Raw genomic sequence first — 54,938 nt, 5'->3', positions numbered from 1 at the left:
GCAGGTTGGCGGTGATCAGGTCGAAGTCAAAGGGCTGATGGGGCCCGGAGTCGACCCGCACGGCTATCGCCAGACCCGCAGCGATATCGTTGCCGCGACAAGGGCCGACCTGGTCTTGTGGCACGGCTTGTATCTTGAGGCGCAGATGGAAGACTTCTTCCACGACCTTGGGCGCAAATGCAAAGTCGTTGCCGTGGCGGATGCCATCGACAAGTCGAAACTGCGTGCGCATGCCGACTATGCCGACAAATACGATCCGCATGTGTGGATGAGCCCGGTTCTGTGGAAAGACGTCGTGGTCGAGGTGCAAAAGGCGCTGACCGACGTGCGGCCAGACTCCGCCGCTTATTTCGCCGCCAACGCCCAGCGTTTTCTGGCCGAAATCGACCAGTTGGACGCCTATGGGAGAAAGGTGCTGGCCCAGGTGCCCGAAGACAACCGGGTGCTGGTCACCGCCCATGACGCCTTTGCCTATTTCGGCGAGGAATTCGGGTTCGAAGTGTTGGGGATCCAGGGTATCTCGACCCAGTCCGAGGCGGGGCTGAACCGGATCGGAGAATTGGTCAACACTTTGGTCGCGCGCGACCTGACCGCCGTCTTCGTTGAAAGCTCGGTCTCGGATCGGTCGATGCGGGCGTTGATCGAGGGTGCGTCGGCGAAGGGTCATACCGTCTCGGTCGGGGGTGAGTTGTATTCGGACGCCATGGGCGAGCCGGGCACCTATGAGGGCACCTATATCGGGATGCTGGATCACAACATCACGGTTATCGCGCGGGGCCTGGGTGCGGATGTGCCCGAACGCGGCATGTCCGGCAAGCTGTCGGCGGGGCTCTGACCATGTTGGAGCTTGCGGCTGGAAAATCGTCATCAAACGGGGACCTGACGGTGCAGGACAGCCCGCTTGTGATCCGGGGGATGACGGTATCCTACGGCCAGAAACCGGCCATTTTCTCGGTAGATATGACGGTGCAGCCTGGGGCCATGACGGCCATCATCGGACCGAACGGCGCGGGCAAATCGACGCTGCTCAAGGCGGCGCTGGGCATCGTCAAGCCGCTGTCGGGTCAGGTGCTGGTGTTCGGCAAGGCGTTGGACCGGCAGCGGGCCCGTATCGCCTATGTGCCGCAGCGCGCCAGCGTCGATTGGGATTTCCCGACGCGGGTCATCGATGTGGTCCTGATGGGCCTGTCGCGGGAACTGGGCTTGCTGGGCCGGGTCCGGATGCGACACATGGCCCACGCGATGGAGTGTCTGCATCGGGTCGGGATGCATGAGTTTGCGGACCGCCAGATCGGCCAGCTTTCGGGTGGTCAGCAGCAACGGGTGTTCCTGGCGCGCGCACTGGCTCAGGATGCCGATCTGTACCTGCTGGATGAACCGTTTGCCGGGGTCGATGCCGCCACCGAAAAAGCCATCATCTCGGTCCTCAAGTCCCTTAGGGAGGCCGGCAAGACGGTGGTCGTGGTCCACCATGACCTTGCCACGGTCACGGATTATTTCGACCACGTGTTCCTGATCAATACCCGCAAGGTCGCCGAGGGCCCGGTCGAGCAGGCCTTTACCGCCGAGACTCTTCAAGCCGCGTATGGAGGCCGGCTGGCCACCGCCCAGATCGACCAGATCTCGGGCGCTGCGGGCTGACACATGCTGTGGGACGCACTGACCCTGCAATTGGGGTACAACGCCACCTTGGTTGCCGTCGGGGCCACGCTGCTTGGGTTTTCGGCCGGCGTGACAGGCACCTTCCTGTTTCTGCGCAAGCGGGCGCTGGTCAGTGACGCCATCAGCCATGCGACCCTCCCGGGCGTCTGCATCGCCTTTATGGTTTTGGTGGCGCTGGGCGGAACCGGGCGAAACCTGATCGGACTGCTGAGCGGCTCGGCGATTTCGGCCGCCGTGGGTCTGTTGTGCATGAACTGGCTGATCCGCCGCACCCGTCTGGCCGAAGACGCGGCGATCGGGGCGGTCCTGTCGGTCTTCTTCGGCTTCGGTATCGTTCTGCTGACAATCATCCAGACCATGGGGGTGGGCCGACAGGCCGGGCTTGAGGGGTTCTTGCTGGGCTCGACGGCCGGGATGCTGTGGTCTGATGCTCTGATCATCGCGATCGGCGGCGCTGCAACGCTGCTGCTCGTCATGATCATCCGCCGCCCCATGATGATGGTGGCGTTCGATTCCGAATATGCGGCCGCCTTGGGGCTGCCAGTGCATCGCATCGACCTTGCGATGATGGGGCTTGTCATGGCGGTCACGGTTGTCGGGCTGAAAATCGTTGGATTGATCCTGATCGTGGCTTTGCTGATCATACCCGCGGTCACGGCGCGGTTCTGGTCGGACCGGTCCGACCATGTGGTGCTGTTGTCTGGGGTCATCGGCGGGTTGTCGGGCTATCTGGGTGCGGCGGTGTCCGCCTCAGCGCCCAACTTGCCGACCGGACCGATCATCGTCCTGTTCAGCTTTGGCTTTTTTGTCGTATCGCTGTTTCTGGCTCCGGTGCGCGGCGTGTTGGCCGCGATCGTGCGGCATCTGCGGTTCCAGCGACGGGTTCACATCCGTCAGGGGTTGCTGGCGCTTGCTCAAGGCCAGAACATCTATGAGCCCTACACGTTGCGCCTGCTGCGTCAGGCCGGACTTGCCCGGCCCGACGGGGTGGCTACGGATGCGGGCAGAGCGCAGGCGGCCAAGGCGCTGCGCGACGAGAAACGCTGGGAAATCGTACGCGCCGACAATGCGCACGAGGCAGCCGCTGCCCTGTATGACGGGTTACGCGACATCGAAACCGTTCTGACCCGGGACCAGATCGACGACATTGACCGCCGCATCGGCGGACCACGGGAGGTTCGCCCATGAGCGGTGAAGAGTTTGTCCCCCTGTCCTTGACGCCGCTGCTGATCGGAACCTTTGCAGCCATCGCCTGCGCCTTGCCCGGAAACTTCCTTGTACTCCGCAAACAGGCACTGATCGGCGACGCAATCAGTCATGTGGTTCTGCCCGGAATCGTCGTGGCCTTTCTCGTCACCGGCGCGATCTCGACCTGGCCGATGATGCTGGGCGCCGCCGGCGCGGCGGTTGTCGCCGTTGTGCTGATCGAGACCATCCGGAGGTTGGGCCAGATAGAACCGGGCGCCGCAATGGGCGTCGTATTCACCACCATGTTCGCCGGAGGGGTGCTGCTGTTGGAGCAGACCGACACCTCGAGCGTTCATCTGGATGTCGAGCACGCACTCTATGGCAGCCTGGAAAGCCTGATCTGGCTCGACGCGACCGGCTGGTCCTCGCTGCTGGATCCGGTTGCGCTGGCTGGCCTGCCACCCGAGCTTGCTCGGATCGCCCTAACATTGGTGGGTGTCAGCCTGTTTGTCTGGCTATTCTGGCGGCCGCTCAAGATCTCGACATTCGACGAAGGCTTTGCCCGGACGATCGGAATTCGAACCGGGGCGCTGGGAATGGCGCTGGTGATTGCGGCGGCGATTGCAGCCGTGGCCGCGTTTGATGCCGTCGGCTCGATCATCGTGATCGCAATGTTCATCTGCCCGCCGGCCGCCGGCCGGATGATGACCGACCGGCTTGAGACCCAGATTGCCTGGAGTGTTGTCTTCGCCATCCTGTCCGCCGTGTCCGGCTATGTCCTGGCTGGTTATGGCCCGCTGTGGTTGGGCGGATCGGACGCCGTCAGTGCGGCCGGGATGATTGCCACCATGTCCGGCCTGATTCTGGCTGTCGCGGCCGTGTTTGGCCCCTGCCGGATGCGCGCAGCGGCGCCGGGTCCGGGCTGATCCGGCGTGTTCCCGCCACCGGCTCGGGTCGGTGATCGGCCAAACTTTGCCCACCAAACGGGGCAAGCGAACCTTAAGCAGATTTGTCCAACGCACCGTGTTAGACACCGCGCCATTACACAGTTAATGACCACCACTCACCACGGATCGTCCGGGCAATCGTGAAACTCTTGGCAACCAATTCGGGTTGCGCATCTCGATTGGCCGGGCGATCCGACCCCCTAGACCAAAGCAGCGTAAACCGGTGGCAGAATCGCGTGCGATTGTGCTAGGTCTAGCGGTATGGCGCAGGCAAACCCCAATATCAGCGAAAATCGCTCGGTAATCCGGCAACTCGACGAGGCCGCGATCAACCGCATCGCCGCGGGCGAGGTGGTCGAACGCCCCGCTTCCGCCGTCAAGGAACTGGTGGAGAACGCGATCGACGCCGGAGCGACCCGGATCGCCATCGACATCGCCGACGGCGGCAAGACCTTGATTCGCGTCACCGACGACGGGTGCGGCATCGCGCCCGAGGATCTGCCGCTGGCCCTGTCGCGCCACGCGACCTCCAAGATCGACGGGTCCGACCTGCTCAACATCCACACCTTCGGGTTCCGCGGCGAGGCGCTGCCCTCGTTGGGCGCGGTTGGGCGTCTGACCATCACCAGCCGCGCGCCGGGGGCCGAGGCGGCCCAGATCCGCGTCGCCGGCGGCAAGATGGAAGGCGTCAAGCCCGCCGCCCTGCGGGCGGGCACCGTGGTCGAGCTGCGCGACCTGTTCTATGCCACGCCCGCGCGGCTGAAATTCATGCGCACCGACCGGGCCGAGGCGCAGGCGATCTCGGACACGGTCAAGCGGCTGGCCATGGCGGAACCCTCCATCACCTTCACCCTGCGCGATGTCTCGGGCGGGGGCGAGGGGCGCGTGGTGTTCCGCGCCGACCGCGAAAACGGAGACCTGTTCGACGCGCTGCACGCCCGGCTGGCCCGCATCCTGGGGCGCGAGTTTGCCGAGAATGCCTTGCGGATCGACGCCACGCGTGAGGGGATCAGGCTGTACGGATATGCCGCGCTGCCGACCTATTCGCGCGGCGCGGCGGTGGCGCAGTTCCTGTTCGTCAACGGCCGTCCGGTGCGCGACAAGATGCTGACCGGGGCCTTGCGCGCGGCTTATTTCGACTTCCTCAGCCGCGACCGGCACCCGGCGGCGGCGCTGTTCATCGACTGCGAGCCAACGCTGGTGGACGTGAACGTGCACCCCGCGAAATCCGAGGTGCGGTTCCGCGATCCCGGCGTGGCGCGGGGGCTGATCGTCTCCAGCCTGCGGCACGCGCTGGCCGAGGCGGGGCACCGCGCCTCGACCACCGTGGCCAACGCGACGCTGGGTGCGATGCGGCCCGAACCGGCCCCGGTGGCACCCGCGCGGGTCTATCAGATGGACCGGCCCTCGCCCGCGACACGGGCCATGGCCTATCAGGCGCAGGCACCTGGCTTTGCTGATCTTGCCAATGCCTACAGCGGCAGCGTGGTCGAGCCCGTGGCCGAGCCCGCCTCTGCGCAGCCCGACCAGACACCGCCCGAGCATCTGCCCCTGGGGGCCGCGCGCGGGCAGGTGCATGAAAACTACATCATCGCCCAGACCGCCGACGGCATGGTGATCGTGGACCAGCACGCCGCGCATGAACGGCTGGTCTATGAGAAACTCAAGAAGCAGATGGCCGAGAACGGCGTGGCCGCGCAGGCGCTGCTGATCCCCGAGATCGTGGAACTGTCCGAGGGCGACTGCGCCCGCCTGCTCGCGGTGGCCGACGACCTGTCGCGCCTGGGTCTGACCATCGAGCCCTTCGGCGGCGGAGCGTTGGCGGTGCGCGAAACCCCGGCCATTTTGGGGGAGGTCAATGCGCGGGCGATGATCCTGGATATCCTGGACGAGCTGGCCGATCAGGGCGAAAGCCAGACGGTGCAGGCGCGGATCGAAGCGATTCTCAGCCGCGTGGCCTGCCATGGCTCGGTCCGCTCGGGCCGCCGGATGCGCGCCGAAGAGATGAACGCCCTGCTGCGCGAGATGGAGGCGACGCCCCATTCGGGCCAGTGCAACCACGGGCGGCCGACTTACGTGGAACTGAAGCTGAGCGATATCGAGCGCTTGTTCGGCCGCAGTTGATCCGACCGCCGGTCGGCGGTAGAAAAGAAGAAACAAAACAAGAACGCGCAGGTTGAGATGATAGAAATCGCAGGCACCCAATATTCACTGAACGATCCCATGGTGATGGCCGCCCTGATCGGGGCGGGGGTGGTTCTGCTGATCCTCGTTCTGCTGTTCCTGGCCCTGCGCGCGGCCAACCGCTCGGCCCGGATGGCCGAGCCGCTGGCGCAGCAGCTGGCCTATCTGGGCCAGCATGTGCAGCAGTTGGGGCAGGGGCAGGAGCAATTGCGCGGCGGGTTGCAGCATGTCTCGGACACGCAGGCCAATGCGCAGGTGCAGGTGATCCAGACGGTCGAGGCGCGGCTGTCGGCGGTGCAGCAGCACATGAACGACCGGCTGGCCGACAACGCCATGAAATCCGCCCGCGCGCTGGCTGAGATGCAGGAGCGGATGAAGGAAACCCTTCATGGGTCGTCGAAACAGACAGCGACCTCGCTGACCCAGTTGCAGGAACGGCTGGCCGCCATCGACAAGGCGCAGGACAACATCACCAAACTGTCGGGCGACGTGCTGTCGCTGCAGGACATCCTGTCGAACAAGCAGACTCGCGGCGCCTTCGGCGAGATCCAGTTGAACGACATCGTGTCCAAGGCGCTGCCCTCGGACAGCTATGTGCTGCAGGCGACCCTGTCGAACGGCAAACGCGCCGACTGCCTGATCCGCCTGCCCAACCCGCCCGGTCCGATCGTGATCGACAGCAAGTTCCCGCTGGAGGCCTATGAGGCGCTGGTGGGCGCGGGCAATGACATGGAGTTGAAGGCGGCGGTGCAGATGTTCCGCAGCACGGTGCGCAAGCACATCACGGACATCTCGACCAAGTACATCCTGGATGGTGAAACCGCCGACGGGGCGCTGATGTTCCTGCCCTCCGAGGCGGTCTATGCCGAGTTGCACGCCAAGTTCCCCGAACTGGTGCAGGAGAGTTTCTCGAAACGGGTCTGGATCGTCTCGCCGACCACCTGCATGGCCACGCTGAACACGATGCGGGCCATCCTCAAGGACGCGCGGATGCGCGAACAGGCGGGCGCGATCCGCAAGGAGCTGGGCCTGCTGCACAAGGATGTCGAGCGTCTGGGCGACCGGGTGGCCAATCTCGACCGGCATTTCGGGCAGGCGGCCAAGGATATCTCGGAAATCAAGATCAGCGCCGAAAAGGCCGGCAGGCGCGCGCAGCGGCTGGACAATTTCGATTTCGATGAACTGGCCCCCGAAGACCGGGCCAACGTGGTGCCGCTGGGCAAGTCCGAGGGCTGAGGCCTACTGGATCGACAGGTCCAGGTTGTAGCCAACGGTCTTGCCGGTATCCCGGTCGTTGCCCATCAGGTAGACGCGGATAGTATAATTCCCATCCTCGGGCAGGGTGATGCGGGCTGTGTTGCCGTCGATCGAGCCGTTGTAGATCGCGACCCCGTCGCTGCCCGGCGGCAGGATGTTGAAATAGACTACGCCGCTGCCGTTGGTATCGCTGACCTGAAGCTCGGCAAACAATTCCTGCCCGCCTTTCGCGCCCAGCACGTAATCGAAATATTCATTACCCGTGATGGTGCCGTTAACCATGGTGCCGAAGTTTCCGGGCTGGAATTTCACCTCGGCCGTCCTTTGGGCCGAGGCCGGCAGGGCCACAACGGCAATGAACAGGGCTGCCAGAGCTTGTTTCAACATTCTGCATATCCTCCCGGTGATTCCCGGCTCCAAGCCTAGCACAACTGAGGGGCCGTTCAGATTCGCAGGAAGGGCTGCACCAATCTTGGGATCAGGCTGTTGAACTTCAGCGGAGCGTCGGTCACGGCCAGGCAGATGCAGTCCTCGGACATGTCGGCCACGGGTGTGTGTTCCAGATCCTCGTCTGCAATCTCGACATCGCCGCGGGCGAAATGATCCACCTCGTCGGAAAACGCGCCTTGCAGAACCATGGTCAGTTCCATGCCCTTGTGGCCGTGGTCCGGTACTGCGGCACCGGCCGGAATGAACAACAGGCGCGCCGTAGCATCGCGCGATGTTGGCAGAATGGCCTGCTTGACGCCCATGCCAATCGGCTTCCAGCGGATGCTGTGCACGTCACCGCCGACGTAATCCTGCAACGGGGCCGGAAGCACATCGCATTTCGCGCGCGCGGGCCTGGGGGTCGGAGCACCCTGCGCGATCAGAGCCATTGTCGATGACAGGGCATCCGCGGACAAAGGTGCGGCTTCGACCTGGTCTTCAAGCATGTGTCCGCCCACCGCGTCATAACTCTCGGCGCGGGCGCGACAATGGTCGCACAGGGACAGGTGGGTCGCGACCATCAGGTCGAACGCTTCGGGCAGTGTGCCCGAGGCGTAGGCCATCAGCAGGTCGTCCGTCAGGTGATGTTTGATCTCTTTGCTCATCTCTATCATCTCAGTTCATCGCGTGGCGCAAGCGGTCCAGCGCCAGCCTAATTCTCGATTTGATGGTGCCCAACGGAAGCCCGGTCTGCGAAGCGATCTCGCGATGGCTCAGGTCACCAAAATATGCCTTCTCGATCAGTTCCCGCTGTGCCTCGGGCAATTGCAGCAGGGCCGTTTTCAGTTGCGCCGTTTCCTGTTGCAGCGCGATTACGTCTTCCTGTTCGGGTTCCGCTTCGGGACCCCATGTCAGTTCTTCCGGTTCAGGACGCCGCTGTTTGCGAATGGCGTCGATGCGTTTGTTCCGCGCGATCGTAAAGACCCATGTCGCCACGGTAGCCCGTGACGGATCAAACAGATGCGCCTTGTGCCACAACGTGGCCATGACTTCCTGCGCGCATTCCTCGGCCAACGTCGCGTCCGAACCCGACCGGATCAGGAACGCTTTGACCCGAGGGGCAAAGTGCTGGAACAGCTCGGCAAACGCCGCCTGATCCTGCGACTGACGGATGCGTTGGACGTGGGACACCCACTCGCATCTTGCTGCGCCATTATTCTTCGTACCGTTCACCGACGATCCCTTGGTTCGTTTCGTGCCGCGCCCAGCCGGCCGCGCCGCCGGGGCGGTCGCGACATCGTCCGGAACAACGGTGTCCATCTCGGTAAACATAACTGTATTACGGTGCCGCACCCAAGTCGGATCACGCCTGCCCGAGATTTTTGATCCGGTCGCGCGTTTTTTTCGTATCATGATCATGGATGTTCGCTGAAAAACGCAGCCGATCCAGAATGTTGACCGCTAGAAAAGATCAGTCCGACCATGCCAGAAATCGACTTCGTTCCGGCCCATACCTTTCACGGAAGGAAAGGTGCCATCGAGAACGCCTTTCGCTACTCGGTCGACTACATTCTGCTGGATCCCGAACAGGCAGCGGAAACGCCCGCGTTGTTTTCGGTAGATAGACCCAACCTCACCGGCTGGCGGACCCGCGATCATGGAGGTGTGCCTGGCGATGGTCGGGGTGCCCCGTGGCTCCGCGACAGTCTGCGGGCGATGCAAATCCCCCAACCCGCGCAGGTTCTGTTGCTGACCCAACCCCGGGTGCTGGGCCACGTATTCAACCCGGTCAGTTTCTGGTTTTGCCTGAATGACGCAGGCGCACTGTTTGCCGTGGTGGCCGAGGTCACCAACACTCATGGAACGCGGCACAGCTATGTCTGCCACAAGCCGGGGTTTGACGTGATCGCTCCTTCTGACCGGATTTGCGCGACCAAGGTCATGCATGTCTCGCCCTTTCAAAAGATCGAGGGCACCTACACTTTCCGGTTCGACCTGCGCCCGGATCGGGTCGGGGTTTGGATCGACTACGGCCGCGACGGGGGCGGTTTGATTGCCACGCTCACGGGCATCCGGCAACCTCTCACCAATGGCGCGATCCTTCGTTCGCTGCTGCGACGCCCGTTTGGCGCGCGGCGGGCGGTTGCATTGATCCACTGGCAGGCACTGAAACTGTGGGTCAAGAAGGCCACCTTCCGACCGTTCCGCACCGCACCGGTGCCATCTCACCCGGTCTCGCGCCCGCACGAGTGACGATCTGCAGTTTGCGCAAGATCAAGGACGCAGGCGCTGTGCAATGGTTGAGATGGACTCCAATTGCGGACAGAGGAGTTGAAACCAATGCTGGAAATCTCGCCAACCAAAGTCGCCCAGGTCGCCATGATGGGCCGCGAACTGGATCGCGCCGAGGGCGAGCTGCGGGCTTTTATCGATCGCATGGACGAAGACGAGCAAGCCGAGTTGGTCGCGATCATGTGGATTGGACGTGAAAGCTTTTTCCCGGACGACCTCAGCGAGGCGATCGCTACGGCCAAGGCCGAGGCCTCGACGCCATGTGCCGATTACCTGATCGGCACGCCGCATCTGTCGGATCACCTTGAGAACGGGTTGGACGCGCTGGGCATCTCGGCCGAAGATGTCGAGAACGACCTGATGTAGTCTTGGTCGCCCGCACGGTGTTTCTGCGCTATGCTCCGGGGCAGAGGGCGCCGTGTTTGGCACAACGCCCGGTCCACAGCAGGGGCGCCGGATGCCGCGCATGTTAAAGACGATATTGGTGTTGGCCTTTATGGCCGTGCCCGCGTGGCCGCAGCGTCCGGCGCTGGCCTGCACTGTTTGTCTGGCACTTCCCGAAAACTCTCTGGCCGACCGGTTGTTGTCTGCTTCGGTCATCGTTCTGGCTGCACCCGCGCCCGACGACCCTTTCCGCTATGCACCTGTCGGGTTGCTGAAAGGCAGTTGGGACGAGGTTGCAGACCTCCCCCAGATACCGTTTCTGGTGGACAGCAGCACGCGGAATGCTCTGCGGGCCGATCCTGACCGGGTGGTCCTGATGATCTATGGCCCAGGCCGCCGGGACAAGGCCGGGCGCGCCTTTGATCAGTCCTGGACCAAGGGATTTCTGATGACGCCGCAGCGGGCCGATTTTGTTGCCGAGGCACAGGCGCAAGGCCAAGGCTGGCGGTTGGACGGATCCCGATCCGCCGAGCGCGCCGCGTTTTTCGCGGCCTATCTGAATTCCGGAGACCGGTTGTTGCGGAACACCGCTCTCATCGAACTCCACCGGGCACCCTATGCGTCTGTGCGCGGCCTGCGCGACGCTGCTGCAACCCCGTATCTTCTGCGCGATTTGCGGAGCCTGAATCGCGTAGCCTATGCCCCGGCAACGATCCGGCTGCTGGGCCTGCAATCTGATCCGGCCGCGGCAAAGGCGGTGCGCGCGGTCTATCCAAAGGCGGTCGCCACCGGAGGGTTCAATCTGCGCGAATGGGCGCTTGCCGGTATCGAAATCGACGGCGACCAAGCCCTGAGCACGATCAAGGAGGCTCTGACCGCCAGCCCGCTTTCTCCAAAGGATCGCCGGGCGATCATCGCGGCGCTGATCGACGGCGGCGAAGCGATGCCGGAACACCGCGGGAAAATCCTGGATATCTTTGTCGACGAGATGGCGCACGACAAAAGCACGGCCGGGCAGATCGCCCTGGCCACGCGCGATTGGGGGGATGATACGCTTGCCCCTGCGCTGCGGGCGCTTCTTGCTGACCCGCAGATCGACCCCGCCACCGCCTTCGCCATCCGGGTGGCCCTGCCATCCGGTCAGTGACTCTGCCCATCATGACGTCAGGTTAACAAAGCTTAATCCGTTGGTACGGAACCGTTAACGCGGCGTCCTTTTATCTGATGACAGTACTGCAATGCAGTTCGGTTTTCAGGAGGACAAACCAATGGCAACCGCACAAACCACACAGTCGAACCACAGCCTGTTTCATGACCTTTTTGCAAAATACGCCGAGGCCAAGACCGAACGGTTTCGGAAGCAGATCTTTGCGAAGACGGTCCGTGACCTCGAACGCCTGAGCGACCAGCAGCTCCACGATATCGGCATCACCCGCTCAGACATCCCCCAAACGGCCTATCAGAGCGTCTATCAGCGCGCCGCGTTTACGCAGTAACCAGGGCCGCGCCCCAAAAGGACACCGGCCAAACCGGGAGGAAACAGCCGATGCTCGACACAATGCAACCGACTCAACAACCCTGCCCATCCGCCAGCGCGCTGCTACTGTTCGATCGCGCCATGCGCATCCGGGCGGTCAAGGATGACATCGTACGCGCGGCGCAACATCTGAGTGGTCTGGATGACCGGCAGCTGTCCGAGCTTGGCATCAACCGCAGCGATCTTGAGGAAACGATCGAGCGCTACATCTGAACCACAGGCGCCGATCGAACGGTCGGTCACAATACCAGAAAAAAGCCATTCCGGTGCGTCCGGAATGGCTTTTTTGGTTGGTTCAGGCCAAGTGGTCGACCACCTGCAGGTGCTGTGCCAGCTTGTCGATCTCGGCCATCCAGGCCTGAACCAGTTTCGGATCGCTGGGCGCGGCATGGACACCGGCGGGAATGGCGCGGTCCTGCACCGCCTCGACCGCCAGCGAAACCGGGATCGACACCAGACGCGCCATCGCGCTGCCGCGCGCGTCGCCCCAGGCATCCATCACGTAGGTCTTGTGCCAGACGGCCTTGCCATCCTTCTCGGCCTTCAGCCCGACACAGAGCACGACGCGGTCCGGCTCACCCTCTTCATAGGCGTTCTCGGCCCAGAACTGGTCGGACATTTCCTTGAGCCGGGCATCGCCCTCGGGGCCTTCCAGCGTTTCGATCTCGCGGAACACGTCCGACCAGGCATCCGACCAGCCGTTCAGCCGCAGGGTGCCGCGGACGAACTCCTTGACCGGCCAGTGCTCCTCGAAATGGTACTGCTGCATGAAGGGGATTGAATCGCGGTTCGGATAGACCTCGAAGCTCTCGGGCGTGGGAAGCGGCGCGACATAGGTGCTGATCGCGTCCCAGGGCCGGGCCACGTCCAGCGGGGCATAGTCGCGGATCGACCGCGAGGGCGAACGCAGCGCCTTGAGCACACCCAAGGGCGACCAGCTGAACTTGTAGCGGAACGGGTTGGGGTTCTTGGGGATGCCGCCGCAATAGGAAATGAAGCTGAGGTGGTTTTCCGGGTCGAAGGCGTCGGACGCGCGGTAATCGTCCACCAGCGCATGGGCCATCAGGTGGTCGATGCCCGGGTCCAGCCCGACCTCGTTGACCAGCGCGACGCCGGCCTCGCGGGCTTTGTCGTCCAGCGCGCGCATCTCGGGCGCGATGTAGGAGGACGAGACGAAATGCGCGCCCTTCTCGATCGCCAGTTCCGCCAGCGGCACGTGCCAGTCGCCCGGCAGCATCGAGACGATCACGTCGCCCTTTTCCAGCACCGCGCCCAGCGCATCAATGTCGAAGGCCCGGATGTCGTCGGACAGGTCACCGACCTCGGCGCGGGCCTTGCCGACGGTCCGGTTCCAGACGGTGACCTTGTGGCCGGCCTCGATCAGGCGGCGCAGGCCGGGGATGGCCGACAGGCCGGTGCCACACCAGTGAATCGTCATGGCTCAGATCCTTTCGATATGGGATTTGAAGGTGTCCTCGGCCCGCGCCCAAACGCCCGAGGTCAGGTCGGTCAGGGTCAGCAACGAGGGCAGAAGCTGCGCGGCGTAGTCTTCCGAGCTTTCGACCGGCAGCATCGAGGGCAGGTTGTCGATGGCCATGACGTCGAGAACCGGGTCGGTGGCCACGCGTAGGGCGGGTTCTTCCCAGGTTGTGGCGCGGTCATAGACCGGCACCGGGTTGTAGTCGCTGTCGGGGTCGCAGGCCACGTCGCCGATGGCGGTCAGCTTGCGCGGGGCATTCAGCGCCTCGCGCGGGACAAAGACCGGGGTGCCGGGGCGCGCGAAGATGCAGTTGAGGAAGATGTCGTGTTCGAGGATCTCCGGGAACGGCCCGCCATCGGCGGTTTCGGCCATGTCCCATTTGGTCACCTCGACCCCCATCGCCTCGCACAGATCGGACGCGCCGGTGCCGACCCTTCCAAGCGCGCCGATGACGATGGCGCGGGGGCGGGGAGCGCCGGTGGCGTCCAACTCGGCCAGAAGTTCGGCGTTCAACGCGTCCTTGCCGGGATAGACGCCGACGGGGCCGCAGATCTCGCCCCGCTGCTGCGCCGCCCAAGTCTTGAGCGTGACCGCCGCGCCGGCATACCCGGCCCAATAGCCGAAGGCCGCGACCCGCCGCCCGGTCTCGTCCACCAGGTATTCCAGGTCATACAGCGTGCCACCACCGGCCTTGAACCGTTCCAACAGCTTGCGGCCCGAATGCTGGCCCTTGAAAGCATGGCCGAACATGATGTGGCGGTGCGGCAAGGGCGTGCCGTCCTCGGGCAGTTCCTTGAGGCCGAAGATGATCGCGTCCAGCGGCGCCTCCGGCCACGAGTTCTCCGGCGCGATTTCGCAGCCCGCCGCGCGGTAGCCGTCGATCGGGATGGCGCGGACATGGCTTTCCTCGACCGTCACGCGGATGCCCGCCGCGATCAATTGCGCCGCGCCCTCGGGCGTCAGCCCCACCCGTTCCTCGTTCGGGCGCTGTTCGGCCCGGACCCAAAGATGTGTCATGCGATGTCCTTTTGTCAGAGCATTCCGGCGGCCCGTACCGCCTGAACCGAGGGTCGGGCCTCCATCGCCGCGCGGAAGGCCTGGATCTTGGGAAAGGCAGTGACATCGACCCCGTCACCTTCCAACCAGCTGCAAACCACGTAGAGATAGGCGTCGGCCAGCGAGAATACCTCGCCCAAAACAAACGGGCCGCGCAGCCCGTTTGACGAGATGTAAGCGCAGGACTCGGTCATCGTCTGGGCCACCTTGCCCTTCATGTCCTGCCAGCTGGACTCCTGATCCGCCCAACGGTGACCGCGCATTTTGTGCGCATGGTTCACATGCATGGTCGAGGCCAGGTAATACATCACCTCGCGCATCCGCGCGGCCAGGACCGGATCGTCCGGAACAAGCCCGGCCTTCGGGGCCTTGGCTGCAATGTATTCAAGCAGAGCGCCGGTTTCCGTCAGAATGCCACCATCGACCACCAGAGCGGGAACGCGACCCTTGGGGTTGATCTGCTTGTAGCCCGCCGTCGTCTGCTCGCCCGCAGCGAAGTCCAGTTTGATCGCCTCATAATCCAGACCGGCTTCCTCAAGCGCGATGACGACGGCGATCGAGATAGTGCGGGGTGCGTAGTAGATCTGCATCTGGGACCTCCGATCCGGTTACAGGTGGGTCTGGGCGAAATGCCGGTCCGGCGCTTCCAGATGCGGAACCGCGTTGAACAGAACCGGGCTCAGGTCCGCTCCGATCGGGTGCAGACGATGCAATGAGGTGTTCATGATGGCAAGGGCCACCCGCGCCATTGCCGGAATGTCCAGACCCATCGCCTGTCGCACCACCATCGAGATCAACCCGCCCGAGGTCACCACGATGGCCGGCCCGTCGTCGTCATGGATTTCCCGCAGAGCGTCCGAGACGCGGGTCTCGAACTGCTCGAAGGTTTCGGGCGCGTTCCGAATGTCGCCGTTGGCCCAAGCCTTGAAGGTCAGCGGCAGGTGCTGAACGAAGCCTTCGCGGTCCGTCGGGATCGTCACGCCGTGCTGTTCCTCGAACAGTTGCGCAAGGGTGAAATACTCGATTTCATTCAGACGTGCATCACGGACGGGTTCCGGCAGACCCATGCTTGCCGCCGTTTCCACATGCCGGGTCAGGGTGCCGCAAAACACCCGTGGATAATGGGCTTTGGTCTCGCGCAGATGGGCCCCAAGCCAGCGCGCCTGCTGATGCCCAAGCTCGCTGAGCTTGTCATAACTGTGTTCGTCCCGTGCGGTGGTGTTGGCCTGCCCGTGGCGTACCAATGTGATGTATGACATGTCGGTCCCTCTTGGCCCGAAGTCTTAGGGCAGCTTGCACGCAGGGGCCAGAGGTGTTCGGCCGGTTGCCGTCAAAAAACCGGGACAGGCTGCAACCGGGCTTGCGGGCGGACGGCTCGGCGATAGAGTTGCGGCAAGCGACAAGAAAGGACAGCGCAATGGCCGTGAATGCGCAGAGGTTTCTGGATGATCTGCACAAGCTGCGGGAATTCGGAGCTGCGGGGGTGGGTAAGGGCGTCGTGCGCCCGGCATATTCAGACGCGGACATTGCGGCGCGGCGATGGCTGGCCGACCGGTTTCAGGAGGCCGGGCTGCAACCGCATTTTGATCCGGTCGGAAACCTGTTCGGTCTGGCATCCGCGCCGTCGCTTTTGATGGGGTCACATTCAGACAGCCAGCCCGAGGGCGGTTGGCTGGATGGCGCGCTGGGCGTAATCGCGGCGTTGGAGCTGGCTCGCTCCAGCCAGCGCCCGATCTCGGTGGTCAGCTTTCAGGATGAGGAAGGCCGGTTCGGCGTCACGACCGGATCAGCCATTTGGTCCGGCAAGTTGCCCCTTGCGCAGGCTGACGACCTGACCGACCACGCGGGCAAACGGTTCGGTGACGCGCGCGCTCGGATGCAAAGTCTGATGCAGGATTTTGTGAACCCCGCCCAATTCACCGGGTTCATCGAAATGCATATCGAGCAGGGTCCGATTCTGGATGCCAACGCCGAGGCCATCGGTGTGGTCTCGGACATCGTGGGCATTCGCGACATGGTCATCGAGTTTTCCGGCCAGCAGAACCACGCCGGCACGACGCCGATGCACTTGCGCCGAGACGCGTTCCAGGCTCTGACGATCTTCAATGGCCTGATCAACGAGCGGTTCCGCAACGTGGTGACCCCGCAGACGGTCTGGACGATCGGTCATGTTGAGCTGTCTCCGAATGCCTCGTCAATCGTTCCTGGTCGGGTCCGTTTCTCGATGCAGTGGCGCGATCAGGACACGGATCGTCTGGCCCGAATGGAAAGCATTATTCGTACGACCGCCCAAGAGGTCAGTGAATCCATCGGGGGCGAAGCGCAGTTCGGGCCAATGCTGGGCATCGAACCGGTTGAAATGGATCCAACCCTCCGGCGGTCGCTGGAACACGGAGCCCAGACCGTCGCGCCCGGCAACTGGCGGGTCATGCCGTCCGGGGCCTTGCACGATGCGTCGAACGTGGCAGCCTTGATGCCGGTCGGAATGCTGTTCGTTCCATCCATCAACGGTATCAGTCATGACTTCGCGGAGGATACCGCCGAGGCCGATTTGGTGACGGGGCTGAAGGCCTTGGAGGCGGCACTTGCCGATCGCTGAGGTATGTGGCCGCCGACCGTGAATATTGCAATTTCAGCTGTTGCGTAACGGAAAAAAGTTTCCTATACGACACAAAGCTGCAGCATGCAGATGTATACTCCTTGTCCATGAGCGATTTAGGCCGTGATGAATACCTGCGATCTGAAGTCGGACGGAACACCGCCAGCCGTGAAGTTGCCGGTACCGGAAAATGCATGTCGCCCTGCCAGAATTCCTCTGACTCGATCCGAAAAGGCTGCCGTGGCATGGTATTCCCAGCCATATGCTTCCGGATCCAGTCCATCGCGTCACTTTTGCCAAAAGAAAGAACACTGACATGCCTGGAATGAAGCGCACGCCGTTGTATGACCTTCATGTTGAGTTGGGAGGCAAGCTGGTTGATTTTGCGGGCTGGGAGATGCCCGTTCAGTATCCTTTGGGAATCATGGGCGAACACAAGCAGTGCCGCGAGAAGGCGGCGTTGTTCGACGTGAGCCACATGGGCCAGGTGATCCTGCGGGGCGAGAATGTGGGCGAGAAGCTCGAGGCGCTGTGCCCGCAGGCTTTTGCGACGCTGCCCGAGGGCAAGGCGCGCTATGGGTTCTTCATCAACGCGGACGGCGGGATCATGGATGATCTGATCGTGTCGAACGCGGGCGATCATTTCTTCGTGGTGGTAAACGCGGCGCTGCGCGATCAGGACATTCCGCACATGCGCGCGCATCTGGACGGGGTCGAGGTGACCGAGATCTTCGACCGCGCGCTGGTGGCGGTTCAGGGCCCGAAAGCCGAGGACGTGGTGGGCGCACTGTGCCCCGCGGCCCGCGATCTGAAGTTCATGGAAACCACCGTGGCCCGGATTAACGGCGTCGAATGCCGGATCTCGCGACTGGGTTACACGGGCGAGGACGGCTATGAGATCTCGATCCCCGAGGACAAGGCGATCGAGGTCACCCGCGCCCTGCTGGCGCATGAGGATTGCGAACCAGCGGGCCTGGGCGCGCGCGACAGCCTGCGGCTGGAGGCGGGTCTGTGCCTCTACGGCAATGACATCGACCAAAGCACCTCGCCGATCGAGGCCAACCTTGCCTGGGCGATCCAGAAGCGGCGCAAGGAAGAGGGCGGCTTTCCCGGCGCGGATCGCATCCAGCGCGAACTGGCCGAAGGCCCGGCACGCAAGCTGGTGGGGATCAAACCCGACGGCCGCGCCCCGGCGCGACAGGGGGTCGAGGTGCAGGATCTTCAGGGCAACACGATCGGTCAGATCACCTCGGGCGGGTTCGGCCCAACGGTCGGCGGCCCTGTTGCGATGGGCTATGTCGCGGCCGGCCACACCGAGCCGGGCGAACAGGTAAATCTGATCATCCGGGGCAAGGCGCAGCCGGCGCAGATCGTGGCGCTGCCCTTCGTCAAACAGAATTACAAGCGTTGAAGTCAGGAGAGAGACAGCATGGCAACCTATTATTCCGAAGAACATGAATGGCTGACGGTCGAGGGCGACACGGCCACGCTGGGCATCACCAAGCACGCGGCCGAGCAGCTGGGCGAGGTGGTGTTCGTCGAGCAGCAGGACGTGGGTGAAGAGTTTGCGAAGGACGGCGAGATCGGGGTGATCGAATCCGTCAAGGCGGCCTCCGAGATCTATGCCCCGGTCGATGGTGAGATCCTCGAGGTGAACGAGACGCTGGCCGACAACCCAGGCGCGCTGAACGAGGATCCCGAGGGCGAAGCGTGGATCTACAAGATCAAGATCACCGATGCCGCGCAGCTGGAAGATCTGATGGACGAGGCCGCCTACAAGACGTTCATCGGGTAAACCCGACCGGAGTCCCGGCATGGGGCTCCATCGTTTTTCATATACCGCCGAATTTGGGCTCCGCCCTTCATCTGGCAAGAAATATCCCCGTCGGAGGCTCCCGCAGTCTCCGCCGGGCCTGACCTATCCATGGGAGCGCTGCAATGGCCTTCAAACTGACCGACTACGAAGCCTATGACTTTGCCAACCGCCGCCATATCGGTCCCAGCCCGACCGAGATGCGTGACATGCTCAAGGTAATCGGCTTCAAGACGCTGGACGATCTGATCGACGCCACCGTCCCCCCGGCGATCCGGCAGAAAGACCCGCTGGACTGGGGTCCGGCGATGACGGAACGCGACGCGCTCTATCACATGAAAAAAGTGGCGGGTAAGAACAAGGTTCTGACCTCGCTGATCGGTCAGGGCTATTACGGCACCACCACGCCTGCGCCGATCCTGCGCAACATCCTGGAAAACCCGGCCTGGTACACCGCTTATACGCCCTATCAGCCCGAGATCAGCCAGGGCCGGCTCGAGGCGCTGTTGAACTTCCAGACCATGGTCAGCGACCTGACCGGGTTGGACGTGGCCAATGCGTCCCTGCTGGACGAGGCGACCGCAGCGGCCGAGGCGATGGCGATGGCCAAGCGCGGCGGCCGGTCCAAGGCCAACAACGCGGCCTTCTTCGTGGACAAGAACTGTCACCCGCAGACCATCGCGGTGATCAAGACCCGGGCCGAGCCCCTGGGTATCGACGTCACGGTTGCCGACCCTGACGAGCTGGATGCGGGCGCGGTGTTCGGCGCGATCTTCCAGTATCCGGGCACCTATGGCCATGTGCGCGATTTCACCAAGGAAATCGCGGCGCTGCATGAACACAACGCCATCGCCATCGTGGCCGCCGACATCCTGTCGCTGGCGCTGCTGAAATCGCCGGGCGAGATGGGCGCCGACATCGCCGTGGGCTCGACCCAGCGCTTCGGCGTGCCGATGGGCTATGGCGGCCCGCACGCCGCCTACATGGCCACCACAGACAAGCTGAAACGGGCGATGCCGGGCCGGATCATCGGCGTCAGCATCGACAGCCGCGGCAACAAGGCCTATCGCCTGGCGCTGCAGACCCGCGAACAGCACATCCGCCGCGAGAAGGCCAATTCGAACGTCTGCACCGCGCAGGCGCTGTTGGCGGTGATCGCCTCGATGTATGCCGTGTACCACGGCCCCGACGGGATCAAGGCGATCGCCCAGTCGGTGCACCGCAAGACCTCGCGCCTGGCCGCGGGCCTGGAAGAGCACGGCTTCAAGGTCGAACCCGAGGTGTTCTTCGACACGATCACGGTCGAGGTCGGCCCGCTGCAGAAGACCGTCATGGAGGCGGCGGTGGCGCGCGGCGTCAACCTGCGCAAGGTCGGCGAGACCCGCGTCGGCATCAGCCTGGATGAACAGACCCGCGCCGAGACGATCGAGGCAGTCTGGGGCGCCTTTGGCATCGACAAGAAGGACGACAGCTCGAACAAGCAGTACCGCCTGCCGGACTATGCGCTGCGCGAGACGCCCTATCTGACCCACCCGATCTTCCACAAGAACCGGGCCGAGGCCGAAATGACCCGCTACATGCGCCGCCTGGCCGACCGCGACCTGGCGCTGGACCGGGCGATGATCCCGCTGGGCAGCTGCACCATGAAGCTGAACGCGACGATCGAGATGATCCCGGTCACCTGGCCCGAGTTCGCCAACATGCACCCGTTCGTGCCGGAAGATCAGGCGCAGGGCTATCACGAGATGATCGCCGACCTGAATGACAAGCTGTGCCAGATCACCGGCTATGACGCGATCAGCCAGCAGCCCAACTCGGGCGCGCAGGGCGAATATGCGGGCCTGCTGACGATCCGCAACTATCATATCGCCAACGGGCAGGGGCATCGCAATGTCTGCCTGATCCCGACCTCGGCGCATGGCACCAACCCGGCCTCGGCGCAGATGGTCGGCTGGCAGGTGGTGCCGGTGAAGGCGGATGCGAAGGGCAACATCGATCTGACCGACTTCCGCGAGAAGGCGGAGAAGCACTCGGAAAACCTGGCCGGCTGCATGATCACTTACCCCTCGACCCACGGCGTGTTCGAGGAAACCGTGCAGGAGGTCTGCCAGATCACCCATGACCACGGCGGGCAGGTCTATATCGACGGGGCCAACATGAACGCCATGGTGGGCCTGTCACGCCCCGGCGACATCGGCGGCGACGTCAGCCACCTGAACCTGCACAAGACCTTCTGCATCCCGCATGGCGGCGGCGGCCCCGGCATGGGCCCGATCGGCGTCAAGGCGCATCTGGCCGAGCACCTGCCGGGCCACCCGGAATACGGCACCGCCGTGGGCCCGGTCTCGGCGGCCCCATTCGGGTCTCCGTCGATCCTGCCGGTCAGCTGGGCCTATGTGCTGCTGATGGGCGGCGCGGGTCTGACGCAGGCGACCAAGGTGGCGATCCTGAACGCCAACTACATCGCCGCGCGCCTGCAGGAGGCCTATCCGATCCTCTACACCTCCGAGTCCGGCCGGGTGGCGCATGAATGCATCCTCGACACCCGCCCGCTGGCCGAGGCCGGCAACATCACCGTTGACGACGTGGCCAAGCGGCTGATCGACAGCGGCTTCCACGCGCCGACCATGTCCTGGCCGGTGGCCGGCACGCTGATGGTCGAGCCGACGGAATCGGAACCCAAGGACGAGCTGGACCGCTTCTGCGACGCCATGCTGTCGATCCGCGCCGAGGCGCAGGATGTCATCGACGGCAAGATCGACCCCGAGAACAACCCGCTGAAGAACGCCCCCCACACGGTGCGCGACCTGGTGGGCGAGTGGGACCGACCCTATACCCGCGAACAGGCCTGCTTCCCGCCGGGATCTATGGGCGTCGACAAATACTGGTCGCCCGTCAACCGCGTCGATAACGCCTACGGTGACCGGAACCTCGTCTGCACATGCCCCCCGATGGAGGCTTACGAGGAAGCTGCCGAATAAAAACACTGAAACCCCCGCCCGATCCGGCGGGGGTTTTTCTCAGGGCTTGAAGTCCGCGGGCACGCCAAAAGGCGGCGTCTCCACGCTCGTTCCGGTCAGGGCGTGCAGGAACGCCAGCAGTTGCGCGATTTCACCGTCGCTCAGGTCAACTGGCGTGATGTCGACTTTGGCGCGTTGGCGCGCCATCTCGAACCGGTCCTGCCAGACGATGAAATCGGCCTGTTCCAGCCACGGCACCTTGGGTAGCGCGGCCTGATCGGTCGTCCAGCGTGACAGGCTGGTTGCCGGATTCAGGTGGTGACGGATGATCCCTTCGAGGTCGGGAAAGGCGCCGTTGTGGCCGTAGGGCGCCGTCAGCGCCACGTTGCGCAGCATGGGCGTGCGGAACCGGTAGGCGTCCTCCAGCCGGTCGCTTTCGCCCATGCGGCCCACGTCGCGGGCATAGGCGTCCCATTGCCGGGTGCGGCCAGGGCCGAATGGCGGCAGGGCCAGCGCGTGGAATTTCTGATCCGACAGCAGCGGCCCCGAATGGCAGGCGGCGCACCGCGCCTTGCCGTAGAACAGCTGCATCCCGGCCTTCTGATCGGGGGTCAGGGCGGTCTCGTCTCCGGCCAGGTACTGGTCGAACGGGCTGTCGGTGCTGCGCCATTCGATGGCCATGAAAGCGGCCAGAGCGTTGGCGACATGGGTGATGGTGATGTCCTCGGTGCTGTCCACGTCGTCAAAGGCGGCCACCATCGCGGGGCCGTATTTCGGGTCGGTCCGCACCCGTTTGGCGATGATCGGCCAGCCCTTGTCGATCCGGTCATGCACGGCGCCTGTAACTTCGTTCTCGGCCACGTTTCCGGCCATTTCGAACTGAGCGGTCAGCGGAAACAGCGCCTGCGCGGCCAGCAGCGAGTTCAGCCCTTCGGGCAGCCATTCCTGCGCGGGAGAATTGAACCCGTTGCCATAGACGTCCGACAGGCTGAGCCGCCCGTCATGGAACATCGTGTGGATGTCGCGCGCGCCCAGGTTCCACAGGCCCGGCGCGTTGCGCGGGATGCGCTTGCGGATGCGGTCCGCCCCGGTGCCGGGCGTGCGCTCGGGGCCAAGACCCTGGCCGCCCTCGCCGATGCCCAGCGACAGGCCGTCGGAGGTGCCGAAATCGGGGTGGTGGCAATGGGCGCAGCTGATGTTGCGGTTGCCCGACAGGATCGGGTCATAAAATAGCTGGTGACCGATCGCGGCCTGTTCCCTATCAAAGAACAGAAAGTCGTCATCGGTCAGCGGCGCGGGCAGGTCCTGCGCCCAGGCCGCCCCGCAGAACAGGAGACCCACCGCCCCATGCGCCAGCTTGTGCTTGCCCTTTGTCTTGCCGCCACGCCCGTCTGGGCCGAACTGGAACGGGCCCGCGATCTGATGGAGGCGGGCGAGTTTGCCGCCGCGCGCGAACAGCTTCTGCCCGCGGCCCGGTCGGGCAACGCCGAGGCCGAGGAGTTGATCGGCGTGATGTACGGCCTTGGTCTTGGGGTCGAGCAGGACTACGAACGCGCGTTCGAATGGTATCTGCGTGCCTCGATGAAGGGGCATCCGGGCGCGCAATCGGGTGTGGGGTGGTATTACGAGCTGGGCCTGGGCCTGCCTGCCCCCGATCTGGTGCGGGCCTACATGTGGTACACGCTCAGCGCCATCGGCGGCGACCCCGATGCGGCGATCAGCCTGGAAGAGGTGGTCAAGAAGATGACGCCCGAACAGATCGAAAAGGCCCATGTGCTGGTCAATGACTACAAGGGGTGGATGTACCCCTTTCGGTAAGGGCGGGCCGGGATGACGCGACACCCCGGCCCGAACCGTATCAGTTCAGGTCGGCGGCGCGTTCCGCGTTGATCTCGGCCTCGGCCTCGGCCACGGCCGCGGTCAGAGCGCCATAGATCTCGTCCCCGCGCGCGACGTTCTGCTGGAACCAGTCATAGACCGGGGTCGCGGCCTGCTTGAACGCCTCTTTTTCTTCGGGGGTCGGCACGTACAGGTCGCCGCCACCGGCCACGAAATCCTCATAGGCCTGGATCGACTTGCGCTTGGGCGAGGCAAAGGTGGCCTGCTGCAGCGCATAGAAACCATCGACGACGACACGGCGCAGGTCTTCGGGCATTTCCTGGAACTTGGCGTTGTTCATCCACCACAGCGCGCCCATATAGGCGTGCCCGTCCAGCGTGACATATTGCAGGCCGGCATCGGGGAACTTCATGCCCATGATGTCGGTGATGCCGTTCTTCGAGCCGTCAACCACGCCGGTCTGGAAGCTGGTGAACAGTTCCGGCCACGGGATCGGGGTGGGCGAGGCGCCCAGGGCCTTGACCAGTTCCTGCGGCAGGTCGGCGACCACGGTGCGGATCTTCAGCCCGTCCATGTCGGACGGCTGGGTCACGCGGCGCTTGGTGTTGGCGAAATTGCGCCAGCCGCCGGTGTTGCCAATGGTCATCAGACGGATCGCGCCGCCCGAATCTTCCAGCGCCATTTCGCGCATCTTGCGGGTGAAATCACCCGACAGGACCCGCTCGGCGATGCGGTCGTCGGCCATCAGATAGGGCAGGTCCAGAACCTGCACGTACGGGAAGATGCCCGAGGCCCCGCCCGAGGTCGAGATGTAGATGTCGATGGTGCCGTCGGCCACGCCCTGCAGGCATTCGGCCCCGTTCGAGCACAGCTGCGTGCCGATGAACAGCTCGACCTCGATCGCGCCGTTCGAGGCGTTCTCGACGAAGTTCTTGAACACGACCAGGCCGTCATAGTCCTCGTCGTTTTCGTTCGAGTTGGCGGTGGCGCGCAGCGTATAGTCGGCCGCCGAGGCCGCCAGCGCCGAGGCCGCCACCAGCGACGTGGCCAGTGCTGCGGTTTTGAAGAATGTTCTGAGCATGCGTTTCCTCCCTGTGGTACTCAGTCTAGTTTGCAAATCCCGTCAAACGCGGGATCGTCATGGATATTGCGGGGACATAGGTGATCAGGAAGATCACTGCGATTTCGACGGCCAGGAACGGCAGGATCGCCTTGGCGATGGTTTCCACCCGTTCGCGTGACACGGCGGCGGCCACGAACAGCACCAGCCCCATAGGCGGTGTGGCCAGGCCAACGGTCAGGTTGACGCTCATGATGATGGCGAAATGGATCGGGTCGACGCCCAGGCTGGTGAAGATCGGGCCCAGGATCGGCCCCAGGATGATGATCGCCGGGCCTGCATCCAGGAACATGCCCACGACGAACAGCAGCAGGTTGATCAGGAACAGCAGGATCAGCGGGTTTTCCGACAGTCCGAGGATCAGCGCGGCCAGTTGCTCGGGCGTGTGGCTGAGGCTGACCACGGTCTTGAACGCCATCGCCGCCCCCACCAGCAGCAGCACCACGGCCGAGGTCATGCCCGCGTTGCTGAGGACGTCGGGCACCTCTTTCAAGGTCAGCGTGCGCAGCACGAAAAACCCGATGATGAAGGCATAACCCACGGCGACGGCGGCGGCCTCGGTCGGGGTGAAGATGCCGCCCAGGATACCGCCCAGGATGATCACCGGCGTCATCAGCGGGAAAAAGGCCTTGAGGCTGGCCTGACCGCGCTCGGGCCAGGTGTATTTGCGGCTGGCCACCGGGAAATCATACCGGTCGGCCATGACCTTGATCATCAGCATCAGACCGATGCCCACCATGACGCCCGGCACGATGCCGGCCAGGAATAGGGCCGCGACGCTTTCTCCCATGACATAGGCATAGATGATCATGATCCCCGAGGGCGGGATGATCGGTCCGATGACCGAGCTGGCGGCGGTGATCGCGGCGGCGAACTTGCGGGTATAGCCCTGCTTCTCCATCGCCGGGATCAGCATCGAGCCCAGCGCCGAGGTATCGGCCACCGCCGAGCCCGACAGCCCCGCGAAGAGGATCGAGCTGAGCACGTTCACATGCGCCAGCCCGCCGCGCAGATGCCCCATCAGTGCCTGGCTGAACTCGACCAGACGGATGGTGATGCCGCCGCGGTTCATCAGCTCTCCGGCCAGCATGAAGAAGGGGATGGCCATCAGCGGAAAGCTGTCCATCCCGTTGTAGACGTTGCGATACAGCAAGGTGATGTCGTTGGTCTGGCCGTTCAGCCAAAGCAGCAGGCCGGGCGCGGCCAGCAATGCGAAAAAGACCGGCAGGCCAATCAGCAGAAACACCAGGAAGACGGGCAGGAACCAGACCAGCATCTATTCGGCCCCCACGGCGGCTTCGGGGATCTCGGGCAGCAGTTCACCGCCGCCCAGCATGGTGATGATCGAGCGCAGGATCAGTTCGACGTTGACCGACAGCAGCAGGATCACGCCCACCAGCAGGGAGGCCATCATCCAGCTGCGCGGGATCCGATACCATTCGTCAAAGCCCAGCGAGGTGGGCAGGTACAGCGCTGCGGTGGCGAAACGCCCGCCAAAGCCCGTGACCTCGGACCAGCCGATGCGCACGGCAACCACCAGAACCGTCAGGCTGAGCAGCAGCAGAAACAGGTTCAGCAACTGGCCGGGTACGCGCGGCAGAAAGCGGACCAGCATGTCGATGGCCACGAACCCGCCGCGCCGGAATGCGGTGGGTGCCATCAGGCCGGTCATCCACAACATGCAGAACCGCGCCGCCTCGTCAGGCCAGGGCAGGGCGTTGCCCAGAACGTAGCGGAAGAACACCTGGATCAGGATCGCGGTCACCATGAAGGCGATCGCAACGACACCGACCGCGCGGCCCAGACGCAGCGCGGTTTCGTTCACGAATGCGATCGGCGCAAGCACCGATGTCAATCCGCCCATGCGGATCCTCCCTGTTCAGGCCGCGGGTTTTGCCCGCGACCGTGTTCCGCGCTTATTGGTGCGCGAATTGGCCGAGCTTGCCGGCGTAAAAGGTCAGCGCGTCTCCGTCCGCCATGCTGGCCCGCAAGACCTTGCCCACCACGATAACGTGATCGCCCGCATCGTGATACGCATGTTGTTCACATTCGAACCGCGCCAGGCATCCGCGCAGCAGCGGCGTTCCGTTTTCGCATCGGTCGTGGTCGATTTCGCGTAGGGCAAAGGCGTCTTTCGAGCAGCCAAAGCACAGCTCGGCCTGGTCGGCAGACAGAACATGAACACTGAAATGACGCGCCTTGTAAAAATAGGGGAACCGGCGCGAGTTCCGGTCGCCGGCCCACATCACCAAGGGCGGGTCCAGCGACAGCGAGGAAAAGCTGTTGGCCGTGATGCAGACCGGCCCGTCGGGGCTGTCGCACGTCACCACGGTAACGCCGGTGGCGAACCGGCCGAAAGCGTCCCGCAGGGTGCGGGTGTCGTCCTTGTGCGGAATGAAGGTGCGCGCCATGTCGTTCGAAAATGCGTTCATCATGGTACCTCATGCCCCAGCGCCGCCTCGTAGAGGCGGAACCAGACTTCACGATCCAGATTGACTTTGAGGGCGTCCGAAATGCGCTTGATGCGGTCCAGGCTATTGGTGCCCAGAACCGGCAGGATGCCGGCCGGATGGGCCAGCAGGAAGGCCACGGCCACCGCGGCCCGGTCGACGCCGAACTGCGCGCCGATCTCATCCGCGACCACGCCCACCGGAGGATTACCCGCCATCAGCGCTCCGCCGCCCAGCGGCGACCACGCCATCACCGGGTGGCCGTGCTGCTGGTGAAAGGCCAGATCGCCATTGGTGAACGGAGCGATCGCGCCCAGAGAAATCTCGATCTGGTTGGTCACCAGCGGGGTCTTCATGGCCGATTGCAGCAGTTGCCAGTCCCAGGAGCGGAAATTCGACACGCCCACTGCGCGGACCTTGCCGCTGGCCACGACCTCGTCCAGCGCGGCGCCGGTTTCATGGTGGTCCATGAACGGGTCGGGGCGGTGGATCAGCAGCAGGTCGATATGGTCGATCGCCATTTCCCACAGCGAGGTGTCGACCGATTTCAGGATGTGCGCGCGCGAGGTGTCATAGTATTTCACCTTGGCATCCGCATAGCGCCCGCAGGGGGCGACGATGTCGCATTTGGTGACGATCTCCATCCGGTCGCGCAGGCCGGGATTGGCGCGCAGGGCGTTGCCCAGAATCGCCTCGGCGCCATAGTCGCCATAGATGTCGGCCTGATCGAAGCTGGTGATGCCCTGATCCAGACAGGCGTGGATTTTGGCCGCCACATGCGCGGCCGAGGTGTCGCTGTCATCGCCCAGCCGCCACATGCCATAGACAAGGCGGCTCAGTTCTAGGGTGTCAGAAAGCTTGATACGTTGCATCAACGACGAACTCCGTTGCCCAGCGGCGTCGCCGGGGTGTCAGCAGGGACCCTTCCGTAGGCTTCGGGAAGAGAGCAGGTTTTCAGATGCGGCATCACGCGGGTGCCGAAATGGCGGGCCTCGTCCATATGCGGATAGCCCGAGAAGATGAAGGCGCGGATGCCCATCTTCTGATACTCTTCAATCTTCGACAGCACCTGGTCGGTCGACCCCACCAGCGCCGCGCCGCAGCCTGACCGCGCCCGGCCGACGCCCGTCCACAGGCCCGGCTCGACATAGCCGTATTTGTCGGCCAGCTCGCGGTTCCTGGCCTGATGCGAAACACCGAGCGAGGTGGCGTCCAGCGCCCGTTCGCGGATCGCGCGGCCGTATTCGTCATCCAGTTTCGACACGATGTAGTCGGCGTATTCCTTGGCCTCGGCCTCGGTATCGCGCACGATCATGTGCACCCGCAGGCCATAGTCCAGCGTGCGTCCGTATTCGTCGGCCACCGCGTGGACGGCCTTCATCCGCTCGGCCAGCTGGTCTTTGGTTTCGGGCCACATCAGATAGACGTCGCAATGCTGCCCGCACAGCTTCAGCGCATCGGGCGAATAACCCCCGAAATACAGCAGCGGCCCGCCGGTCTGATAGGGTTTGGCCGGATCGGTCGTCAGTCCCGAGAAATTGTAGACCTGACCTTGGTAATTGATCTCATCCTGCGCCCAGGCCTGTTTCAGAATCTCGACCACCTCGCGCGAGCGCTGGTAGCGATAGCTGCTCTCGGCCTTTTCCCCGGGAAAATCCGACGAGATGATGTTGACCGTCAGCCGCCCCTTCAGCATGTGATCCAGCGTCGCGATGGTGCGCGCCAGCATGATCGGCTGCATCTCGCCGCAGCGAACGGCGGCCAGCAGGTTGATCTTTTCGGTGATCGGGGCGCAGCCGGCGACGAAACTCAGCGTGTCCTGCCCCACCTGATACGAGGACGGGCACAGGATGTTGCGGAAGCCCTGCGCCTCGGCCTCTTTCACGATGCCCGAGCAATGTTCCCAGCTGGAGCGCAGATCCCCGTCGGGCACCCCCAGAAACTGATAATCGTCCGAGCACAGCGCCGCGAACCACGATACCTCGGCCGCATCCAGATCGGGGGATGTGATGGGGACGATCGTCATCTGATTCTCTCTCCTGCCGAGCTCAACTTTTCTCTTGCGTAGCAACCACATTGATGTAGATCAATAGTGTATCAATTTTTTCTGCGACCAAGTGAAGCGCCCGCGTGCCCCCATCCACCAGAAACCCCAACGCCCTGCCGATCTATGTGCAGATCGCCGAGCTGCTGATCCGCGACATCGCCGCCGGCCGGCTGATCGACGGCGAGCGTCTGCCGCCCGAGCGGGACATGGCGGCGCAGTTGAACGTCTCGGTCGGGACGCTGCGAAAATCGCTCGCCGAGCTGGAAAAAAAGGGGATGCTCGAGCGGATCCAGGGCTCGGGCAACTACGTGCGCGAGACCGGGACCCAGAACAGCGTCTATGCCATGTTCCGGCTGGAGCTGCCCGAGGGCGGCGGCCTGCCGCGCGCTGACATCCTGTCGGTCGATCACCTGGACAAGCCCGCCGACCTGCCCGATTTCGGCACCTCACGGCGCGGGTCGCGCGTGCGGCGGATGCGCTATCTGAATGACACAATCATCGCGGTCGAGGAGATCTGGCTGGACGAATCAGCCGGTCTGATCGACCGGCGGCTGCTGTCGGACTCGCTCTATCGCTATTACCAGCAGCAGCTTGGGTTCTGGATCACCCGCGCCGAGGATCGGGTTTCGGTCGGCCGGCTGCCCGACTGGACCCCCGCGCACTTCACCCGGCCGGCGGGCGAGACCGTCGGTTACATCGAGCGGTTCAGCTGGTCGGAACGGCCTGAACCCGTCGAGTTTTCGAAAACCTGGTTCGACCCGGACCGGGCAACTTACGTCCAACGACTGAAATGACGAGGAAACGCGCATGACCCGGACCATGAATTACGGGCTGATCGGATGTGGCATGATGGGGCAGGAACACCTGCACAACATCGCCCTGCTGGAGGGCACGCAAGTGGCCGCCATTTTCGAGCCCGACCCCGAGATGGCGCGCGCCGCGCAGGCGATTGCGCCGGGGGCCAGGATGGTGCCGTCGCTGCAGGATCTGCTGGCGGTCGAGGCGCTGGACTGCCTGGTCATAGCCAGCCCCAACCATCTGCATGTGGATCAGATCGCCCAGATCGCCGAAACGCGTCCCTTGCCCCTGTTGGTGGAAAAGCCGCTGTTCACCAACCCCGACGATGCGGCCCGTCTGGCCGAGATCGAGCGCAGCTATCCCTGTCCGATCTGGGTGGCGATGGAATATCGCTACATGCCGCCCATCGCCGCCCTGATCGCCGAGGCGCAGGACACCAGCGGCGGGGTCAAGATGCTGAGCATCCGCGAACACCGCTTTCCGTTTCTGGAAAAGGTCGGCAACTGGAACCGGTTCAACCGCAACACGGGCGGCACCTTCGTCGAGAAATGCTGTCATTTCTTCGACCTGATGCGCCTGATCCTGCAATCCGACCCGGTGCGCATCAGTGCCAGCGGCGGGCAGGCCGTGAACCATCTGGACGAAACCTATGACGGGGAAACCCCCGACATCCTGGACCACGGCTATGTCATCGTCGATTTCGCTTCGGGCGCGCGCGCGATGCTGGAGCTGTGCATGTTCGCCGAGGGCGCGCGGTATCAGGAGGAAATCTCGGTCATCGGCCCCAAGGCCAAGATCGAGGCACTGGTGCCCGGGCCGGGCCGGTTCTGGCCCGAACATCTGGGCGCGCCGCCGGTGCCGCAGTTGATCGTCAGCCCGCGCGACCCCAAGGGCCCGATCGCCCGCGACATTCCCGTCGATCCGCTCCTGCTGGCGGCGGGCGACCACAACGGCTCGACCTTCTATCAGCACCAGGGCTTTCTGGCACTGGTGCGCGGTGAGCGCGACGCCCCGGATGTCAGCCTGACCGACGGCATGTGGGCCGTGCGCATGGGGCTGGCGGCACAGCAATCGCTTGCCACGGGTGAAACGGTCCGGCTGGATCGCTGAGGTCTTTCTGCGGGTGCAAAATGCGCCGATCGGAAACCTGTGTTCCGATTTGGCGTCACCGCCCGTGTCGTTTTTGATATTCAAAGCGTCTTTTCCGCTTGCCCGCCCATCCGCGGCCCCCTAGGTCTGGCCGCGGGACACCCCTCCCCAACGAGGGGCGTATATCTGGAAGGGTAACACCAATGACCATCGAACGACCGGCAACGCGGCCGGCCAATCCGCGTTTTTCCTCGGGCCCTTGCGCCAAACCCCCCACATTCGAGCTGAACAAGCTGGCCGATGCCGCGCTGGGCCGGTCGCACCGCGCCGCCGTCGGCAAGGACAAGCTGAAGGCCGCCATCGAAGGCACGCGCGAGCTGCTGGGCATTCCGGCCGACTATCGCATCGGCATCGTTCCGGCCTCGGATACAGGCGCGGTGGAAATGGCGCTGTGGTCGCTGCTGGGCGAACGCAAGGTCGAGATGCTGGCCTGGGAAAGCTTTGGCGCGGGCTGGGTCACCGACGTAGTCAAACAGCTGAAGATCGACGCCGAGGTGAAAACCGCCGACTACGGGCAGATCGTCGATCTGGCGTCCATCGATTTCAACAATGACGTGGTCTTTACCTGGAACGGGACCACCTCGGGCGTGCGGGTTCCGAATGGCGACTGGATCGCCGATGACCGCGCCGGCCTGACCATCTGCGACGCCACCAGCGCCGCTTTCGCGATGGACCTGCCCTGGGACAAGCTGGATGTCACCACCTTCAGCTGGCAGAAGGTTCTGGGTGGCGAGGCCGCGCATGGCATGCTGATCCTCAGCCCCCGCGCGGTTGAGCGGCTGGAAAGCTATACCCCCGCATGGCCGCTGCCGAAGATCTTCCGCCTGACCAAGGGTGGCAAGCTGATCGAGGGCATCTTTACCGGCGCAACCATCAACACGCCGTCGATGCTGGCGGTCGAGGATTACCTGTTCGCGCTGGACTGGGCGCGCTCGGTCGGCGGGCTGCAGGGCCTGATCGCCCGCGCCGATGCCAACGCTCAGGCGATTTTTGAGTTTTGCGACCAGAACGACTGGATCGACAACCTGGCCGAGGACCCGGCCACGCGGTCGAACACCAGCGTCTGCCTGAAATTCACCGATCCGCGTGTTCGCGACGGCGCAAGCTTTGCCAAGGCGGTCGCCAAGCGGCTGGAGGCCGAGAACGTGGCGCTGGACATCGGCGCGTATCGCGATGCGCCGGCCGGGCTGCGCATCTGGTGCGGCGGCACGGTCGAGACGTCCGACATCCAGGCGATGCTGCCCTGGCTGAAATGGGCATTCGAGGCCGAGATCGCGGCCCAGGCCGAAGCCGCCTGACCCCTTTCCCTTAGAAGATCCGGGCCGTGTCCGGCCCGGAGTTATCATCCCATTCAAGGACCACGCACATGGCCCCCAAAGTACTCGTATCCGACAAGCTCAGCGAAACCGCGGTTCAGATCTTCCGCGACCGCGGCATCGACGTGGATTTCATGCCCGACGTGGGCAAGGACAAGGAAAAGCTGGCCGAGATCATCGGCAACTATGACGGCCTGGCCATCCGCTCGGCCACCAAGGTCACCGAGAAGATCCTGGAAAAGGCCGACAAGCTGAAAGTGATCGGCCGCGCTGGTATCGGCACTGACAATATCGACAAGGACGCGGCCTCGAAAAAGGGCGTGATCGTGATGAACACGCCGTTCGGCAACATGATCACCACCGCCGAGCACGCCATCGCGATGATGTTCGCTGTGGCGCGCCAGATCCCCGAGGCCAATGCCAGCACCCATGCGGGCAAGTGGGAAAAGTCCAAATTCATGGGGGTCGAGCTGACCAACAAGACGTTGGGCGTGATCGGCGCCGGCAATATCGGCGGCATCGTCTGCGATCGGGCGCAGGGCCTCAAGATGAAGGTCATCGCCTATGACCCCTATCTTGGCCAGGAGAAGGCCGACAAGATGGGCGTGGAAAAGGTCGAGCTGGACGAGCTGCTGGCACGGGCCGATTTCATCACCCTGCACGTGCCGCTGACCGACCAGACCCGCAACATCCTCAGCCGCGAGAATCTGGCCAAGACCAAGAAGGGCGTGCGTATCATCAACTGCGCCCGCGGCGGTCTGGTCGACGAAGAGGCGCTGGCCGAACTGATCAAATCCGGCCATGTCGCCGGCGCGGGGTTCGACGTGTTCAGCGAGGAACCGGCCAAGGAAAACCCGCTGTTCGGCCTGCCCAACGTGGTCTGCACCCCGCATCTGGGCGCGGCGACCACCGAAGCGCAGGAAAACGTGGCGCTGCAGGTGGCCGAGCAGATCTCGAACTATCTGCTGACCGGCGCGGTCGAGAATGCGCTGAACATGCCCAGCGTCACCGCCGAAGAGGCCAAGGTCATGGGCCCGTGGATCAAGCTGGCCGGCCATCTGGGCAGCTTCATCGGCCAGATGACCGACGAGCCGATCAAGGCGATCAACATCCTGTATGATGGCGTGGCGGCGCAGATGAACTTGGCCGCGCTGAACTGCGCGGTGGTGGCGGGGATCATGAAACGCTCGAACCCCGAGGTGAACATGGTCTCGGCCCCGGTCGTGGCCAAAGAGCGCGGCGTCAAGATCTCGACCACCAACCAGGACAAATCGGGCGCCTTCGAGGGCTATATCAAGGTGACCGTGGTGACCGACAAGCGCGAACGCTCGATCGGGGGTACCGTGTTCAGCGACGGCAAGCCGCGCTTCATCCAGATCAAGGGCATCAACATCGATGCCGAGGTCGGCGCGCACATGCTGTACACCACCAACGAGGACGTGCCGGGCATCATCGGCACCTTGGGGAAGACCATGGGCGAGCATGGCGTGAACATCGCCAACTTTACCCTGGGCCGCGCCCAGGCGGGCGGCGAAGCGATCGCGCTGCTGTATGTTGACGAGCCGGTTCCGGCCGAAGCCCGCGCCAAGCTGGCTGAAACCGGGCTGTTCACCCAGATCAAGCCGCTGGAGTTCGACGTGGTCTGATCCGGCAAGACCCGGATGAAAGCGATTGACGCCTGCACCCACCCGGTGCAGGCGTTGTCGTTGCAAAGGCCCGCAAATCCAACCCGGCCCGGAACGGAGACATGGACATGACTGCGCCCATCTACGCCATCGGAGATCTGCACGGCCAGACGGCCGAGTTCGACCGCGCCTTGTCGCTGATCGAGCAGGATGGCGGGCGCGATGCGCGGATCGTGTTTCTGGGCGACTACGTCGATCGCGGCCCCGACAGCAAGGGCGTGCTGGACCGGCTGATTGCCGGGCGCGACGCCGGGCGGAACTGGGTCACGCTGCTGGGCAACCATGACCGCATGTTCGCGTGGTTCCTGCAGGATGAGCCGCGCCATGATCCGCATCTTCTGGTCGGGTACCACTGGCTGCACGAGCGGCTGGGCGGCACCGAAACCCTGCGCAGCTATGGCGTCGAATTCGAGGACCGCACCCGGCTGCAAGATGTGCATCGCGCGGCCCTTGCGGCGGTGCCGACCGCGCACAAGGCATTTCTGCGTGACCTGGTGCGGATGCATCAGACCCCCGAGCTTGCCTTTGTCCATGCCGGCATCCGGCCGGGCGTGCCGCTGAGCGCGCAGGCCGAAGACGATCTGGTCTGGATCCGTCAGAGTTTTCACGCCTGCGAAACCCCGCACCCCAAGCTGATCGTGCATGGCCACACGGTGGTGGACCGCCCCGCCCATTACGGGAACCGCATCAACCTGGACAGCGGCGCAGGCTACGCCCGCCAAACCGGGGTTGCCGTGTTCGAGGGGCGCGACTGCTGGCTGCTGACCGAAGCCGGACGCGTGCCGCTGCGCCCCTGATCAGCCGCCCGCGAACATGTCCTTGTAGGTCTCACGCAGAACGTTTTTCTGCACCTTGCCCATCGTATTGCGGGGCAGTTCGTCCAGCAGGATCAGCCTGCGGGGATGTTTGAAACGGGCAAGGCTTTTGCTCACCGCCTCCATGATCGCATCCAGATCCGGTGCCGCGCCGACCTCGGGCACCAGGATGCCCAGCACGGTTTCCCCGAAATCCGGGTGCGGCACGCCGATCACCGCGCTTTCCAGCACGCCGGGCTGGTCATCCAGAACCAGCTCGATTTCCTTGGGATAGATGTTGTATCCGCCCGAAATGATCAGGTCTTTGCCGCGTCCCACTATTTGCACATAGCCATCCGCGTCGATGCGGCCCAGATCGCCGGTGATGAAGAACCCGTCCTCGCGCAGTTCGGCGGCGGTTTTCTCGGGCATCTGCCAATAACCCTTGAACACGTTCGGCCCGCGCACCTCGATCATGCCGATCTCGCCCTGTGGCAGCGGCTCGCCCGTTTCGGGGTCGGTGATCTTCAACTCGACCCCCGGCAGCGGAAAGCCCACCGTCCCGGCGCGGCGCTCGCCTTCATAGGGGTTCGAGGTGTTCATGTTGGTCTCGGTCATGCCATAGCGTTCCAGGATCCGGTGGCCGGTGCGGTCCTCGAACCGCGTGTGGGTTTCGGCCAGCAGCGGCGCCGAACCGGATATGAACAGCCGCATGTGCCGTGCCAGGTCCCCGGTGAATCGGTCGTCGTCCAGAAGCCGGGTATAGAAGGTCGGCACCCCCATCATCGAGGTCGCCTTGGGCATCAGGCGCAGGATGTCGTCCAGATCGAAGCCCGGCAGAAAGATCATCGACCCGCCGGCCGGCAGCATGACATTGGTGGCCACGAACAGGCCATGGGTGTGAAAGATCGGCAGCGCGTGCAGCAACACGTCGTCCGCGGTGAAGCGCCACTCCTGCACCAGCGTTTCGGCGTTCGACAGCAGGTTCGCCTGCGTCAGCATGGCGCCTTTGGACCGCCCGGTGGTGCCCGAAGTATAAAGGAAGGCCGCCAGGTCATCCTCGGTCCTGTGCGCGGGTTCGAAGGCTGGCAACATCCCAAGTGCGCGCCGCATCAGGCTGCCGGAACCGTCCGCGTTCAGGGTTTCGAGCATTGCATTCTGCGCTTGGGCAATCGGCTCGATATCGGCTTGTGAATTGGCATCCGCGACAACCATCCGAGCACCGCTGTTTTCGATGAAATACCGCAGCTCGTCTGTCGTGTAGGCGGTGTTCAGCGGCAGAAAGATCAGCCCGGCCTGAACGCAGGCTGCGTAAAGCGCCAGTGCCTCGGGCGATTTCGCGACCTGCACCGCAACGCGGTCATCAGGTTCCAGTCCGCAGGCCGTCAAAGCGTTGGCGATCCGGGCCGCCATGTCCAGGAAATCGGCATGTGAGAGAACGCGTCCGTCCGGCAGATGCAGGAACGGCGTTGTCTTGCCCGCGTGAATGCCGAAAAGTCGATCGTATAGCGGGTTGCTCATCCCGTTCTCCGTGTTGCCGTTGTTCGGTCAAGGCGAACCTGTACCGGATTCGGGCCGCGGTAAAGGCCCGGACAACCTCAGAACCGGGTGGTCATCCGGTAGCCTGCCGCGAAATACATCTTGGCGAAGGTAACCGGGCTGCCTTGCAACCAAGTGATACGTTCCGCGGTAAAAACCGGCTCCCCAACCGTTACGTCCAGAAACCCGGCCAGTTCGGCATCGGCGCGGCTTGCCAGAAAAGACAGCTCGACATTGGTGAAGGGGACCGTCTGGATCAGCCATTCATTGGGTCCCAGCGTCGAGAAATCAGCCTGTTCGACAGCCGGGACGCTGGCCGTAACGATCCAGCGATCTTCGAACTGAAACGGGGTGTTGTCCAAAAAATGCATACACCGCACATGAATCACCCGCCGATCCGAACCCAGCGCCAGCCGCGCGGCCAGCCATTCGGGTGCCTGATCGGCTTGGGCCGAGACAAGTGCATAGCGGTAGGTGCCGCCCAGAGCTTCGACCTCTTCCCGGACCAGCGGGATGGTGAACCGGGCCTGTCTTTGGGGCGCGCTCAGCACCCGGGTACCGGCCTTGCGGCGGCGTTCCAGAAATCCTTCTTCGGCCAGTTCGCGCAGTGCCCGATTGACCGTGGTACGCGTGCACGAAAATTCGACCGCAAGGTCCTGCTCGTTGGGAAGCAACATGTCCGGCAGCCACTGGCCCGAGCGGATGCGGTCAAGCACAGTCTGCTTGATTTCCTTGTAGCCGGTCGTGTCAGCGGTCTGGGTCATCTTGATCTCAACTCAGTTCTTTGCCGGTTCAGACGTCGGTCAACAGGTCTGCAATCGCGGCTCTGTAGTCTCTGATTATCGTCTCGCGCGCAATATGCCTGCCATCCCGCACCATATGACGGCCCGCCGACCACAGATCCGTTACCAGACCATCGGGTGCGGCAAAGCACAAGCCGTCCAGAAGTTGATGATCCGCCAGCGCGCAAAGCGTCGGGTGCGACCGGTCAACCGCCGCCAGGTCGGCCAGTTTGCCGACCGCGATCTTTCCGGCATTGCGGCCCAGAGCCTGCGCCCCGCCTTGTGCCGCGCCGGTGTACAACGCATGTCCCACGGAACCGTTGGCTGCCGCCAGAACCGCGCGGGATCGGTCGCGAAGGCGCTGGGAGTATTCCAGACTGCGCAACTCCTCTGGCAGAGAAATCCGCACGTTAGAGTCTGATCCGACACCGAACCGTCCTTGAGTTTCAAGGTAGGGCACTCCGTTGAAGATCCCGTCGCCTAGGTTGGCTTCTGTGATCAGACACAGGCCGGCCACGGCCCCCGAACGCGCCAGAGCCCGTGTTTCGGCGTCGTTCATCTGGGTAGCATGGATCAGACACCAGCGTGAATCGACCTGGGCATTGTCCAGAAGCCAGGCGACCGGGCGTTGGCCCAAAGCGGATTGCACGTCCTCGACCTCTTTCACCTGTTCGGCGATATGGATGTGAACCGGACCCTCCGGAACTTGCGCCAGCAGCAGGGCCAAGTCTGTGGGTGAGGTGGCGCGCAAGGAATGCGGCGCGATGCCGACCACCGTGTCCGCGGCAAGATCTGCGGCAGCCGACCGGCATTCGTGATACAGGTCCATGAACCGGTCTACGTCATTGCCGAACCGCAACTGGCCGCCAGACAGGGGCTCTTGCCGGACGCCGCCGTAGGAATAGAGAACCGGCAAATGGGTCAGACCGATTCCCGTCCGCAAAGCTGCTGCGAAGATACGCTGGCTCAGCTCGGAAAGCTGGTCGTAGGGCGCGCCGCCGGGTTGGTGATGCACATAGTGGAATTCCCCGACCGCGGCATATCCGGCCTCCTGCATCTCAAGGAACACCAGCGCAGCGATGGCCTCCATCTGCGCGGGCGTCAACCTGTCCAGAAAGCGGTACATCAGATTTCGCCAGGACCAGAAGCTTTCCCGCCCGGCTGCGCGAAACTCGGTCATACCGGCCATGGCGCGCTGAAACGCGTGGCTGTGCAGGTTCGACAAGGCTGGCAGCAGGACATCAACGCTGGTGTCGGCCGACTGCGGACGCGCGCCGATCTCCAATCCGGTGATGACGCCATTCGCAGTTTCGACCCTCAGGTTCGAAACCCAGTCAGAGCCTAACAAGGCGGTTTTGGCATGGATCGGCATCAGTGCTTCTTTTTGTGTAGACTTTAATTTTTTACACGTATACGAAAAATTGAAACCCGAGGGGAGTCCAAAAGAATCGCGATGACCAGAAATTCGGTGATTTGTTGTCGGCGGGTCGCAACCATGGCGGATGGGGGTGCGTCCTATGGCTTGGTCGAAGACGCGGCGATTGCTGTTTCATCGGGCCGGATCCAATGGATCGGGCCGCACCGAGATCTGCCGCCGGATCACGCCGGCTGGCCGATCGTCGATTTTGCAGATCGGTTGATCACTCCGGGCCTGATCGATCCGCACACGCATGCGATTTTCGGGGGCAACCGGGCGGTTGAGTTCGAAATGCGGCTGAACGGGGCAACCTACGAGGAGATCGCGCGCGCCGGAGGGGGGATTCTGTCGACGGTCACAGCCACACGCGCCGCCAGTATGCAGGACCTGATCCATGAGGCACTGCCTCGCATAGACGCGCTGTTGGCCGAGGGTGTGACCTGCATTGAACTCAAGTCCGGCTATGGACTGGATCAGGACACCGAGCTGCGCATGTTGCGCGCGGCCCGAGAAATTGCAAAGCAGCGCCCGGTGCGGGTCCGGACCAGCTTTCTGGGCGCTCATGCAGTGCCGCCCGAATTCACAGGGCGTGCAGACGCCTATTTCGATACGGTCTGCATCCCGACCCTGCGCGCGGCCCATGCCGAGGGGCTGGTCGACGCGGTCGACGGGTTCTGCGAGGGCATCGCCTTCGATACGACTCAGATCGCGCGGGTGTTCGACGCCGCACGTGACCTGGGGCTGCCGGTCAAGCTGCATGCCGAGCAATTGTCAAATCTGGGCGGGGCCCGGCTGGCGGCGTCCTATGGCGCCCTGTCAGCCGATCATGTCGAATATCTGGACGCCGCCGGGGTGGCTGCCATGGCCGAGGCTGGAACGACCGCGGTTCTGCTGCCCGGCGCGTTCTACACGTTGCGGGAAACGCAGGTCCCGCCGATCGACCTGTTCCGCAAGGCCGGGGTGCCGATGGCCCTGGCCACCGATTGTAACCCGGGGTCCTCGCCGCTGACGTCGCTGCTGCTGGCGATGAACATGGGCTGCACCCTGTTTGGCATGACCCCGGCCGAGGCGCTGGCCGGGGTTACCCGCAATGCCGCCCGCGCGCTTGGGCTGGCCGATGCCGGCTCGATCGCGCCGGGCCAGCGGGCGGATATGGCCGTGTGGGACGTCTCTCACCCGGCCGAGCTGGCCTATCGGATCGGGTTCAACCCGCTGCACGCACGCATTTTCGGAGGGGAGGTATGAGCGCCCTGACCTTGGTTCCAGGGCAGGTCTCGCTGACCCAACTGGCGGACATCTACTGGAACGAAACGCCGGTGGTTCTGGATCAGGGCTGTCGCCCGGCTGTCGAGGCCGCTGCCGCCCGCATCGCCGAGGCCGCCGCCGGTGATCAACCTGTCTATGGCGTGAATACCGGGTTCGGCAAGCTGGCAAGCCTCAAGATCGCGGCCAAGGACACCTCGGCGCTGCAGCGCAACCTGATCCTCAGCCATTGCTGCGGGGTCGGCCCAGCGGTGCAGCGGCGGTTGGCGCGCCTGATGATGGCGCTCAAGCTGTTGTCCTTCGGGCGCGGCGCATCCGGTGTGCGGTGGGCGCTGGTGGACCTGCTGCAGCAGATGCTGGCCCGTGGCGTGACCCCGGTGATCCCGGCGCAGGGCTCGGTGGGGGCGTCGGGGGATCTGGCGCCGCTGGCGCATATGACGGCGGTGGTCATCGGCCAAGGCGAAGCCGAACTGGACGGTACGGTCATGCCGGGCGCCCAAGCCTTGAAAAAAGCTGGGTTAGAGCCTGTTCAGCTGGGGCCGAAAGAGGGCCTGGCCTTCATCAACGGCACCCAGTTTTCGACAGCCTACGCCTTGGCGGGCCTGTTCGAAGGCTGGCGCGCGGCGCAGAACGCGCTGGTCGTTTCGGCCGTTTCGACCGATGCCATCATGGGCTCCACCGCGCCGCTGCAGCCCGAGATCCATGCCCTGCGCGGCCATCGTGGCCAGATCGAGGCCGCCAGCGCCATGCGCGCCGTGTTGCAGGGTTCGGAAATCCGTGAAAGCCATCGCGAGGGCGACAGCCGCGTGCAGGACCCGTATTGCATTCGCTGTCAGCCGCAGGTCACCGGTGCCGCGATGGACGTGATCCGGCAGGCCGCCGCGACCTTGCAGACCGAGGCCAACGCGGCCACTGACAACCCGCTGGTGCTGTCCGATCCCGACATGATCGTCTCGGGCGGCAATTTTCACGCCGAACCGGTGGGGTTTGCCGCCGACATGATCGCGCTGGCCCTGTCCGAGATCGGTGCCATCGCGCAACGCCGGATCGCGCTGATGGTGGATCCCACGCTCAGCTTCGATCTGCCGCCATTCCTGACCCCCGATCCGGGCCTGAATTCCGGCTTCATGATCGCCGAGGTCACCACCGCCGCTCTGATGAGCGAGAACAAGCATCTGGCCAATCCGTGCGTCACCGACAGCACGCCCACCTCGGCCAACCAGGAAGATCACGTCTCGATGGCCGCCCACGGGGCGCGGCGTCTGACGCGCATGGTGAAAAACCTGAACCATATTCTGGGGATCGAACTGCTCTGCGCCGCCCAGGGCGTCGAGTTCCGCGCCCCGCTGGTCACCAGCGCGCCCTTGCAGCGGGTGATTGCGCGGCTGCGCGCCGATATCCCGCCTTTGGCGGAGGACCGGTACCTAGCCCCGGAGCTGGAGCAGGCCAAGGATCTTGTGGCCAGCGGCGCAATCCTGGGGGCGCTGGGCGTACCGCTGCCGGAGGTGACGGCATGACCGTGGTCGAGGTGCAGCGGGGGCAGGGCCCGATCGTGCTGGGCCAACCGCATGGCGGAACCTTCGTGCCCGAGGAGATCCACGTGCGCCTGAACCAGACCGGTCGGGCGTTGGCCGACACGGATTGGCACATTAACAGGCTCTATAAGGGGCTTTTGGGCGATGCGACGGTGGTTCAGTCCCGCGTGCACCGCTATGTGATCGACGCCAATCGCGATCCGGCGGACGTGTCGCTCTATCCGGGGCAGAACACGACGACCCTGGTGCCTCTGACCGATTTCGACGGGCGCCCCATATGGCTGGAAGGTCAGAAGCCGTCGGAAGATGAAATCGAGGAGAGGCGCGAGAAGTTCCACGCCCCCTACCACGCCGCGTTGCAGGAAGAATTGGAGCGGGTGCGGGCCAGGCATGGCGTGGCGATCCTGTTCGACTGCCACTCGATCCGGTCCCTGATCCCCTTCCTGTTCGACGGAGAGTTGCCGGTCTTCAACACGGGCACCAATGACGGCACCACCTGCGCACCCGAGGTCGCGCATGCGGTGGATGCCGTGGCCCATGCGTCGGGCTGTACCGCGGTGCTGAACGGCCGATTCAAGGGCGGCTGGACCACCCGGCACTATGGCCGCCCAGACAAGGGTATACATGCGATCCAGATGGAGATCGCCCAACGCGCCTATTTGGACGAGACCCCGCCCTGGACCTGGCGCGCGGACCGGGCTGAACGCCTGCGCCCGCACCTGCAAGAGATGCTTGACCGCCTGCTTGCCTTGGCCTTGTCGGGCGCACTGGCCGAAAAAGGAGCCCCGAAATGAGTGACCCGCGCAAGAACACCCGTGACGTCTTTCCACCGACCGGGCCGGACCTGAATGCCAAAAGCTGGCTGACCGAGGCCCCGTTGCGGATGCTGATGAACAACCTCCACCCCGACGTTGCCGAAAACCCGCACGAATTGGTGGTCTATGGCGGCATCGGCCGTGCGGCTCGAACCTGGAAGGATTTCGACACTATTGTGGCCAGTTTGAAGGATCTCGAGTCCGACGAGACCCTGATCGTGCAGTCCGGCAAGCCGGTGGCGATCATCCGCACTCACAAGGACGCGCCGCGGGTGCTGATCGCCAATTCCAACCTCGTGCCGCATTGGGCGACCTGGGATCATTTCAACGAATTGGATCGGAAGGGCCTGATGATGTACGGCCAGATGACGGCCGGGTCGTGGATCTACATCGGCACGCAGGGCATCGTTCAGGGCACCTATGAAACCTTCGCCGAGGCCGGGCGCCAGCACTATGGTGGTGACCTGACCGGGCGATGGATCCTGACCGGTGGGCTGGGCGGCATGGGCGGAGCACAGCCCCTGGCGGCAGTCTTCGCCGGGGCCTGCTGTCTGGCGGTGGAATGCAATCCTGACAGCATCGATTTTCGCCTGCGCACCAAATACCTGGATGAAAAGGCCGAAACGCTGGACGAGGCGCTCGCCATGATCGACCGCTGGACCAAGGCGGGCGCGGCGAAGTCCGTGGGTCTGCTGGGCAATGCGGCCGAGATCTTTCCCGAGATCTACCGCCGCATGGCCGCCGGCGGGATGCGCCCCGACATCGTGACCGACCAGACCAGCGCCCATGATCCGATCAACGGGTATCTGCCCTTGGGCTGGACCTTGGCGCAATGGCGCGAAAAGCGGGAAACAGACTCTAAATTAGTGGAAAAGGCCGCGCGCGCCTCGATGAAGCAGCATGTCGCGGCGATGGTCGATTTCTGGAACGCGGGCGTGCCGACGCTGGACTATGGCAACAACATCCGTCAGGTCGCGCAGGACGAGGGGCTTGAGAACGCCTTTGCCTTTCCCGGCTTCGTCCCGGCCTATATCCGCCCGCTGTTCTGCCGAGGCATCGGCCCGTTCCGCTGGTGCGCGCTGTCGGGCGACCCCGAGGATATCTACAAGACCGACGCCAAGATGAAGGAGCTGTTCCCCGAGAACGAGCATCTGCATCGTTGGCTGGACATGGCGCAGGAGCGGATCGCGTTTCAGGGCTTGCCCGCGCGGATCTGCTGGATCGGGCTGGGCGACCGGCACCGTGCGGGTCTGGCCTTCAACGAGATGGTCGCCAATGGAGAACTGAGCGCACCGGTCGTCATCGGACGGGATCATCTGGACAGCGGCTCGGTCGCCAGCCCAAACCGCGAGACCGAGGCGATGCTGGACGGGTCCGACGCCGTGTCGGACTGGCCGCTGCTGAACGCGTTGATCAACACCGCCAGCGGTGCGACCTGGGTGTCCCTGCATCATGGCGGCGGGGTCGGCATGGGCTTCAGCCAACACGCGGGCGTGGTGATCTGCGCCGACGGCACCGAGGACGCCGCGCGGCGGCTGGAGCGGGTGTTGTGGAACGACCCGGCCTCGGGCGTGTGGCGTCATGCGGATGCGGGGTATGACATCGCCAAGGACTGCGCCCGCGAACACGGGCTGCGCCTGCCAGGCATTCTGGGGTAGCGGCGCGGAATTGGCCTCTGGCGGAAATGCTGCGCCTGCGATATGCGCAGGTCAGGCTGCCGGAGGATCAAGATGTACGTTGCCACCCTGTTGACCAACCCCAAGACGCCGTCGCTGGACGGGGCGCTGATCGACTCGTTGCGCAATGCCTGGGGCGGGGGCGACATCCAGTGGCTGAGCCCCGACGAAGCGGCCGAATTTGCCCTGCCGGCGGTTCCGGCCAACCGCTGGGATGTCTGGGCCGATCTGCAGAAGCTGGGCGTCGATCTGGTGGTGCAACCGGCCGAGGGCCGCCGCAAGAAGATGCTGCTGGCCGATATGGACAGCACGATGATCCAGCAGGAATGCATTGACGAACTGGCTGACGAGGCCGGGGTGGGCGAGCGGGTCAAGGACATCACCGCTCGCGCCATGAATGGCGAGCTGGATTTCGAAGGCGCGTTGACCGAGCGGGTGGGCCTGCTTAAGGGGCTGGACGTATCGGTGATCGACCGGGTGCTGAACCAGCGCATCACCTTGATGCCGGGCGGCCGCGAACTGGTCGCGACGATGCGGGCCAATGGCGGGTATGCCGCGCTGGTCTCGGGCGGGTTCACCGCGTTCACGGCCCGCGTGGCCGAGTTGCTGGGTTTTGACGAGAACCGCGCCAACACGCTGCTGGCGGAGGACGGCAAGCTGACCGGAGACGTGCAGCGCCCGATCCTAGGCCGCCAGGCCAAGGTCGAGGCGCTGGAGCAGATCTCGGCCCGGCTGGGCATTTCCGAGGCCGAGGTGATTGCCGTGGGCGACGGTGCGAACGATTTGGGCATGCTGGACCGCGCCGGGACGGGGGTGGCCTTGCACGCCAAACCCTCGGTCGCCGCGCAATGCGACGTGCGCATCAACCATGGCGACCTGACCGCGCTGCTGTATCTGCAGGGATTTGCCCGATCGGATTTTGCGCAGGGCTGATCCGACGATTTCAGGTTTCCATTGTTTAACATTCATGTTAATCAATGGGCATGAACACGCTGCTCGATGCCTTTTCGGCCCTGTCCGACCCGACCCGATTCACGATCGTTGAACAACTGATGGATCAGGGCGAACTGCCCGCAGGCGACCTTGCCCAAGGCAAGGGCATGTCCGGTGCGGCCATATCCCGGCACCTGAAGGTGCTGCGGCAGGCCGGGCTGGTGAACCAGCGCGTGAACGGCACCCAGCGCATCTATTCGATCCGCTCCGAGGGGCTGCGGGCGATTGCCGAATGGACCATCTCGAAACGCAAGTTCTGGGAGGCCAGCCTGAACCGCCTGGGCGACATTCTGCAGGAGGACTCCTCATGGCCGACCTGAAGCTGGTGCGTGACTTTCCGGTCAGCGCCGAAACCCTGTTCGCCTGGATCAGCGACGGAACCAGATTGTTGCAGTGGTGGGGGCCCGAAGGGGTCGAGGTGCCGGAGCACGATCTGGATTTCTCGCGCCTAGGTCCGTGGTATTCGGTCATGGTCAATCGCGAGGGGCAGCGTTTCAAGGTGTCCGGGCATGTGACCCATGTGGACCCACCGAACTCGGTCGGGTTCACCTGGGGCTGGCATGACGACCAGGACCAGCGCGGCGCCGAGAGCCATGTGAAGCTGGCGGTCGAGCCGACCGACACCGGAGCGCGCCTGATCCTGGATCACCGCGATCTGGGCGATGACGACGTCTCGGCCAATCATGAAAGCGGCTGGACTTCGTCGCTGCGCAAGCTGGAAGCCCGGCTTGCCAACCCCGTCTGACCAAAAGGGAGACCAGAAAATGCCTCAGTACCTGTTTGTCTATCACGGCGGCACCACGCCGACCGACCCGGCCGAGATCGAAGCCACCATGGCCGCCTGGGGCGCGTGGTTCCAGAACATGGGGCCGGCGCTGGAAATCCCCGGCAACCCGGTAGGCCAGTCCCATACCGTCAGCGCCGATGGCGTGGCCGGCAATGGCGGGCCGAACCCGGCCTCGGGCTTTACCGTCGTCAAGGCCGACAGCATCGAAGCCGCCACCGACATGGCCAAGGGCTGCCCCATGGTGGTCAACGGCTCGGGCTCGGTCGAGGTGGCCGAGATCCACGAGATCGAGATGTGACCCTCAGCCGGGGAAACCCGGCGCGGGGCGGATCACGCCGCATTCCAGCCCGCGGCGGCTGTATTGCGTGGCGTTCATGAATTTGCGCGTGGCCGGGTGATCGGCCTCGAGCACGCCGAGGCTGACGAGAATGGCGGCGATGGCACACTCGCTGGCGCGGGTGGTGCCATCGGTGATCTTCAGCGCCACACCCATCTTCTTTTCCGGGATGATCGCGACGAACACGGCCTCGGCCCCGGTCTTGATCGCGGCACGGCCGTTCATCACCCGCATCAGTTCGGTGCAGGCGCGGGTTTCGCCCGCCACCAGCTCGGGGTGGGCGACCATCGCCCGGGTCAATTGCAGGGCCGCGTCGCTGGCCCGGTCCGACCGGTCGCCGGCCGAGGCAAACCACGCCATCGACCGCGCCAGTCCCACCAGAGAAGTGGCGAAATTGGGCGCCGAGCAGCCGTCGATCCCGTAACAGGGGCTGTCCTCGCCCGTGGTCTCTTCGAAGGCAGACAGGCAGGCCTGCTGCACGGGGTGGTCGATCTCGATATATTCGGGGCCTGCACCCATGTGCCGGGCCAGGGTCAGGAACCCGCAATGCTTGCCCGAACAGTTGTTGTGGATCTGGCAGGGGGTGTCGTCGGCCAGGATCAGGCCGTCGCGTGCGGCCATGTCGGCCGGCTCCTGCGGGCCGCAGCGCAGATCGGGCTCGGACAGGCCCAGGTGATCCAGCCAGGCGGTCACGCGCTCGGTATGGATCGCCGCGCCGTTGTGCGAGGCGCAGGCCAGCGCCAGATGCTCGGAGCCCAGCCCGTATTTGGCCGCCGCGCCCGAGGTGATCAGCGGCAGCGCCTGGATCATCTTGGCCGACGACCGCGGATAGATCACCGCGTTCGGATCGCCCCAGCTGCGCACGATCTGACCGCTGTCGTCGCAGATCACCGCATGGCCCAGATGAAGGCTCTCCAACAGCGGTCCGCGCCACAGTTCGGTCATCGGTACTGGCTGCGTCATGTCGTCCCTCCGGAATGTGCGCAAAATTCTGCCAATCGCCCTTTCGCCTGTGGCGAAACCTGCGTTAGTGTGTGTATGTCGGCAATCATCCGGATGCGCAACTGCAACAGACGGACCGTCAGGGTTCGCGGCCTTCCGGGATGGAGTTGAGGTGTGGGTCGAGCTAGGAGGCTGAACAAATGAAAACAATGCTCGCCCGCGTATGCGCGGGCCTTTGTGTGGCAGGGATGGCCACGACAGCGATCGCCCAGCAGGCGACCAGTACGAACCGTGTGTCCGCTCAGACTGATTGGAGCGTGTTCGTCGAAGACGATCCGACCGAGTGCTGGAGCGTATCCGCCCCCAAGGAGACCGTGAATACCCGCGGTGGCCGTGTGGTATCGGTGCGTCGCAGCGACATTTTGCTGTTCGTGTTTTATCGCCCCAACGCCGAGGTCAAAGGTCAGGTGACATTCACCGGAGGCTACCCATTCGCCCCCGGGTCCACGGTGAATCTGGAAATCGACGGATCCGAGTTCGAACTGTTCACCGAGGGCGAGTGGGCGTGGCCCGCCAGCGCTACGGATGATGCAAAGATCGTCACGGCGATGAAGCGCGGGACCGAGGCCGTGCTGACTGCGCGATCCGAACGCGGCACCCAGACCAAGGACACGTTCTCGTTGCTGGGCTTTACCGCAGCCATCGAAGACGCCGAGAAGCGCTGCACCAAGTAACTGCCCAACCAGTCCAGATCTCATGCCCCGCCAAAATGGCGGGGTTTTGCGTTTTTGTGCCGCCCGTTTACGCAACGTCCGCACCAAAACTTGATCCGCATCAAGGCTGACGGACTCGATTTCTGAACCAATCGGTTCAGACAACGAAGAAGGAGTCCAGACATGTCGACCAAACCCCTTGTTGCGGTTCTGATTGTTGCAGCAGCAACTCTGAGCGCGTGCGAGAAATCCACCGAAACCTATCCGGTCACGGGCGAGCAATGCGGCCCGAATGATCCGGTCAAGACACTGGATGCCGAGGACTGTTACATCCCGCAGGCCGGGGTGTGATCGCCCGCTGAACCTAAATCGTGCCCAAGCCTGGCCGCTGTGCTAAGCTCTGTCTGAAACCGTGGGTAGACAGGCGAGGAGACGGACATGCGTTGGGTTTGGGTGGCAATTCTTCTTCCGGTATCGGCATTTGCAGACCCTGCGCTGGAATGTGCCGATGCCGGATCTCAGGTCGAGATCGGGACATGCGTCGGTCGGGCCGAAACCAATGTCGAGGCCGCGTTGGTCGTGGCCTTTGGGTTCGCGGTCGATGCGGCGAAGGAACTGGACGAAGTGACGGGCCGGGCTGTCGCCTTGCCGGCGCTTGAGACTTCTCAAGAAGCCTGGAAGACTTACCGCGATGCGCAGTGCGAAGCAGTTGGCGCGTCTTTTGGTGGTGGATCCGGAACTGGCATTGCAATCACCTCGTGCCGAGTCGAGTTGGGGCGGGCCCGTGTCACCGAGCTGTTGCGGTTCCTCGACTGACATTCGGACAGGTTCTCACGAATCCTTTTGATCTTTGGCGGCGTTCCTATATAGAGGCGCATCCCAAGCCAGAACGCCCGAGAACCACAATGTCCGCCAAAGCGCCGATCACCCAGGATGTCATGACCATTCCCCGCAAATTGCCCGAGGGAAAGATCAACCTTGTTGGCCTGACCCGCGACCGGCTGCGCGAAGTTCTGATCGAACATGGGACGCCTGAAAAGCAGGCCAAGATGCGGGTGAACCAGATCTGGCAGTGGATCTATCAATGGGGCGTGCGCGATTTTGATCAGATGACCAATCTGGCCAAGGCCTATCGCGCGCAGCTGGCCGAGCATTTCGTGATCGAAATCCCCGAGGTGGTTACCCGCCAGGTCTCGGAGGACGGTACCCGCAAGTACCTGGTGCGCATCGCCGGTGGGCACGAGGTCGAGGTCGTCTACATCCCCGAAGAGGATCGCGGCACGCTGTGCATCTCGTCGCAGGTGGGCTGCACGCTGACTTGTTCGTTCTGCCACACCGGAACGCAGAAGCTGGTGCGCAACCTGACCGCCGCTGAGATCATCGGTCAGGTGATGATGGCGCGTGACGATCTGGACGAATGGCCGACCCCGGGCGCGCCCAAGAACGAAACGCGCCTGCTGTCCAACATCGTGCTGATGGGCATGGGCGAGCCACTGTACAATTTCGAGAACGTCCGCGACGCGATGAAGATCGCGATGGATCCCGAGGGCATTTCCCTGTCGCGCCGGCGGATCACTCTGTCGACCTCGGGCGTGGTACCCGAGATCGCCCGCACGGCGGAAGAGATCGGTTGCCTGCTGGCGATCTCGTTCCACGCCACCACGGACGAGGTGCGCGATGTTCTGGTCCCTATCAACAAGCGTTGGAACATCGAGGAACTGCTGCAGGCGCTGGCCAGCTATCCCAACGCGTCGAATTCTGAGCGGATCACCTTTGAATACGTGATGCTGGACGGCGTGAACGACAGCGACGAGGATGCGCATCGCCTGATCGACCACATCAAACGCCACGACATTCCGGCCAAGATCAACCTGATCCCGTTCAATGAATGGCCGGGCGCGCCCTACAAGCGCAGCTCGAACAACCGGATCCGGGCCTTTGCCAACATCATCTATCAGGCCGGGTATGCCTCGCCCATCCGCAAGACGCGGGGCGAGGACATCATGGCCGCCTGCGGCCAGTTGAAATCGGCCACCGAGCGCGCCCGCAAATCGCGCCGCCAGATCGAGGCCGAGGCCGGGCTGAAAGGTTGATCTGACGCCCGCGGGTTCGCGGGCAAATGGTGTGTGATTCTACGGCCGGATTTGGTAGTCTTGATCCATGAGAGGTGCGCGGTTGCGCGCACGTAAAATCTGCGCACAAGACGGTGAGTTGGACAGTCCGGTTCTGGTGCGTTTCGTCCAGTCCGCTCATATTTGTCGGGGAAATCTGCGGAATTCAGGCAAGCCTTGAACAGGGTGGGCCAAAACATGAACGCACTGACGAACCTGTCCACGATCTGCATGACCGCAGCATTGGTAGCCTCGTGCGTCGCCATTGCATGGGCGCAATCCAACGAGTCCGAGGCGCATCTGGCGATCGAGAACCCGGCGGACCTGAGCAAAGAAGACGCGCGGCAGCATTATCGCACCCTGAAGAAACAGATGGATCGCGGCTATGCCACCGCGCATCTGGATCAACTGATGAATTATCAGAACTGGCCGTTGTTCAACGACGCGCCGTACCTGTCGGCCACGCATGGGCAGCGCTACGTCAACAGCTATGCCAACCGGATGGCCCACAATTACGGCACCTTGCAACCGGGTGAAAAGCTGCCCGTGGGCTCGGTTCTGGCCAAGGACAGCATGACCGTCACGGATGAGGGCCGGGTGCATCCCGGCGCCTTGTTCGTGATGGAGAAACTGCCTGAAGGCAGCAGCCCCGACACCGCCGACTGGCGCTATGTCATGGTGATGCCCGACGGATCGCTGTTCGGCGACACGATGGGGGATCGCGCGGGGGCGGTTGCCTATTGCCATGTCTGCCACGAAGCGGTCGCCGACCGCGACTATACGTTCTTCGTGCCCGAGGATTACCGCGTCGGCAACTGATCGCGGGCCGCGTCGCCGGGCAGCTTCAGGGCGGCGGCCTCGCGCCGGCTGAGCTGCTCTCCCTGCTTGCGTTTCGACAGAACCTCGCGCGCCAGGGCGTATTTGTCATCCTGCCAGAAGATCAGACAGCCGTTGCACCCCTTGCCGCAACAGCCCTCGGTGCCCACGCGGTTGGTCTTGAACCGGCGCGCGGTGCCGTCCTGGCCGATCTTCTCCACCAGTTGGTCCCGGCGGCGGGCATAGGCGGTAGGGTTGTCGCGCCCCGAAGTTTCCAACCCCTGCACCAGCTTGTCAAAACGGATGCGGCTCCAATGTTCGTCGGTCAGGGCGCGTTCCTTGCGCAGGACCGAATATACCGGGAAACGGGCGCGCAGGTCGTCGGGGTCTTCGTGATCGAACAGGGAAAACGGCAGGCGGATCACGGTTTTCGTGCTGCCATGCACCACGTCCAGCTTGGCGCCGTCGCTGGCGCGTTCAAATTCGTAGACGCGCAGCAGGACCGTCTCGCGCGAGATGGGCGAGACGAAATCCAGCACGTCGCCGGGTTCAAGCTTGTTCTTCACCTCGACCAGGAAGGCATCCTCGGTCACGTCGGTCACCAGTCCGGCATATTCCCACTGGGCGATGGTCGCGGTGTGCTCGTAATCATGCGCGTAATTGGTCAGCCGCCCTTCGTGAAAGGCCAGCGTGTAGCCGCGGTTTCCCACGGTCTCCAACTCTCGCATATACGGCTTCGGGTCCCAGTTCTCGGGGTCGGCATAGTAGTCGTCTATGGCCATGCGATAGGCGCGCGCGACGATGGCGGCATAGTATTCCGACTTGCCGCGCCCTTCGACCTTGAGACTGTCGACGCCGATCTTCAGATATTCGTCCAGCTTGGGCATGATGCACAGATCGCGCGAATTGAGGATGTACGAGCCGCGATCATCCTCTTCGATCGGCATCAATTCACCCGGGCGGCAGCCTTCTTCCAGCAGGAATTCGAACAGGTTGGCGTTTTCCTCGGTGATCCGCAGGTCTTGATGGGTGCCGTCCTTCAGGCGCAGCTTCAGCGCATAGTTCCAGCGGCAGGAATTGGCGCAGTTGCCCTGGTTGGCGCCACGTTCCGCCATGAAATTCGACAGCAGGCAGCGGCCCGAATAGGTCATGCACATGGCGCCGTGCACGAAGGCCTCAAGTCGGATGTTGGGGCATTTCTCGCGGATTTCCACCAGTTCGGGGTAGGAAACCTCGCGCGCCAGCACCACCAGTTCGGCCCCCTGATCCTGCCAGAACTTCACCGACAGCCACGAACAGATATTGGCCTGGGTCGAGATATGCAGCGGCAGTTCGGGCGCGCGGTCGCGCACATACTGGAACACGCCGGGGTCCGCGATGATCAACCCGTCGGGCCGTACCTTGCGCACGGTGTCGATGTATTCATCCAGCTTGGGGATGTCCTTGTTGTGCGAGAACAGGTTCAGTGTCAGATAGGCGCGGCGTCCATGCGCGTGGCAGAACTCCACCCCTTCGATCACCTCGTCCAGCGAAAACTCGGACTTGGTGCGCAGGGACATGTCGGGCGTGCCCAGATACACCGCATCCGCCCCGTACAGGACGGCCAGTTTCAGCTTGCGCAGATTGCCCGCAGGCATCAGCAATTCCGACTTGGTCCGTGTCATCGCAGCACCCGGTTCTGAATCGATGGCGCCTTCTAAGGCAAAACCACCGAGTCCAGAAGGGCAAACCTGCCTTGCAGACAGGTCCTAGCCGCGGCGGAACCGCGCTGTTCCGATCCGTTCGACCAGCTGGCTGCGGACCGGGTCGGGTTGGGCGTCGATGGCGCGCAGCACCTCGCGCAGTTCTGCCCGCAGGCCGTGCATCTGGTCGATCAGCGACAGCACCATCGACAGGGCGTCGGGCTCCATCTCGTACTGGTCATCCAACTCGCAAGCCAGTTGCAGGCGCGCCATGTCCAGCCGCTCGTAGACCAGCCCCTGGTCGGACTGGCGCGGGATCACGATCCGGGCGGACAGGAACCGGGACAACCGCTCTGATGTCAGGTTCTGGACGGCTTCGATCAGTTCGGCTTCGGTCAGAGAACGGGTCATGCCGGCATTCCTTTCCGCGGGTCATAGCTGTGCGACTTGCGCCAGTTCTGCATGAACTGCTTCAGTTCGTCGTCGATCTTGTCGGGCAGCACCACGCTCAGCTCGATCAGCTGGTCGCCGCGTTTGTCCGAGCCGCGTTTCCTGACGCCTTTGCCGCGCAGGCGCAGGGTCTTGCCGCTGCTTGTGCCCTCGGGCACGGTCACGTTCACGCGGCCGTCGATCGTGGGCGCGGGGACCTTGCCGCCCAGAACGGCCTCGTCGATGGTGATCGGCAGGGTGATGCGGATGTCGTCGCCCTCGCGCTTGAACACCGGGTGTTCGGCCACGCGGATCGTGACCAGCGCGTCGCCCGGCGGCCCCTCGCCATAGCCCGGCGCGCCCTTGCCACGCAGGCGGATGGTCTGGCCGTCGGTGATGCCGGCAGGGATCTTCACCTCGATCCGGTCACCACTGGGCAGGGTAAGCTTTTGCGTGGCGCCAAAGACGGCATCCAGGAAGCTGATCTGCAGGCTGTAGTTCACGTTGTGACCGGGCGCATGAAACTCGCGCGCACGCCCCCCGCTGAAGCCACCGTTGCCACGGTTGCCGAAGAACTGGGCAAAGATATCGGACATGTCGTCGTCCTCAACCCCGCCACCCGCGCGATAGGGGTTGCCCGCGGTTTCCGCATATTCGCGGTAGTATTGCTGCTGCGGGCGCTCCTGGCCCGAGGCGTCGATCTCGCCCCGGTCGAATTTTGCCCGGGTTTCGGGGTCCTTCAGCAGGTCATAGGCTGCGGCGGCGGCCTTGAACTTGGCCTCGGCCTTGGCGTCCCCGGGTTTGAGGTCCGGGTGGCAGTCCTTGGCGATGCGCCGGTAGGCTTTCTTGATTTCGGCGGCACTGGCGTCTTTCGAGACGCCCAAGACCGAATATGGATTGTCGCTCATATATCTCTCGTTTCTGATGGGGTTCGCCAGTGGATGTTGTTGGCAGTTAACCCTTCAGATTGTGCCGTGTCATGTAATTTCAACAGGACCGAATACCGAGGAGATTGAATTTTCTCGAAAAATTCCGGCATCCTGATAATATCCGCATGTTTCGAACTGTTGCGGATGGAGTCAAACGCATGTCACGCAGAATCAAGTCGGCCCTGGCCCTGTTGGCGGGCAATGCCATCGGTCTGTTGCTGGCCAGCCTGTTGCTGACCGGCTTTTCGATCAAACCGGTGTCCTTCATCGTGGTGGTGATCGTGTTCACCCTGGTTCAGGTCGTGGCCGAGCCATTGATCCTGAAGATCGGGGAAAAGAACGTGCCGGCGCTGAAGGGCGGCATCGCGCTGGTGGTCACATTCGTGGGCCTGCTGATCACCGATCTGGTCGCCGCAGGGCTGACCGTGGGCGGGATCTCGAACCTGCTGGCGGCGACGCTGCTGGTGTGGCTGGGCGCCTTGATCGCGGGGGTTCTGCTGCCGATCTATGTGTTCACCGAACTGCGCGAGCCCAAGAAATAAGGCTCAGGCCAGTGCAGTCAGGCTGTCGTTCAGAGCCTGCCACAGCTCGTCCACCGGCTCGCACCCGACCGAAAGTCGCACGAATCCGGGATCGACTTGATCCCCCCAACGCGCGCGCCGCTCGGCCGAACTGTGCACGCCACCAAATGACGTGGCCGGGCGCAGCAGCGGGCAATTATTGATGAACCCTTCGGCCTGGTCTTCAGAGGCCAGCGTGATCGTCAGCAGAAAGCCGAACCGCGTGGTCTGTTTGCGGGCCAGATCATGGGACGGGTCCGACGGCAGGCCGGGATAGCGGATCTGTGTGACCGCCGGATGATCGGCCAGCCGTTCGGCCAGAACCTGCGCCGAGCTGCACATGCGATCAAACCGGACATCCAGCGTCTCCAGCCCGCGATGCAACAGCCAGGCTTCGTGCGGGCCGGGGATCGCGCCCGAGACGCGGCGCCATTCTTCGACCCGCTCCACGATCTGGGCATCGCGACTGGCCACATGCCCCATCAGCAGGTCGGAATGCCCGCCCATCGCCTTGGTGTCCGAGGCGACGACGATGTCGATGCCCAGATCCAGCGGGCGCTGTCCCAGCGGGGTCAGCGTCGTGTTGTCGGCGATGGTGATGCCACCCGCTGCGCGCACGTCGCGGG

57 protein-coding genes (2 of these 57 running past the window's edge) are annotated in these 54,938 nt (G+C 63.7%); 35 read left to right on the top strand and 22 right to left on the bottom strand.

Features of this window, described 5'->3' with window-relative positions; genetic code table 11:
* The 6 genes from ACR0FC_RS11955 to ACR0FC_RS11930 form a co-directional block, all read left to right on the top strand.
* Nucleotides 1–835, top strand: the 3' portion of a protein-coding gene (locus tag ACR0FC_RS11955) for a metal ABC transporter solute-binding protein, Zn/Mn family (RefSeq protein ID WP_170341144.1). 119 nt of this gene lie to the left of the window's left edge; the window shows 835 of its 954 coding nt (coding positions 120–954); the start codon falls outside the window, past its left edge; the stop codon is at nucleotides 833–835.
* Between the two features lie 2 nt (nucleotides 836–837).
* Nucleotides 838–1,641, top strand: coding sequence for a metal ABC transporter ATP-binding protein (locus tag ACR0FC_RS11950; protein WP_170341145.1), 804 nt, complete (start codon nucleotides 838–840; stop codon nucleotides 1,639–1,641).
* Between the two features lie 3 nt (nucleotides 1,642–1,644).
* Nucleotides 1,645–2,850 (top strand): metal ABC transporter permease, encoded by a 1,206-nt coding sequence (locus tag ACR0FC_RS11945; RefSeq protein WP_170341147.1) that lies wholly within the window; start codon nucleotides 1,645–1,647, stop codon nucleotides 2,848–2,850.
* Nucleotides 2,847–3,776: a metal ABC transporter permease gene (locus tag ACR0FC_RS11940; RefSeq protein WP_170341149.1), complete on the top strand. Its 930-nt coding sequence runs from the start codon at nucleotides 2,847–2,849 to the stop codon at nucleotides 3,774–3,776. Before ACR0FC_RS11945 ends, ACR0FC_RS11940 begins: the two co-directional genes overlap by 4 nt.
* Nucleotides 3,777–4,058: 282 nt before the next feature.
* Entirely contained in the window at nucleotides 4,059–5,921 is a 1,863-nt protein-coding gene (gene mutL / locus ACR0FC_RS11935; RefSeq protein WP_170341151.1) for a DNA mismatch repair endonuclease MutL, read from the top strand.
* A 57-nt stretch (nucleotides 5,922–5,978) separates the two neighbouring features.
* Entirely contained in the window at nucleotides 5,979–7,217 is a 1,239-nt protein-coding gene (locus ACR0FC_RS11930; protein ID WP_170341153.1) for a DNA recombination protein RmuC, read from the top strand.
* A 3-nt stretch (nucleotides 7,218–7,220) separates the two neighbouring features.
* Here ACR0FC_RS11930 and ACR0FC_RS11925 read toward each other — a convergent pair whose 3' ends face one another.
* Genes ACR0FC_RS11925 through ACR0FC_RS11915 form a run of 3 tightly spaced genes read right to left on the bottom strand, consistent with a single transcriptional unit; the run spans nucleotide 7,221 to nucleotide 8,999 of the window.
* Nucleotides 7,221–7,625 carry a hypothetical protein gene (locus ACR0FC_RS11925; RefSeq protein ID WP_170341155.1) on the bottom strand — a complete coding sequence of 135 codons (405 nt, stop codon included), beginning with the start codon at nucleotides 7,623–7,625 and terminating at the stop codon, nucleotides 7,221–7,223.
* Nucleotides 7,626–7,681: 56 nt separating this feature from the next.
* A complete protein-coding gene (locus tag ACR0FC_RS11920) occupies nucleotides 7,682–8,332 on the bottom strand; it encodes a ChrR family anti-sigma-E factor (RefSeq protein ID WP_093964400.1) in 651 nt (216 codons plus the stop codon).
* Nucleotides 8,333–8,342: 10 nt separating this feature from the next.
* Nucleotides 8,343–8,999, bottom strand: a complete 657-nt coding sequence (locus ACR0FC_RS11915) for a sigma-70 family RNA polymerase sigma factor (RefSeq protein ID WP_174825133.1) — start codon at nucleotides 8,997–8,999, stop codon at nucleotides 8,343–8,345.
* A 150-nt stretch (nucleotides 9,000–9,149) separates the two neighbouring features.
* Between ACR0FC_RS11915 and ACR0FC_RS11910 the strand changes: the two genes are divergently transcribed.
* From ACR0FC_RS11910 to ACR0FC_RS11890, 5 genes are all read left to right on the top strand, one after another.
* Nucleotides 9,150–9,920: a DUF1365 domain-containing protein gene (locus ACR0FC_RS11910; protein ID WP_170341158.1), complete on the top strand. Its 771-nt coding sequence runs from the start codon at nucleotides 9,150–9,152 to the stop codon at nucleotides 9,918–9,920.
* A gap of 87 nt (nucleotides 9,921–10,007) precedes the next feature.
* Nucleotides 10,008–10,325, top strand: a complete 318-nt coding sequence (locus tag ACR0FC_RS11905) for a DUF3775 domain-containing protein (protein WP_093964170.1) — start codon at nucleotides 10,008–10,010, stop codon at nucleotides 10,323–10,325.
* A gap of 100 nt (nucleotides 10,326–10,425) precedes the next feature.
* A complete protein-coding gene (locus ACR0FC_RS11900) occupies nucleotides 10,426–11,490 on the top strand; it encodes a hypothetical protein (RefSeq protein ID WP_170341160.1) in 1,065 nt (354 codons plus the stop codon).
* Between the two features lie 121 nt (nucleotides 11,491–11,611).
* On the top strand, nucleotides 11,612–11,839 hold the full coding sequence (locus ACR0FC_RS11895; RefSeq protein ID WP_141138513.1) for a DUF1127 domain-containing protein: 228 nt from the start codon (nucleotides 11,612–11,614) through the stop codon (nucleotides 11,837–11,839).
* A gap of 50 nt (nucleotides 11,840–11,889) precedes the next feature.
* Entirely contained in the window at nucleotides 11,890–12,093 is a 204-nt protein-coding gene (locus tag ACR0FC_RS11890) for a DUF1127 domain-containing protein (RefSeq protein WP_093964173.1), read from the top strand.
* 82 nt (nucleotides 12,094–12,175) lie between these two features.
* Here ACR0FC_RS11890 and ACR0FC_RS11885 read toward each other — a convergent pair whose 3' ends face one another.
* Genes ACR0FC_RS11885 through ACR0FC_RS11870 form a run of 4 tightly spaced genes read right to left on the bottom strand, consistent with a single transcriptional unit; the run spans nucleotide 12,176 to nucleotide 15,675 of the window.
* Nucleotides 12,176–13,318 (bottom strand): saccharopine dehydrogenase family protein, encoded by a 1,143-nt coding sequence (locus ACR0FC_RS11885; protein WP_170341162.1) that lies wholly within the window; start codon nucleotides 13,316–13,318, stop codon nucleotides 12,176–12,178.
* Nucleotides 13,319–13,321: 3 nt separating this feature from the next.
* Nucleotides 13,322–14,377: a saccharopine dehydrogenase gene (locus ACR0FC_RS11880; RefSeq protein ID WP_170341164.1), complete on the bottom strand. Its 1,056-nt coding sequence runs from the start codon at nucleotides 14,375–14,377 to the stop codon at nucleotides 13,322–13,324.
* Between the two features lie 14 nt (nucleotides 14,378–14,391).
* A complete protein-coding gene (locus ACR0FC_RS11875) occupies nucleotides 14,392–15,006 on the bottom strand; it encodes a glutathione S-transferase family protein (protein ID WP_093964176.1) in 615 nt (204 codons plus the stop codon).
* A gap of 18 nt (nucleotides 15,007–15,024) precedes the next feature.
* On the bottom strand, nucleotides 15,025–15,675 hold the full coding sequence (locus tag ACR0FC_RS11870) for a histidine phosphatase family protein (protein WP_170341166.1): 651 nt from the start codon (nucleotides 15,673–15,675) through the stop codon (nucleotides 15,025–15,027).
* Nucleotides 15,676–15,833: 158 nt separating this feature from the next.
* On the opposite strand from ACR0FC_RS11870, the gene ACR0FC_RS11865 reads away from it, so the two are divergent.
* The 4 genes from ACR0FC_RS11865 (at nucleotide 15,834) to gcvP (ending at nucleotide 21,809) form a co-directional block, all read left to right on the top strand.
* Nucleotides 15,834–17,015, top strand: a complete 1,182-nt coding sequence (locus ACR0FC_RS11865; protein ID WP_170341168.1) for a hydantoinase/carbamoylase family amidase — start codon at nucleotides 15,834–15,836, stop codon at nucleotides 17,013–17,015.
* A 316-nt stretch (nucleotides 17,016–17,331) separates the two neighbouring features.
* The gene (gcvT, locus tag ACR0FC_RS11860) at nucleotides 17,332–18,426 is read left to right on the top strand and encodes a glycine cleavage system aminomethyltransferase GcvT (RefSeq protein WP_170341169.1); all 1,095 of its coding nucleotides are present in this window, start codon (nucleotides 17,332–17,334) and stop codon (nucleotides 18,424–18,426) included.
* An 18-nt stretch (nucleotides 18,427–18,444) separates the two neighbouring features.
* Nucleotides 18,445–18,810, top strand: coding sequence for a glycine cleavage system protein GcvH (gcvH, locus tag ACR0FC_RS11855; RefSeq protein WP_170341171.1), 366 nt, complete (start codon nucleotides 18,445–18,447; stop codon nucleotides 18,808–18,810).
* Between the two features lie 143 nt (nucleotides 18,811–18,953).
* The gene (gcvP, locus tag ACR0FC_RS11850; protein ID WP_170341173.1) at nucleotides 18,954–21,809 is read left to right on the top strand and encodes an aminomethyl-transferring glycine dehydrogenase; all 2,856 of its coding nucleotides are present in this window, start codon (nucleotides 18,954–18,956) and stop codon (nucleotides 21,807–21,809) included.
* A gap of 39 nt (nucleotides 21,810–21,848) precedes the next feature.
* On the opposite strand, the gene ACR0FC_RS11845 is transcribed toward gcvP, so the two are convergent.
* Complete coding sequence (locus ACR0FC_RS11845; RefSeq protein WP_170341175.1) at nucleotides 21,849–23,129, bottom strand: cytochrome-c peroxidase; 1,281 nt, start codon at nucleotides 23,127–23,129, stop codon at nucleotides 21,849–21,851.
* A gap of 6 nt (nucleotides 23,130–23,135) precedes the next feature.
* Between ACR0FC_RS11845 and ACR0FC_RS11840 the strand changes: the two genes are divergently transcribed.
* Nucleotides 23,136–23,606, top strand: coding sequence for a tetratricopeptide repeat protein (locus ACR0FC_RS11840; protein ID WP_170341177.1), 471 nt, complete (start codon nucleotides 23,136–23,138; stop codon nucleotides 23,604–23,606).
* A 40-nt stretch (nucleotides 23,607–23,646) separates the two neighbouring features.
* Here ACR0FC_RS11840 and ACR0FC_RS11835 read toward each other — a convergent pair whose 3' ends face one another.
* The 6 genes from ACR0FC_RS11835 to ACR0FC_RS11810 are packed head-to-tail and all read right to left on the bottom strand — an operon-like array spanning nucleotide 23,647 to nucleotide 29,223.
* On the bottom strand, nucleotides 23,647–24,708 hold the full coding sequence (locus tag ACR0FC_RS11835; protein WP_170341179.1) for a TRAP transporter substrate-binding protein: 1,062 nt from the start codon (nucleotides 24,706–24,708) through the stop codon (nucleotides 23,647–23,649).
* A gap of 25 nt (nucleotides 24,709–24,733) precedes the next feature.
* Complete coding sequence (locus ACR0FC_RS11830) at nucleotides 24,734–26,023, bottom strand: TRAP transporter large permease (RefSeq protein ID WP_170341181.1); 1,290 nt, start codon at nucleotides 26,021–26,023, stop codon at nucleotides 24,734–24,736.
* A complete protein-coding gene (locus ACR0FC_RS11825) occupies nucleotides 26,024–26,611 on the bottom strand; it encodes a TRAP transporter small permease (RefSeq protein ID WP_170341183.1) in 588 nt (195 codons plus the stop codon).
* Nucleotides 26,612–26,663: 52 nt separating this feature from the next.
* Nucleotides 26,664–27,182 (bottom strand): flavin reductase family protein, encoded by a 519-nt coding sequence (locus tag ACR0FC_RS11820; RefSeq protein ID WP_170341184.1) that lies wholly within the window; start codon nucleotides 27,180–27,182, stop codon nucleotides 26,664–26,666.
* The gene (locus ACR0FC_RS11815; RefSeq protein WP_170341186.1) at nucleotides 27,179–28,069 is read right to left on the bottom strand and encodes an aldo/keto reductase; all 891 of its coding nucleotides are present in this window, start codon (nucleotides 28,067–28,069) and stop codon (nucleotides 27,179–27,181) included. The genes ACR0FC_RS11820 and ACR0FC_RS11815 overlap by 4 nt, the downstream gene beginning before the upstream one ends.
* The gene (locus tag ACR0FC_RS11810) at nucleotides 28,069–29,223 is read right to left on the bottom strand and encodes an LLM class flavin-dependent oxidoreductase (protein WP_170341188.1); all 1,155 of its coding nucleotides are present in this window, start codon (nucleotides 29,221–29,223) and stop codon (nucleotides 28,069–28,071) included. Before ACR0FC_RS11810 ends, ACR0FC_RS11815 begins: the two co-directional genes overlap by 1 nt.
* A 104-nt stretch (nucleotides 29,224–29,327) precedes the next feature.
* Between ACR0FC_RS11810 and ACR0FC_RS11805 the strand changes: the two genes are divergently transcribed.
* The 5 genes from ACR0FC_RS11805 to ACR0FC_RS11785 all read left to right on the top strand — a co-directional run bounded on the left by ACR0FC_RS11805 (nucleotide 29,328) and on the right by ACR0FC_RS11785 (nucleotide 34,989).
* Nucleotides 29,328–30,038, top strand: a complete 711-nt coding sequence (locus ACR0FC_RS11805; RefSeq protein ID WP_093964188.1) for a GntR family transcriptional regulator — start codon at nucleotides 29,328–29,330, stop codon at nucleotides 30,036–30,038.
* A 13-nt stretch (nucleotides 30,039–30,051) separates the two neighbouring features.
* Nucleotides 30,052–31,152 (top strand): Gfo/Idh/MocA family protein, encoded by a 1,101-nt coding sequence (locus ACR0FC_RS11800; protein WP_170341190.1) that lies wholly within the window; start codon nucleotides 30,052–30,054, stop codon nucleotides 31,150–31,152.
* Between the two features lie 182 nt (nucleotides 31,153–31,334).
* Nucleotides 31,335–32,489 (top strand): phosphoserine transaminase, encoded by a 1,155-nt coding sequence (locus ACR0FC_RS11795; protein WP_170341192.1) that lies wholly within the window; start codon nucleotides 31,335–31,337, stop codon nucleotides 32,487–32,489.
* 68 nt (nucleotides 32,490–32,557) lie between these two features.
* Nucleotides 32,558–34,153 (top strand): phosphoglycerate dehydrogenase, encoded by a 1,596-nt coding sequence (serA, locus tag ACR0FC_RS11790; protein WP_170341193.1) that lies wholly within the window; start codon nucleotides 32,558–32,560, stop codon nucleotides 34,151–34,153.
* 107 nt (nucleotides 34,154–34,260) lie between these two features.
* A complete protein-coding gene (locus tag ACR0FC_RS11785) occupies nucleotides 34,261–34,989 on the top strand; it encodes a metallophosphoesterase family protein (RefSeq protein ID WP_170341195.1) in 729 nt (242 codons plus the stop codon).
* Here ACR0FC_RS11785 and ACR0FC_RS11780 read toward each other — a convergent pair whose 3' ends face one another.
* From ACR0FC_RS11780 to ACR0FC_RS11770, 3 genes are all read right to left on the bottom strand, one after another.
* Complete coding sequence (locus ACR0FC_RS11780) at nucleotides 34,990–36,507, bottom strand: malonate--CoA ligase (RefSeq protein WP_170341197.1); 1,518 nt, start codon at nucleotides 36,505–36,507, stop codon at nucleotides 34,990–34,992. It abuts the gene before it with no gap.
* A gap of 77 nt (nucleotides 36,508–36,584) precedes the next feature.
* Nucleotides 36,585–37,289 carry a GntR family transcriptional regulator gene (locus ACR0FC_RS11775; protein ID WP_170341198.1) on the bottom strand — a complete coding sequence of 235 codons (705 nt, stop codon included), beginning with the start codon at nucleotides 37,287–37,289 and terminating at the stop codon, nucleotides 36,585–36,587.
* A gap of 28 nt (nucleotides 37,290–37,317) precedes the next feature.
* The gene (locus ACR0FC_RS11770; RefSeq protein WP_170341199.1) at nucleotides 37,318–38,679 is read right to left on the bottom strand and encodes a formimidoylglutamate deiminase; all 1,362 of its coding nucleotides are present in this window, start codon (nucleotides 38,677–38,679) and stop codon (nucleotides 37,318–37,320) included.
* A gap of 81 nt (nucleotides 38,680–38,760) precedes the next feature.
* Between ACR0FC_RS11770 and hutI the strand changes: the two genes are divergently transcribed.
* The 8 genes from hutI (at nucleotide 38,761) to ACR0FC_RS11730 (ending at nucleotide 46,091) form a co-directional block, all read left to right on the top strand.
* A complete protein-coding gene (hutI, locus tag ACR0FC_RS11765) occupies nucleotides 38,761–39,969 on the top strand; it encodes an imidazolonepropionase (protein WP_170341201.1) in 1,209 nt (402 codons plus the stop codon).
* Nucleotides 39,966–41,504: a histidine ammonia-lyase gene (hutH, locus tag ACR0FC_RS11760; RefSeq protein WP_170341202.1), complete on the top strand. Its 1,539-nt coding sequence runs from the start codon at nucleotides 39,966–39,968 to the stop codon at nucleotides 41,502–41,504. Before hutI ends, hutH begins: the two co-directional genes overlap by 4 nt.
* Nucleotides 41,501–42,316: an N-formylglutamate deformylase gene (gene hutG, locus ACR0FC_RS11755; RefSeq protein ID WP_170341203.1), complete on the top strand. Its 816-nt coding sequence runs from the start codon at nucleotides 41,501–41,503 to the stop codon at nucleotides 42,314–42,316. Before hutH ends, hutG begins: the two co-directional genes overlap by 4 nt.
* On the top strand, nucleotides 42,313–43,995 hold the full coding sequence (gene hutU / locus ACR0FC_RS11750; RefSeq protein WP_170341205.1) for a urocanate hydratase: 1,683 nt from the start codon (nucleotides 42,313–42,315) through the stop codon (nucleotides 43,993–43,995). Before hutG ends, hutU begins: the two co-directional genes overlap by 4 nt.
* A gap of 72 nt (nucleotides 43,996–44,067) precedes the next feature.
* Complete coding sequence (gene serB / locus ACR0FC_RS11745; RefSeq protein WP_170341206.1) at nucleotides 44,068–44,946, top strand: phosphoserine phosphatase SerB; 879 nt, start codon at nucleotides 44,068–44,070, stop codon at nucleotides 44,944–44,946.
* A 50-nt stretch (nucleotides 44,947–44,996) separates the two neighbouring features.
* Nucleotides 44,997–45,326, top strand: coding sequence for an ArsR/SmtB family transcription factor (locus ACR0FC_RS11740; protein ID WP_170341208.1), 330 nt, complete (start codon nucleotides 44,997–44,999; stop codon nucleotides 45,324–45,326).
* Nucleotides 45,314–45,751: an SRPBCC family protein gene (locus tag ACR0FC_RS11735; protein ID WP_170341210.1), complete on the top strand. Its 438-nt coding sequence runs from the start codon at nucleotides 45,314–45,316 to the stop codon at nucleotides 45,749–45,751. Before ACR0FC_RS11740 ends, ACR0FC_RS11735 begins: the two co-directional genes overlap by 13 nt.
* A gap of 19 nt (nucleotides 45,752–45,770) precedes the next feature.
* Nucleotides 45,771–46,091: a YciI family protein gene (locus tag ACR0FC_RS11730; protein ID WP_170341211.1), complete on the top strand. Its 321-nt coding sequence runs from the start codon at nucleotides 45,771–45,773 to the stop codon at nucleotides 46,089–46,091.
* A 3-nt stretch (nucleotides 46,092–46,094) separates the two neighbouring features.
* On the opposite strand, the gene ACR0FC_RS11725 is transcribed toward ACR0FC_RS11730, so the two are convergent.
* Nucleotides 46,095–47,093, bottom strand: coding sequence for an asparaginase (locus tag ACR0FC_RS11725; RefSeq protein WP_170341213.1), 999 nt, complete (start codon nucleotides 47,091–47,093; stop codon nucleotides 46,095–46,097).
* 179 nt (nucleotides 47,094–47,272) lie between these two features.
* Between ACR0FC_RS11725 and ACR0FC_RS11720 the strand changes: the two genes are divergently transcribed.
* From ACR0FC_RS11720 to ACR0FC_RS11700, 5 genes are all read left to right on the top strand, one after another.
* Nucleotides 47,273–47,806, top strand: a complete 534-nt coding sequence (locus ACR0FC_RS11720) for an invasion associated locus B family protein (protein WP_170341214.1) — start codon at nucleotides 47,273–47,275, stop codon at nucleotides 47,804–47,806.
* Nucleotides 47,807–47,968: 162 nt separating this feature from the next.
* Nucleotides 47,969–48,136, top strand: a complete 168-nt coding sequence (locus ACR0FC_RS11715) for a hypothetical protein (RefSeq protein ID WP_170341216.1) — start codon at nucleotides 47,969–47,971, stop codon at nucleotides 48,134–48,136.
* Nucleotides 48,137–48,223: 87 nt separating this feature from the next.
* On the top strand, nucleotides 48,224–48,601 hold the full coding sequence (locus ACR0FC_RS11710) for a lysozyme inhibitor LprI family protein (RefSeq protein WP_170341218.1): 378 nt from the start codon (nucleotides 48,224–48,226) through the stop codon (nucleotides 48,599–48,601).
* 89 nt (nucleotides 48,602–48,690) lie between these two features.
* Nucleotides 48,691–49,878 (top strand): dual-specificity RNA methyltransferase RlmN, encoded by a 1,188-nt coding sequence (gene rlmN, locus ACR0FC_RS11705; RefSeq protein ID WP_093964202.1) that lies wholly within the window; start codon nucleotides 48,691–48,693, stop codon nucleotides 49,876–49,878.
* Nucleotides 49,879–50,094: 216 nt separating this feature from the next.
* Nucleotides 50,095–50,715 (top strand): cytochrome P460 family protein, encoded by a 621-nt coding sequence (locus ACR0FC_RS11700; protein ID WP_254437809.1) that lies wholly within the window; start codon nucleotides 50,095–50,097, stop codon nucleotides 50,713–50,715.
* Here the strand turns inward: ACR0FC_RS11700 and ACR0FC_RS11695 are convergent.
* From ACR0FC_RS11695 to ACR0FC_RS11685, 3 genes are all read right to left on the bottom strand, one after another.
* Nucleotides 50,697–52,376, bottom strand: a complete 1,680-nt coding sequence (locus ACR0FC_RS11695) for a U32 family peptidase (RefSeq protein ID WP_170341222.1) — start codon at nucleotides 52,374–52,376, stop codon at nucleotides 50,697–50,699. The genes ACR0FC_RS11700 and ACR0FC_RS11695 overlap by 19 nt on opposite strands.
* 84 nt (nucleotides 52,377–52,460) lie before the next feature.
* Nucleotides 52,461–52,805: a hypothetical protein gene (locus tag ACR0FC_RS11690; RefSeq protein ID WP_170341224.1), complete on the bottom strand. Its 345-nt coding sequence runs from the start codon at nucleotides 52,803–52,805 to the stop codon at nucleotides 52,461–52,463.
* Entirely contained in the window at nucleotides 52,802–53,731 is a 930-nt protein-coding gene (locus tag ACR0FC_RS11685) for a DnaJ C-terminal domain-containing protein (protein WP_170341226.1), read from the bottom strand. Before ACR0FC_RS11685 ends, ACR0FC_RS11690 begins: the two co-directional genes overlap by 4 nt.
* A gap of 179 nt (nucleotides 53,732–53,910) precedes the next feature.
* Here ACR0FC_RS11685 and ACR0FC_RS11680 point away from each other — a divergent pair, with 179 nt between their 5' ends.
* Nucleotides 53,911–54,294, top strand: a complete 384-nt coding sequence (locus ACR0FC_RS11680; protein WP_093964407.1) for a hypothetical protein — start codon at nucleotides 53,911–53,913, stop codon at nucleotides 54,292–54,294.
* A gap of 3 nt (nucleotides 54,295–54,297) precedes the next feature.
* On the opposite strand, the gene ACR0FC_RS11675 is transcribed toward ACR0FC_RS11680, so the two are convergent.
* Nucleotides 54,298–54,938, bottom strand: the 3' portion of a protein-coding gene (locus ACR0FC_RS11675) for a cystathionine gamma-lyase (protein WP_170341227.1). It continues 466 nt past the right edge of the window; 641 of the gene's 1,107 nt are visible here — the last part of the coding sequence; the start codon falls outside the window, past its right edge — the gene reads right to left on this strand; it ends in the stop codon at nucleotides 54,298–54,300.

The sequence above is a fragment of the Ruegeria sp. BB9 genome (genome assembly GCF_056539345.1).
The sequence above is the reverse complement of the archived record's forward strand: the minus strand, read 5'-3'. Positions and strand labels throughout refer to the sequence as shown.

Bases quoted from the DNA above. Each gene is read 5' to 3' on its own strand.
- ACR0FC_RS11950 (WP_170341145.1), top strand. From the start codon at position 838: ATGTTGGAGCTTGCGGCTGGAAAATCGTCATCAAACGGGGACCTGACG.
- ACR0FC_RS11945 (WP_170341147.1), top strand. From the start codon at position 1,645: ATGCTGTGGGACGCACTGACCCTGCAATTGGGGTACAACGCCACCTTG.
- ACR0FC_RS11940 (WP_170341149.1), top strand. From the start codon at position 2,847: ATGAGCGGTGAAGAGTTTGTCCCCCTGTCCTTGACGCCGCTGCTGATC.
- mutL (WP_170341151.1), top strand. From the start codon at position 4,059: ATGGCGCAGGCAAACCCCAATATCAGCGAAAATCGCTCGGTAATCCGG.
- ACR0FC_RS11930 (WP_170341153.1), top strand. From the start codon at position 5,979: ATGATAGAAATCGCAGGCACCCAATATTCACTGAACGATCCCATGGTG.
- ACR0FC_RS11925 (WP_170341155.1), bottom strand. From the start codon at position 7,625: ATGTTGAAACAAGCTCTGGCAGCCCTGTTCATTGCCGTTGTGGCCCTG.
- ACR0FC_RS11920 (WP_093964400.1), bottom strand. From the start codon at position 8,332: ATGAGCAAAGAGATCAAACATCACCTGACGGACGACCTGCTGATGGCC.
- ACR0FC_RS11915 (WP_174825133.1), bottom strand. From the start codon at position 8,999: ATGTTTACCGAGATGGACACCGTTGTTCCGGACGATGTCGCGACCGCC.
- ACR0FC_RS11910 (WP_170341158.1), top strand. From the start codon at position 9,150: ATGCCAGAAATCGACTTCGTTCCGGCCCATACCTTTCACGGAAGGAAA.
- ACR0FC_RS11905 (WP_093964170.1), top strand. From the start codon at position 10,008: ATGCTGGAAATCTCGCCAACCAAAGTCGCCCAGGTCGCCATGATGGGC.
- ACR0FC_RS11900 (WP_170341160.1), top strand. From the start codon at position 10,426: ATGTTAAAGACGATATTGGTGTTGGCCTTTATGGCCGTGCCCGCGTGG.
- ACR0FC_RS11895 (WP_141138513.1), top strand. From the start codon at position 11,612: ATGGCAACCGCACAAACCACACAGTCGAACCACAGCCTGTTTCATGAC.
- ACR0FC_RS11890 (WP_093964173.1), top strand. From the start codon at position 11,890: ATGCTCGACACAATGCAACCGACTCAACAACCCTGCCCATCCGCCAGC.
- ACR0FC_RS11885 (WP_170341162.1), bottom strand. From the start codon at position 13,318: ATGACGATTCACTGGTGTGGCACCGGCCTGTCGGCCATCCCCGGCCTG.
- ACR0FC_RS11880 (WP_170341164.1), bottom strand. From the start codon at position 14,377: ATGACACATCTTTGGGTCCGGGCCGAACAGCGCCCGAACGAGGAACGG.
- ACR0FC_RS11875 (WP_093964176.1), bottom strand. From the start codon at position 15,006: ATGCAGATCTACTACGCACCCCGCACTATCTCGATCGCCGTCGTCATC.
- ACR0FC_RS11870 (WP_170341166.1), bottom strand. From the start codon at position 15,675: ATGTCATACATCACATTGGTACGCCACGGGCAGGCCAACACCACCGCA.
- ACR0FC_RS11865 (WP_170341168.1), top strand. From the start codon at position 15,834: ATGGCCGTGAATGCGCAGAGGTTTCTGGATGATCTGCACAAGCTGCGG.
- gcvT (WP_170341169.1), top strand. From the start codon at position 17,332: ATGCCTGGAATGAAGCGCACGCCGTTGTATGACCTTCATGTTGAGTTG.
- gcvH (WP_170341171.1), top strand. From the start codon at position 18,445: ATGGCAACCTATTATTCCGAAGAACATGAATGGCTGACGGTCGAGGGC.
- gcvP (WP_170341173.1), top strand. From the start codon at position 18,954: ATGGCCTTCAAACTGACCGACTACGAAGCCTATGACTTTGCCAACCGC.
- ACR0FC_RS11840 (WP_170341177.1), top strand. From the start codon at position 23,136: ATGCGCCAGCTTGTGCTTGCCCTTTGTCTTGCCGCCACGCCCGTCTGG.
- ACR0FC_RS11835 (WP_170341179.1), bottom strand. From the start codon at position 24,708: ATGCTCAGAACATTCTTCAAAACCGCAGCACTGGCCACGTCGCTGGTG.
- ACR0FC_RS11830 (WP_170341181.1), bottom strand. From the start codon at position 26,023: ATGCTGGTCTGGTTCCTGCCCGTCTTCCTGGTGTTTCTGCTGATTGGC.
- ACR0FC_RS11825 (WP_170341183.1), bottom strand. From the start codon at position 26,611: ATGGGCGGATTGACATCGGTGCTTGCGCCGATCGCATTCGTGAACGAA.
- ACR0FC_RS11820 (WP_170341184.1), bottom strand. From the start codon at position 27,182: ATGATGAACGCATTTTCGAACGACATGGCGCGCACCTTCATTCCGCAC.
- ACR0FC_RS11815 (WP_170341186.1), bottom strand. From the start codon at position 28,069: ATGCAACGTATCAAGCTTTCTGACACCCTAGAACTGAGCCGCCTTGTC.
- ACR0FC_RS11810 (WP_170341188.1), bottom strand. From the start codon at position 29,223: ATGACGATCGTCCCCATCACATCCCCCGATCTGGATGCGGCCGAGGTA.
- ACR0FC_RS11800 (WP_170341190.1), top strand. From the start codon at position 30,052: ATGACCCGGACCATGAATTACGGGCTGATCGGATGTGGCATGATGGGG.
- ACR0FC_RS11795 (WP_170341192.1), top strand. From the start codon at position 31,335: ATGACCATCGAACGACCGGCAACGCGGCCGGCCAATCCGCGTTTTTCC.
- serA (WP_170341193.1), top strand. From the start codon at position 32,558: ATGGCCCCCAAAGTACTCGTATCCGACAAGCTCAGCGAAACCGCGGTT.
- ACR0FC_RS11785 (WP_170341195.1), top strand. From the start codon at position 34,261: ATGACTGCGCCCATCTACGCCATCGGAGATCTGCACGGCCAGACGGCC.
- ACR0FC_RS11780 (WP_170341197.1), bottom strand. From the start codon at position 36,507: ATGAGCAACCCGCTATACGATCGACTTTTCGGCATTCACGCGGGCAAG.
- ACR0FC_RS11775 (WP_170341198.1), bottom strand. From the start codon at position 37,289: ATGACCCAGACCGCTGACACGACCGGCTACAAGGAAATCAAGCAGACT.
- ACR0FC_RS11770 (WP_170341199.1), bottom strand. From the start codon at position 38,679: ATGCCGATCCATGCCAAAACCGCCTTGTTAGGCTCTGACTGGGTTTCG.
- hutI (WP_170341201.1), top strand. From the start codon at position 38,761: ATGACCAGAAATTCGGTGATTTGTTGTCGGCGGGTCGCAACCATGGCG.
- hutH (WP_170341202.1), top strand. From the start codon at position 39,966: ATGAGCGCCCTGACCTTGGTTCCAGGGCAGGTCTCGCTGACCCAACTG.
- hutG (WP_170341203.1), top strand. From the start codon at position 41,501: ATGACCGTGGTCGAGGTGCAGCGGGGGCAGGGCCCGATCGTGCTGGGC.
- hutU (WP_170341205.1), top strand. From the start codon at position 42,313: ATGAGTGACCCGCGCAAGAACACCCGTGACGTCTTTCCACCGACCGGG.
- serB (WP_170341206.1), top strand. From the start codon at position 44,068: ATGTACGTTGCCACCCTGTTGACCAACCCCAAGACGCCGTCGCTGGAC.
- ACR0FC_RS11740 (WP_170341208.1), top strand. From the start codon at position 44,997: ATGAACACGCTGCTCGATGCCTTTTCGGCCCTGTCCGACCCGACCCGA.
- ACR0FC_RS11735 (WP_170341210.1), top strand. From the start codon at position 45,314: ATGGCCGACCTGAAGCTGGTGCGTGACTTTCCGGTCAGCGCCGAAACC.
- ACR0FC_RS11730 (WP_170341211.1), top strand. From the start codon at position 45,771: ATGCCTCAGTACCTGTTTGTCTATCACGGCGGCACCACGCCGACCGAC.
- ACR0FC_RS11725 (WP_170341213.1), bottom strand. From the start codon at position 47,093: ATGACGCAGCCAGTACCGATGACCGAACTGTGGCGCGGACCGCTGTTG.
- ACR0FC_RS11720 (WP_170341214.1), top strand. From the start codon at position 47,273: ATGAAAACAATGCTCGCCCGCGTATGCGCGGGCCTTTGTGTGGCAGGG.
- ACR0FC_RS11715 (WP_170341216.1), top strand. From the start codon at position 47,969: ATGTCGACCAAACCCCTTGTTGCGGTTCTGATTGTTGCAGCAGCAACT.
- ACR0FC_RS11710 (WP_170341218.1), top strand. From the start codon at position 48,224: ATGCGTTGGGTTTGGGTGGCAATTCTTCTTCCGGTATCGGCATTTGCA.
- rlmN (WP_093964202.1), top strand. From the start codon at position 48,691: ATGTCCGCCAAAGCGCCGATCACCCAGGATGTCATGACCATTCCCCGC.
- ACR0FC_RS11700 (WP_254437809.1), top strand. From the start codon at position 50,095: ATGAACGCACTGACGAACCTGTCCACGATCTGCATGACCGCAGCATTG.
- ACR0FC_RS11695 (WP_170341222.1), bottom strand. From the start codon at position 52,376: ATGACACGGACCAAGTCGGAATTGCTGATGCCTGCGGGCAATCTGCGC.
- ACR0FC_RS11690 (WP_170341224.1), bottom strand. From the start codon at position 52,805: ATGACCCGTTCTCTGACCGAAGCCGAACTGATCGAAGCCGTCCAGAAC.
- ACR0FC_RS11685 (WP_170341226.1), bottom strand. From the start codon at position 53,731: ATGAGCGACAATCCATATTCGGTCTTGGGCGTCTCGAAAGACGCCAGT.
- ACR0FC_RS11680 (WP_093964407.1), top strand. From the start codon at position 53,911: ATGTCACGCAGAATCAAGTCGGCCCTGGCCCTGTTGGCGGGCAATGCC.